Source organism: Leclercia adecarboxylata, from assembly GCF_035787115.1.
GTDB classification, from domain to species: Bacteria; Pseudomonadota; Gammaproteobacteria; order Enterobacterales; family Enterobacteriaceae; genus Enterobacter; species Enterobacter adecarboxylatus_E.
In genome coordinates this window covers 113816-169405 of sequence record NZ_JALKTL010000008.1, presented here as the reverse complement: position 1 = coordinate 169405, position 55590 = coordinate 113816, and the positions used below count along the sequence as shown (strand labels likewise).

59 protein-coding genes and 1 pseudogene (2 of these 60 only partly in view) are annotated in these 55590 nt (G+C 58.2%); 22 read left to right on the top strand and 38 right to left on the bottom strand.

What is annotated here, in order from left to right:
* Positions 1 to 50, top strand: partial view of an SDR family NAD(P)-dependent oxidoreductase gene (locus MXM41_RS20825; protein WP_325934124.1) — the 3' end only. 709 nt of this gene lie to the left of the window's left edge; the window shows 50 of its 759 coding nt (coding positions 710-759); the start codon falls outside the window, past its left edge; the stop codon is at positions 48 to 50.
* 33 nt (positions 51 to 83) lie between these two features.
* Here the strand turns inward: MXM41_RS20825 and MXM41_RS20820 are convergent, their stop codons facing one another.
* Complete coding sequence (locus tag MXM41_RS20820; protein WP_325934123.1) at positions 84 to 608, bottom strand: GNAT family protein; 525 nt, start codon at positions 606 to 608, stop codon at positions 84 to 86.
* A gap of 151 nt (positions 609 to 759) precedes the next feature.
* On the opposite strand from MXM41_RS20820, the gene MXM41_RS20815 reads away from it, so the two are divergent.
* Entirely contained in the window at positions 760 to 2358 is a 1599-nt protein-coding gene (locus MXM41_RS20815) for an STY4199 family HEPN domain-containing protein (RefSeq protein ID WP_325934122.1), read from the top strand.
* A gap of 12 nt (positions 2359 to 2370) precedes the next feature.
* Here MXM41_RS20815 and MXM41_RS20810 read toward each other — a convergent pair whose 3' ends face one another.
* Both MXM41_RS20810 and MXM41_RS20805 read right to left on the bottom strand, forming a co-directional pair.
* Positions 2371 to 4020 (bottom strand): alpha,alpha-trehalase, encoded by a 1650-nt coding sequence (locus tag MXM41_RS20810; RefSeq protein WP_325934121.1) that lies wholly within the window; start codon positions 4018 to 4020, stop codon positions 2371 to 2373.
* Positions 4021 to 4257: 237 nt separating this feature from the next.
* Positions 4258 to 4980: a hypothetical protein gene (locus MXM41_RS20805; protein WP_325934119.1), complete on the bottom strand. Its 723-nt coding sequence runs from the start codon at positions 4978 to 4980 to the stop codon at positions 4258 to 4260.
* Positions 4981 to 5140: 160 nt separating this feature from the next.
* Here MXM41_RS20805 and MXM41_RS20800 point away from each other — a divergent pair, with 160 nt between their 5' ends.
* A complete protein-coding gene (locus tag MXM41_RS20800; protein ID WP_325934117.1) occupies positions 5141 to 5569 on the top strand; it encodes a hypothetical protein in 429 nt (142 codons plus the stop codon).
* An 18-nt stretch (positions 5570 to 5587) separates the two neighbouring features.
* Here the strand turns inward: MXM41_RS20800 and gorA are convergent, their stop codons facing one another.
* On the bottom strand, positions 5588 to 6940 hold the full coding sequence (gene gorA, locus MXM41_RS20795; RefSeq protein ID WP_325934116.1) for a glutathione-disulfide reductase: 1353 nt from the start codon (positions 6938 to 6940) through the stop codon (positions 5588 to 5590).
* A gap of 70 nt (positions 6941 to 7010) precedes the next feature.
* Positions 7011 to 7853, bottom strand: coding sequence for a 23S rRNA (adenine(2030)-N(6))-methyltransferase RlmJ (locus tag MXM41_RS20790; protein WP_103177388.1), 843 nt, complete (start codon positions 7851 to 7853; stop codon positions 7011 to 7013).
* A gap of 202 nt (positions 7854 to 8055) precedes the next feature.
* On the opposite strand from MXM41_RS20790, the gene prlC reads away from it, so the two are divergent.
* On the top strand, positions 8056 to 10098 hold the full coding sequence (gene prlC / locus MXM41_RS20785; RefSeq protein WP_325934114.1) for an oligopeptidase A: 2043 nt from the start codon (positions 8056 to 8058) through the stop codon (positions 10096 to 10098).
* Between the two features lie 7 nt (positions 10099 to 10105).
* Positions 10106 to 10858: a 16S rRNA (guanine(1516)-N(2))-methyltransferase RsmJ gene (rsmJ, locus tag MXM41_RS20780; RefSeq protein WP_325934113.1), complete on the top strand. Its 753-nt coding sequence runs from the start codon at positions 10106 to 10108 to the stop codon at positions 10856 to 10858.
* A 239-nt stretch (positions 10859 to 11097) separates the two neighbouring features.
* Here the strand turns inward: rsmJ and uspA are convergent, their stop codons facing one another.
* On the bottom strand, positions 11098 to 11535 hold the full coding sequence (gene uspA, locus MXM41_RS20775; RefSeq protein ID WP_325934112.1) for a universal stress protein UspA: 438 nt from the start codon (positions 11533 to 11535) through the stop codon (positions 11098 to 11100).
* A 284-nt stretch (positions 11536 to 11819) separates the two neighbouring features.
* Here uspA and uspB point away from each other — a divergent pair, with 284 nt between their 5' ends.
* On the top strand, positions 11820 to 12155 hold the full coding sequence (gene uspB, locus MXM41_RS20770) for a universal stress protein UspB (protein ID WP_325934111.1): 336 nt from the start codon (positions 11820 to 11822) through the stop codon (positions 12153 to 12155).
* Between the two features lie 45 nt (positions 12156 to 12200).
* Here the strand turns inward: uspB and MXM41_RS20765 are convergent, their stop codons facing one another.
* The 3 genes from MXM41_RS20765 to pitA form a co-directional block, all read right to left on the bottom strand.
* Positions 12201 to 12608 (bottom strand): hypothetical protein, encoded by a 408-nt coding sequence (locus tag MXM41_RS20765; RefSeq protein ID WP_325934109.1) that lies wholly within the window; start codon positions 12606 to 12608, stop codon positions 12201 to 12203.
* On the bottom strand, positions 12586 to 12975 hold the full coding sequence (locus MXM41_RS20760; protein ID WP_325934107.1) for a polymorphic toxin type 44 domain-containing protein: 390 nt from the start codon (positions 12973 to 12975) through the stop codon (positions 12586 to 12588). The genes MXM41_RS20765 and MXM41_RS20760 overlap by 23 nt, the downstream gene beginning before the upstream one ends.
* 174 nt (positions 12976 to 13149) lie before the next feature.
* Positions 13150 to 14646 (bottom strand): inorganic phosphate transporter PitA, encoded by a 1497-nt coding sequence (gene pitA, locus MXM41_RS20755; RefSeq protein ID WP_325934105.1) that lies wholly within the window; start codon positions 14644 to 14646, stop codon positions 13150 to 13152.
* A 230-nt stretch (positions 14647 to 14876) separates the two neighbouring features.
* On the opposite strand from pitA, the gene MXM41_RS20750 reads away from it, so the two are divergent.
* From MXM41_RS20750 to MXM41_RS20740, 3 genes are all read left to right on the top strand, one after another.
* Positions 14877 to 16070, top strand: a complete 1194-nt coding sequence (locus MXM41_RS20750; RefSeq protein ID WP_325934104.1) for an NAD(P)/FAD-dependent oxidoreductase — start codon at positions 14877 to 14879, stop codon at positions 16068 to 16070.
* Between the two features lie 126 nt (positions 16071 to 16196).
* Positions 16197 to 16595 carry an ion channel gene (locus MXM41_RS20745; protein ID WP_325934103.1) on the top strand — a complete coding sequence of 133 codons (399 nt, stop codon included), beginning with the start codon at positions 16197 to 16199 and terminating at the stop codon, positions 16593 to 16595.
* Positions 16596 to 16751: 156 nt separating this feature from the next.
* Positions 16752 to 17777, top strand: a complete 1026-nt coding sequence (locus MXM41_RS20740) for a TerC/Alx family metal homeostasis membrane protein (protein WP_325934102.1) — start codon at positions 16752 to 16754, stop codon at positions 17775 to 17777.
* A gap of 134 nt (positions 17778 to 17911) precedes the next feature.
* Here MXM41_RS20740 and MXM41_RS20735 read toward each other — a convergent pair whose 3' ends face one another.
* The 3 genes from MXM41_RS20735 to MXM41_RS20725 all read right to left on the bottom strand — a co-directional run bounded on the left by MXM41_RS20735 (position 17912) and on the right by MXM41_RS20725 (position 20375).
* Positions 17912 to 18571 carry an HAD family hydrolase gene (locus MXM41_RS20735; protein WP_325934101.1) on the bottom strand — a complete coding sequence of 220 codons (660 nt, stop codon included), beginning with the start codon at positions 18569 to 18571 and terminating at the stop codon, positions 17912 to 17914.
* 94 nt (positions 18572 to 18665) lie between these two features.
* Positions 18666 to 19460, bottom strand: a complete 795-nt coding sequence (locus MXM41_RS20730) for an SDR family NAD(P)-dependent oxidoreductase (protein WP_325934100.1) — start codon at positions 19458 to 19460, stop codon at positions 18666 to 18668.
* Between the two features lie 54 nt (positions 19461 to 19514).
* Positions 19515 to 20375, bottom strand: a complete 861-nt coding sequence (locus MXM41_RS20725; RefSeq protein ID WP_325934098.1) for a LysR family transcriptional regulator — start codon at positions 20373 to 20375, stop codon at positions 19515 to 19517.
* A 99-nt stretch (positions 20376 to 20474) separates the two neighbouring features.
* Here MXM41_RS20725 and MXM41_RS20720 point away from each other — a divergent pair, with 99 nt between their 5' ends.
* Positions 20475 to 20981: a phenolic acid decarboxylase gene (locus tag MXM41_RS20720; RefSeq protein WP_103177379.1), complete on the top strand. Its 507-nt coding sequence runs from the start codon at positions 20475 to 20477 to the stop codon at positions 20979 to 20981.
* A gap of 5 nt (positions 20982 to 20986) precedes the next feature.
* On the opposite strand, the gene acpT is transcribed toward MXM41_RS20720, so the two are convergent.
* The 19 genes from acpT to MXM41_RS20625 are packed head-to-tail and all read right to left on the bottom strand — an operon-like array spanning position 20987 to position 37253.
* A complete protein-coding gene (gene acpT / locus MXM41_RS20715) occupies positions 20987 to 21568 on the bottom strand; it encodes a 4'-phosphopantetheinyl transferase AcpT (RefSeq protein ID WP_325934096.1) in 582 nt (193 codons plus the stop codon).
* 2 nt (positions 21569 to 21570) lie between these two features.
* The gene (locus MXM41_RS20710) at positions 21571 to 22800 is read right to left on the bottom strand and encodes a beta-ketoacyl-ACP synthase (RefSeq protein ID WP_325934095.1); all 1230 of its coding nucleotides are present in this window, start codon (positions 22798 to 22800) and stop codon (positions 21571 to 21573) included.
* Positions 22797 to 23528, bottom strand: coding sequence for a 3-ketoacyl-ACP reductase FabG2 (locus MXM41_RS20705; RefSeq protein WP_325934093.1), 732 nt, complete (start codon positions 23526 to 23528; stop codon positions 22797 to 22799). Before MXM41_RS20705 ends, MXM41_RS20710 begins: the two co-directional genes overlap by 4 nt.
* Complete coding sequence (locus MXM41_RS20700; protein WP_325934091.1) at positions 23525 to 23998, bottom strand: 3-hydroxy-fatty acyl-ACP dehydratase; 474 nt, start codon at positions 23996 to 23998, stop codon at positions 23525 to 23527. Before MXM41_RS20700 ends, MXM41_RS20705 begins: the two co-directional genes overlap by 4 nt.
* Positions 23995 to 25161, bottom strand: coding sequence for a beta-ketoacyl-[acyl-carrier-protein] synthase family protein (locus MXM41_RS20695; protein WP_325934090.1), 1167 nt, complete (start codon positions 25159 to 25161; stop codon positions 23995 to 23997). Before MXM41_RS20695 ends, MXM41_RS20700 begins: the two co-directional genes overlap by 4 nt.
* 1 nt (position 25162) lies before the next feature.
* On the bottom strand, positions 25163 to 25744 hold the full coding sequence (locus tag MXM41_RS20690; protein ID WP_325934138.1) for a DUF3261 domain-containing protein: 582 nt from the start codon (positions 25742 to 25744) through the stop codon (positions 25163 to 25165).
* Between the two features lie 2 nt (positions 25745 to 25746).
* Entirely contained in the window at positions 25747 to 28062 is a 2316-nt protein-coding gene (locus MXM41_RS20685) for an MMPL family transporter (RefSeq protein WP_325934089.1), read from the bottom strand.
* Complete coding sequence (locus MXM41_RS20680; RefSeq protein ID WP_325934087.1) at positions 28031 to 28636, bottom strand: outer membrane lipoprotein carrier protein LolA; 606 nt, start codon at positions 28634 to 28636, stop codon at positions 28031 to 28033. The genes MXM41_RS20685 and MXM41_RS20680 overlap by 32 nt, the downstream gene beginning before the upstream one ends.
* Positions 28633 to 29055, bottom strand: a complete 423-nt coding sequence (locus MXM41_RS20675; protein WP_325934084.1) for a thioesterase family protein — start codon at positions 29053 to 29055, stop codon at positions 28633 to 28635. The genes MXM41_RS20680 and MXM41_RS20675 overlap by 4 nt, the downstream gene beginning before the upstream one ends.
* A gap of 3 nt (positions 29056 to 29058) precedes the next feature.
* Complete coding sequence (locus MXM41_RS20670) at positions 29059 to 30750, bottom strand: glycosyltransferase family 2 protein (protein ID WP_325934082.1); 1692 nt, start codon at positions 30748 to 30750, stop codon at positions 29059 to 29061.
* Positions 30741 to 31094 carry a hydroxymyristoyl-ACP dehydratase gene (locus tag MXM41_RS20665; protein ID WP_325934081.1) on the bottom strand — a complete coding sequence of 118 codons (354 nt, stop codon included), beginning with the start codon at positions 31092 to 31094 and terminating at the stop codon, positions 30741 to 30743. The genes MXM41_RS20670 and MXM41_RS20665 overlap by 10 nt, the downstream gene beginning before the upstream one ends.
* Positions 31081 to 32439, bottom strand: coding sequence for an AMP-dependent synthetase (locus tag MXM41_RS20660; RefSeq protein ID WP_325934079.1), 1359 nt, complete (start codon positions 32437 to 32439; stop codon positions 31081 to 31083). Before MXM41_RS20660 ends, MXM41_RS20665 begins: the two co-directional genes overlap by 14 nt.
* Entirely contained in the window at positions 32432 to 33007 is a 576-nt protein-coding gene (locus MXM41_RS20655; RefSeq protein WP_325934078.1) for a hypothetical protein, read from the bottom strand. Before MXM41_RS20655 ends, MXM41_RS20660 begins: the two co-directional genes overlap by 8 nt.
* A 6-nt stretch (positions 33008 to 33013) precedes the next feature.
* A complete protein-coding gene (locus MXM41_RS20650) occupies positions 33014 to 33268 on the bottom strand; it encodes an acyl carrier protein (protein WP_325934076.1) in 255 nt (84 codons plus the stop codon).
* 13 nt (positions 33269 to 33281) lie between these two features.
* Entirely contained in the window at positions 33282 to 33539 is a 258-nt protein-coding gene (locus MXM41_RS20645; protein ID WP_325934074.1) for a phosphopantetheine-binding protein, read from the bottom strand.
* Positions 33514 to 34335 carry a lysophospholipid acyltransferase family protein gene (locus tag MXM41_RS20640; RefSeq protein WP_325934073.1) on the bottom strand — a complete coding sequence of 274 codons (822 nt, stop codon included), beginning with the start codon at positions 34333 to 34335 and terminating at the stop codon, positions 33514 to 33516. Before MXM41_RS20640 ends, MXM41_RS20645 begins: the two co-directional genes overlap by 26 nt.
* Positions 34332 to 35054, bottom strand: coding sequence for a beta-ketoacyl synthase chain length factor (locus tag MXM41_RS20635; protein WP_325934071.1), 723 nt, complete (start codon positions 35052 to 35054; stop codon positions 34332 to 34334). The genes MXM41_RS20640 and MXM41_RS20635 overlap by 4 nt, the downstream gene beginning before the upstream one ends.
* Before the next feature lie 58 nt (positions 35055 to 35112).
* Positions 35113 to 36174, bottom strand: a complete 1062-nt coding sequence (locus MXM41_RS20630; RefSeq protein ID WP_325934068.1) for a methyltransferase — start codon at positions 36172 to 36174, stop codon at positions 35113 to 35115.
* A 5-nt stretch (positions 36175 to 36179) separates the two neighbouring features.
* Positions 36180 to 37253 (bottom strand): AI-2E family transporter, encoded by a 1074-nt coding sequence (locus MXM41_RS20625; RefSeq protein ID WP_325934066.1) that lies wholly within the window; start codon positions 37251 to 37253, stop codon positions 36180 to 36182.
* 108 nt (positions 37254 to 37361) lie between these two features.
* Here MXM41_RS20625 and MXM41_RS20620 point away from each other — a divergent pair.
* Positions 37362 to 38595 (top strand): annotated as a pseudogene (locus MXM41_RS20620) (MFS transporter).
* A gap of 10 nt (positions 38596 to 38605) precedes the next feature.
* On the opposite strand, the gene MXM41_RS20615 reads toward MXM41_RS20620, so the two are convergent.
* The gene (locus tag MXM41_RS20615) at positions 38606 to 39163 is read right to left on the bottom strand and encodes a DcrB family lipoprotein (protein WP_325934065.1); all 558 of its coding nucleotides are present in this window, start codon (positions 39161 to 39163) and stop codon (positions 38606 to 38608) included.
* A gap of 72 nt (positions 39164 to 39235) precedes the next feature.
* Positions 39236 to 39901 (bottom strand): 7-cyano-7-deazaguanine/7-aminomethyl-7-deazaguanine transporter, encoded by a 666-nt coding sequence (locus MXM41_RS20610; RefSeq protein WP_325934064.1) that lies wholly within the window; start codon positions 39899 to 39901, stop codon positions 39236 to 39238.
* 165 nt (positions 39902 to 40066) lie between these two features.
* Here MXM41_RS20610 and tusA point away from each other — a divergent pair, with 165 nt between their 5' ends.
* From tusA to MXM41_RS20590, 4 genes are all read left to right on the top strand, one after another.
* A complete protein-coding gene (gene tusA, locus MXM41_RS20605; RefSeq protein WP_325934062.1) occupies positions 40067 to 40309 on the top strand; it encodes a sulfurtransferase TusA in 243 nt (80 codons plus the stop codon).
* A 206-nt stretch (positions 40310 to 40515) separates the two neighbouring features.
* On the top strand, positions 40516 to 41487 hold the full coding sequence (locus tag MXM41_RS20600; protein ID WP_325934061.1) for a TRAP transporter substrate-binding protein: 972 nt from the start codon (positions 40516 to 40518) through the stop codon (positions 41485 to 41487).
* Between the two features lie 12 nt (positions 41488 to 41499).
* The gene (locus MXM41_RS20595; RefSeq protein WP_325934060.1) at positions 41500 to 42009 is read left to right on the top strand and encodes a TRAP transporter small permease; all 510 of its coding nucleotides are present in this window, start codon (positions 41500 to 41502) and stop codon (positions 42007 to 42009) included.
* Positions 42010 to 42019: 10 nt separating this feature from the next.
* Positions 42020 to 43306 carry a TRAP transporter large permease gene (locus MXM41_RS20590; RefSeq protein ID WP_325934059.1) on the top strand — a complete coding sequence of 429 codons (1287 nt, stop codon included), beginning with the start codon at positions 42020 to 42022 and terminating at the stop codon, positions 43304 to 43306.
* 89 nt (positions 43307 to 43395) lie between these two features.
* On the opposite strand, the gene zntA is transcribed toward MXM41_RS20590, so the two are convergent.
* Positions 43396 to 45582, bottom strand: a complete 2187-nt coding sequence (gene zntA, locus MXM41_RS20585) for a Zn(II)/Cd(II)/Pb(II) translocating P-type ATPase ZntA (RefSeq protein ID WP_325934058.1) — start codon at positions 45580 to 45582, stop codon at positions 43396 to 43398.
* A gap of 72 nt (positions 45583 to 45654) precedes the next feature.
* Positions 45655 to 46281 (bottom strand): lysoplasmalogenase, encoded by a 627-nt coding sequence (locus MXM41_RS20580; RefSeq protein WP_325934057.1) that lies wholly within the window; start codon positions 46279 to 46281, stop codon positions 45655 to 45657.
* 127 nt (positions 46282 to 46408) lie between these two features.
* Between MXM41_RS20580 and MXM41_RS20575 the strand changes: the two genes are divergently transcribed.
* Positions 46409 to 46768, top strand: coding sequence for a DUF2500 domain-containing protein (locus MXM41_RS20575; protein WP_325934055.1), 360 nt, complete (start codon positions 46409 to 46411; stop codon positions 46766 to 46768).
* Between the two features lie 379 nt (positions 46769 to 47147).
* Here MXM41_RS20575 and MXM41_RS20570 read toward each other — a convergent pair whose 3' ends face one another.
* Both MXM41_RS20570 and rsmD read right to left on the bottom strand, forming a co-directional pair.
* On the bottom strand, positions 47148 to 47429 hold the full coding sequence (locus MXM41_RS20570; protein ID WP_325934054.1) for a DUF1145 family protein: 282 nt from the start codon (positions 47427 to 47429) through the stop codon (positions 47148 to 47150).
* Positions 47413 to 48015, bottom strand: a complete 603-nt coding sequence (rsmD, locus tag MXM41_RS20565) for a 16S rRNA (guanine(966)-N(2))-methyltransferase (RefSeq protein ID WP_325934053.1) — start codon at positions 48013 to 48015, stop codon at positions 47413 to 47415. Before rsmD ends, MXM41_RS20570 begins: the two co-directional genes overlap by 17 nt.
* A gap of 137 nt (positions 48016 to 48152) precedes the next feature.
* Here rsmD and ftsY point away from each other — a divergent pair, with 137 nt between their 5' ends.
* From ftsY to MXM41_RS20540, 5 genes are all read left to right on the top strand, one after another.
* On the top strand, positions 48153 to 49700 hold the full coding sequence (gene ftsY / locus MXM41_RS20560) for a signal recognition particle-docking protein FtsY (protein WP_325934052.1): 1548 nt from the start codon (positions 48153 to 48155) through the stop codon (positions 49698 to 49700).
* 2 nt (positions 49701 to 49702) lie between these two features.
* Positions 49703 to 50368: a cell division ATP-binding protein FtsE gene (gene ftsE / locus MXM41_RS20555; protein ID WP_325934051.1), complete on the top strand. Its 666-nt coding sequence runs from the start codon at positions 49703 to 49705 to the stop codon at positions 50366 to 50368.
* The gene (gene ftsX / locus MXM41_RS20550) at positions 50361 to 51419 is read left to right on the top strand and encodes a permease-like cell division protein FtsX (RefSeq protein ID WP_325934049.1); all 1059 of its coding nucleotides are present in this window, start codon (positions 50361 to 50363) and stop codon (positions 51417 to 51419) included. The genes ftsE and ftsX overlap by 8 nt, the downstream gene beginning before the upstream one ends.
* 254 nt (positions 51420 to 51673) lie before the next feature.
* Positions 51674 to 52531: an RNA polymerase sigma factor RpoH gene (gene rpoH, locus MXM41_RS20545; protein WP_325934047.1), complete on the top strand. Its 858-nt coding sequence runs from the start codon at positions 51674 to 51676 to the stop codon at positions 52529 to 52531.
* 301 nt (positions 52532 to 52832) lie between these two features.
* Positions 52833 to 53930: a branched-chain amino acid ABC transporter substrate-binding protein gene (locus MXM41_RS20540; protein WP_325934046.1), complete on the top strand. Its 1098-nt coding sequence runs from the start codon at positions 52833 to 52835 to the stop codon at positions 53928 to 53930.
* A 480-nt stretch (positions 53931 to 54410) separates the two neighbouring features.
* Here the strand turns inward: MXM41_RS20540 and panM are convergent, their stop codons facing one another.
* Positions 54411 to 54794, bottom strand: a complete 384-nt coding sequence (panM, locus tag MXM41_RS20535) for an aspartate 1-decarboxylase autocleavage activator PanM (protein WP_325934045.1) — start codon at positions 54792 to 54794, stop codon at positions 54411 to 54413.
* A gap of 423 nt (positions 54795 to 55217) precedes the next feature.
* On the opposite strand from panM, the gene livK reads away from it, so the two are divergent.
* Positions 55218 to 55590: the beginning of a high-affinity branched-chain amino acid ABC transporter substrate-binding protein LivK gene (livK, locus tag MXM41_RS20530; protein WP_325934044.1), read on the top strand. It continues 737 nt past the right edge of the window; the window shows 373 of its 1110 coding nt (coding positions 1-373); its start codon is at positions 55218 to 55220; its stop codon lies beyond the right edge, outside the window.

Genomic DNA, 55590 nt, shown 5'->3' with positions numbered 1-55590 from the left:
GCTGGATGAATGCGCAGCGCATTGAAGTCTCCGGAGGGATGTTCCTGTAACCTGAGGCCGGGGGAGGGATCCCCGCGGCACGCTCAGCAATACTCTTTTCTTAACAGTCCAAACAGCCAGTCATTATACCATTCGCCAGCCAGCCAGTAGCTTTCCCGCAGCTCTCCTTCCAGCACAAAGCCCGTTTTTTCCAGCAGGCGTTTGGAGGCCACATTGCCGGCCGTCACCGTGGCGGTTAAACGGCGAATGCCCCCCTGCATAAAGGCGTAATCGCACACCGCCTGCAAGGACTCAAAGCCATAGCCTTTGCCCTGCGCCTGAGGGGCGAAAAGAAATCCGACTTCGGCGCAATCATCATCGCGATGGATATAGCCAGTGACCCCAAGCGGCGTCTGGTTATTATCACGCACCACCAGGCACAGCCAGTGGGCACTGCCCGGTGTCCAGGCGGGCAGGCGAGAGATAAAGGTCTCGCGGATGGCCTCTTCCGGGCGGGCTTCGGCCACGTAGCGCATCACATCAGGGTGCTGCTGGAGCGAGAGAAAAAAGGGCCAGTCTTCTTCCTGCAACGGGGTGCAGGTTAAACGCGGGGTGTGTAACACAGGCATGCCAGGTCTCCGGGAGCTTTTGTAAATGATTTTAACATTATCACTGAAATAGTGCCGGTTATCGGTTATGTTTAATCTGGTATAACCACTTAAAAAACAACCGCTCTCCGTTAGCTGCGCCTGAATTCTTGCGCGGCATTAAAGGAAAATGATGACCCTCAGTAAATCGCACCTGATCCGCGAGCAGTTTGAACGCTGTCTGGGAATTATTCGTCAGGCCTCCGTGGAAATCCTGCTCCTGTTAAAGGTGCGTGTTGCTGAAGGCAAAGACCCCCGTTGGTTCCTGGAGCAGCTGGATTCTGCCAGGCTGGCGCTGGGGGGCTGGGCGAGCGTGGCAAAGCGGCTAAACCTTAACGATGCGGAACTTTCACAGTTCACGCTGCAACTGCGGCTTTTACAGCAGCGGGTGCCGCAGTATGAGAGCGGGCAGGATGTGAGCGATAACCAGCTGATCGCCGCGACGCGCTTCGTGACCGCGCTGGAACACCTGCGCTTACAGCAGCCGCTGCTGACCTACAGCACGGAAATGAACCCCAATGATGAGCTACAGCAGCAGCACGCCCGGAAACAGGTGCGGACGCTGGAGCTGATGATTAAGGGGCTGATCATGCAGGCCTGGCCGGACCCGACGCGCCTGAACAATCACCTGAAAACCTTGTTTGGCGCCGATCGGGTTCGCCGCTGGATGCAGCAGGGCGAACGTAATGACGCCCTCAGCGGCATGATGTTTAGCGAGCTGGCGCTGATGCTGGTGGATAAAAAAGAGTATTCCCGCTCTTACTCGGCGCTATTCAGCGATCCCTCCCTGCTGACGCTGATGGTGGAACCCCGTAAAACGCTCCAGTCATTTCTTGATGATATCCGGCTGATCCGTAATCAAATTATTGCTCAACAACCGCTAACTTCCGCGCAAACTCTGCTGCTGGACAACTATTACGCCCAGATGGCCGGCCCCGTTCAGCGGGCTTTTAAGGAGGGGCGCACTAAAGTGAACCCGGCGGGGGTGATGGCAGAGGATAACCACGAGCTGGAGCTGTTCTGGGAAAATGCGCGAGAAAAAAACCGGGTCACCGGCGACGATATTTTTGAAGTGCGCGACACCATTGATAAACCGAACCGTCGGCACGCCCGCACGCCCGAGCAGCGTGACCACCTGATCTCGGTGGTACTGTGGGGCGCAGTTGGGGTGACGGTGATGGGAATGCTGGTGGCGGGTACCTGGTTATTAATGGAAAGCAGTACCCCGACCCAGGCGGCCAGTACCGTAGCGCCGCCCGCGAAAGCGGTAGTAGAGGAAATGCGCGAGATGCCTTCCTCCCGCGAAACGCTGACAAGAATGGGCGTTACCTGGGATGAGAACAACTTCCGTGCAGCGATCGACAGGAACGACACCCGCGTGGCGCTGCTGTTTTTGAAGGCGGGAATGGAGTGGAAGCTCTCCTGGACGGAGCGCGCGCTGTCCCTGGACCATCGGGAGGTGCTGGACGTCCTGATGCGCTACCGTCTGCAAATGGCGCAGGAAAAACCCTGCCGACAGTTTATTAATAACCTCGGCCACGCCATGGCAGCCGGTGAGTCGCTGACGGACCTGCGCAAAGAGTATCTCCAGGCATTTTGTACCGTTCCGGCGGTGGTTGAGCGCCAGCGACGCGAGATGGATCAGGCGAAGCGGCGGGCGCAGGCACAGCCGGACGCCAGCACCAAAAAATGGCAGACTATTCAGACGACCATTTATGAAGTCATTCGCTGACACGTCGGGGAGCTACGGCTCCCCATACAGACCTATCAGACGGCGCACTACGCCGTTGGTCCAGCCAAACCCATCCTGCAGGGGATACTCACCGCCGCCCCCTTCCCGGGGCTGGCTGCTGGCGATGTGATACTTCTCAATCAGCTTATGATGCGTTTTGTAGAAGTGGTTTACCGTGTGCAACCAGCTCCACGCGATTTCATCCCCCAGAGAATCGTTGCCGTACTGCTTGAATCCCTGAATCGCCATCCACTGCAATGGCGCCCAGCCGTTGGGTTTATCCCACTGTTCGCCGGTTTCGTACTCGGTGGCAAGGATACCGCCCGGCGTCAGGAGCCGCGCTTTAACCGCATCGGATAACCGTTCGGCCTGCTCATGGGTACACATACCGACATACAGCGGCACGATGCCGGCCGCTGAGAACAGCGCCAACTGCTCCCGGCGCCAGTCGTAATCGCGATAGCAGCCGTTTTCGTCATCCCACAGATAGCGATTAACCGCCGCGCGGCGGTCGCTCGCCTTCTGGCGGAAAAGCTCCGCCGTCTCTTTATCCCCTTTCGATGCCGAAATGTTGGCGATGGCGCTCTCCAGTTTGAACAGGAAGGCGTTAAGATCGATAGGGATAAACTGGGTAGTGCGAATACTTGCCAGCCGGCTCGGATCCCGCAGCCAGCGTGAGGAGTAGTCCCAACCGGAGGCGGCCCCGGCGCGCAGATCGCGGTACACCTCGTTCGGGGGACGACCAGAGTGGCGGGCGGTTTCGACGTCCTCTATCCAGGATTCGTCTCGCGGGGTGTCGCGGTCATCCCAGTAACGGTTGAGCAGAGAGCCGTCCGGCATCCGCACCGCGCTGCGATAGGCCTGGTTGAGCAGCAGCGACTCCGCGCCATCCATCCAGAAGGCATACTCCATTTTCAGGTGATCCAGATAACGCTTGGCGCCGCGCACGCCGTCCTCTTCAAACAGCTCCACCATCAGGGCAAACACCGGTGGCTGAGAGCGGCTCAGGTAGTAGGTCCGGTTGCCGTTGGGAATATGGCCGTATTTTTCAATCATCCATGCAAAGTTATCCGCCATGCACTTGAGCATGTCGTGGCGGCCACTTTCGGCCAGCCCCAGCATGGTGAAATAGGAATCCCAGTAGTAGGTTTCGCTGAATCGCCCACCCGGCACAATGTAGGCCTGCGGCAGCGCCAGCAGCGACGACCAGGGAATGTGATCCTGCGGCTCGCGCGTCAGCACCGGCCACAGGGTGTCGATATGGTCTTTCAACGAGAAAGAGGGATCGGAGACATACTCGCTCGAATGCACTTCCGGTAGCCAGAAGTGCTTCTCCACAAAATCGCGCAGGTCAAAGTCCCGATGGCGTTTCACCTTGCGGTAACGAATGAGAATATCCAGTGGATCCATCTTCGGCGCACAGTCGGGAAAGGTTTTGCTGTCGGCAAACAGGCGCGACGACTGCACATGCTCGAAGAGCTCAAGGTAGCGATCCGCAGGGGTGAGTGCATCGGATGCGGGCAGCCCCTCAATCATCTCAGGTTCCGGCTCCGCCTCGAGCATTTCATCCAGTTTTAACTCGCATGGATCGATTTCGTAGAGAAGTTCTTGTTCTATGTCGAACTCTACGGTCTCTACAGTGCGTAATTTCTGGTTGAACATGGTGGTCAGGACCTCCGGTTAGCGTTGTCTCAGGTCTGGTTTTATCCGGTTGCCTACTAATCTTAGACATTCGCTTCGGTCTGTGGTGAGGGAAATGTGCGTTAGATCACGCTTTGTCGCGGGGAGAAAAAGAGCGCTGCTGGCGTCATGTTGATGTTTTTATGGCAGTAAACGGAACATCCAGCAGCAGTCAGAGCAGAAAAAATTCGGATCATTCGCTATGCGGCAAAGAGGCGATCAGGCGCCGATATCCGCTTCTTCGTGAATGCGATACCCTCTGGCGCGATCAAATACCTTATCAGATGCGCTCAGCGCGCGAAAACCTCTGCCTTCCGGCTGGATGACAAATTTCAGAGAGTCGCACAGCTTCACGTCTTCATCGCTCGCGTTTGAGCCGATGACGGCATTCGGGGCAAAGGGCGCGACCGCAGCGGCAAAAGCCTCTTCCATCTCATCACGCGTTTTATATTGCTCATCTTCAATATTGAGCGCGCTATGGATTATGGCGCAGTCCAGCATCGTACCCTGCAACCAGTAACAGGAAGAGGAATAGGCCGCGCACCAGGTCAGTTTGCTGTCTTCGATAAACGCTTCCAGCTTTTCGGGTTTACTGCCCGCAAAACATGAACCCAGCATCAGGCCTTTGATATTAAATTTCTTTGATTTTTCATTGATGGAAAAGAGCATATGGTCGAGCGAAACATCACCTATATGGGTTCGGCTCCCGTGTGCCGCGACATAGACGATGGTGTTATCAAACTTCTGACGGCACAGGCACTCCAGCGCTAAATCAAAGCTGCTTTTATTGTAGAAGTTCAGGCAGTAGACCTCGGTATTGCCGTGCATCTTCGCGACCCCTTGCACGAACGGCAGTACCGATGAGCGGTGGGCATCATGATCGTCGAGCTTCCAGGGGGATTCCAGAACCAGAATGGCATTCTTATTGCTGCTGATTGTCATAAAATATTAACCTAAGTGAAATTAGATATTTATTGAATTAATAACGCTGGGTATTCGGACTTTTATTTTGTTGGCCAACTCTGCAAATAAATGTCCAAAATCGCTCTTGTTTCGCCATACGCATATGAGGCATTAAGAAATTCCCCCGTCATCATTTCCGGTGACATCTAAAACAGGAATTCTTATGAACCTTAACGCGAAGCGTCAGGGCGTTACGCCTTTATCTTTTGAAAAGCCATGTGAATTTCAATCCACTATAACAGAACTGGCAGGGCTGCTGGAAAGCCGCCAATTAGCGTGGCTGGATATTTGTGAAGGAGAGAACAAAGCGATTATTTTTCGCAGCAATCTGCGGAAAAGCGTGTTCCGCAATATTCAGTTTGCCAGCCTGATAATTAACCGCTGTTATATCGACGGACTCTGTTTTGAGAATTGCGATATGCGCAATGTCTTTTTCTCAAACAGCACCGTGACACAACCGATCCGCTTACGTCATTGCCAGGTGGCGGGAATGCGGCTGTTAAATATGTCGTTGAGGATGTTTATTTTTGAGGAATGTACCGGCGTCGGGCAGATTGTGATTGCCTGACGCCGGTATCATGCGTCATTAACGCATAGTAACGAACTCTTCCGCCGCAGTCGGGTGGATCGCCACGGTATTATCAAAGTCTTTCTTCGTCGCACCCATTTTCAGCGCCACCGCAAAGCCCTGCAGGATCTCATCCATACCAAAGCCAATACCATGAATGCCGACGATTTTCTCGTCCGGGCCGACGCACACTAATTTCATGCGGCACGGCTGACGGTGTGACGTCACTGCGGTATACATGGCGGTGAAGGCAGATTTATACACTTTCACCTGGTCGTCGCCATAGTGGGCGCGCGCCTGCGGTTCGGTTAAACCGACGGTGCCGATTGGCGGGTGGCTGAAGACCACGGTCGGGATGTTGTTGTAATCCAGGTGCTCTTCCGGTTTGTTATTAAACAGACGCTCGGAAAGACGACGACCGGCGGCGACGGCCACCGGGGTCAGTTCGACTGCGCCGGTGTTATCACCCACGGCGTAGATGCCCGGTACGCTGGTGTTCTGAAACTTATCGACAACGATATAGCCTTTCTCATTGGTTTTTACGCCAGTGACGGAAAGGTTGAAGTTATCGTTAGCAGGTTCACGGCCAATGGCCCAGATCAGGCAATCGACGGTCTGGCTGCGGCCATCTTCCAGCTCCAGGGTGAGGCTGCCGTCGGCGTTTTTCACTACCGCTTTCGGAACAGCTTCGGTATGCAGATGAGGACCTTCGGCCTTCATCACTTCTACCAGAGTATCCACAATCAGCGGGTCGAAGTTGCGCAGCGGCGCGTGTTTACGCACAAACAGGTGCGCTTGTGCACCCAGGCCATTAATCACGCCCGCCAGCTCCACGGCGATATAACCCGCGCCCACAATAGCAACGCGTTTCGGCAGAGCAGGCAGCTCAAAGAAGCCGTCGGAGTCGATGCCGTATTCCGCACCCGGAATCGCCGGATGGCTCGGACGGCCACCGGTCGCGATCAGGATATGATCGGCGGTGATCGTTTCCCCGTTCACTTCGATCGTCTTTGCATCGACAAAGCGGGCGAAACCGCGGATCACATCGACGTTGTTCTTGCCCAGTACGTTATCGTAAGAGGTGTGAATGCGATCGATGTAGGCGGTACGGCTGGCAATCAGACGATCCCAGTCAAAGTTATTGATGGTGGTGTCAAAACCATAATCCGGGCCATACAGGTGGATGGCCTCGCGGATCTGCGCCGCATGCCACATCACTTTTTTCGGTACACAACCGACGTTAACGCAGGTGCCGCCGAGATCTTTTGCTTCAATCAGCGCACATTTCTGGCCGTACATGGCCGCACGGTTAATCGAGGCGATACCGCCGCTGCCGCCGCCGATAGCGATGTAGTCATAATGCTTAGTCATGGTCTTATCCTTAATCGTTGATTGCCGCGATTGTATACCTGAAATCAATAGTTTCCACCGATGGCTGCAATTATTCCGGCACGATCCAGCTGACGGTCGTGTGGCCCGTTCCGGCCGGAACCAGCTTTTTGTGCAGCCACGGCAGGACGTTATTCATCTGCGCTTCGAGCTTCCACGGCGGGTTAATCACAATCATGCCGGAGGCGGTCATGCCGCGCTGATCGCTGTCCGGGCGGACGGCCAGCTCAATTTGCAGGATCTTACGGATGCCGGTCGCTTCCAGATCCTTGATCATGCGCTTGATCTGGGAGCGCAGCACCACCGGATACCACAGGGCATAAGTGCCGGTGGCAAAGCGTTTGTAGCCTTCGTTGATGCCCGCAACCACCGCCTGGTAGTCGCTTTTGATTTCATATGGCGGGTCGATCAGCACCAGGCCGCGACGGGACACCGGCGGTAACTTTGCTTTAAGCTGCTGATAGCCATCGGACTTCTCCACGCGCGCGCGGCTGTCTTTCTGGAATTCAGAGCGCAGCAGCGGGTAGTCGCTCGGGTGCAGTTCGGTCAGCTGAATGCTGTCCTGCTCGCGCAGCAGCTGGCGGGCAATCAGTGGTGAGCCCGGGTAGTAGCGTAACTGGCCGCTGCGGTTAAAGTGGTTAATGACGCCGATATACGGCTCAAGCTCAGCCGGCAGGTCGTCCTGCTGCCAGATACGGGCGATGCCTTCGAGGTACTCCCCGGTGCGCTCAGCGTGTTCACCGCTCAGCTGATAGCGGCCCGCGCCGGCATGGGTGTCCAGGTAGAGAAAAGGCTTATCTTTCTCTTTCAGCGCTTCGATAATCAGGCTCTGAACGGTATGTTTAAGGACGTCGGCATGGTTGCCCGCGTGAAAGCTGTGGCGATAACTGAGCATGGGTAAATGTGTTCCAGATAATGTCGATTGCCCACAGTTTACAGCAGAACGATTCAGAATACCCGCAGGCCCGCAAGCAGCGTCGCGGCGGCTGTTTTTCTCTCACCCCAGCCATTGAAATTCACTACACTTAACCCCATCCTGGAACAATATGCTCGCGCAGGATGCGCGCTTCATTCACTCTTTTAACAGGACAGTGTTTATGACCAACCCATTACTGACGCCTTTTTCGTTGCCACCGTTTTCTTCCATTCTGCCTGAACATGTTGTCCCCGCGGTCACTAAAGCACTGGACGATTGCCGTACCGCAGTCGAGAGCGTGGTTGCGCATGGCGCCCCTTACACCTGGGAAAACCTGTGTCAGCCGCTGGCGGAAGTGGATGATGTGCTTGGCCGCATCTTCTCCCCGGTCAGCCACCTGAACTCGGTGAAAAACAGCCCGGAACTGCGTGAAGCCTACGAACAAACTCTGCCGCTGCTGTCAGAATACAGCACCTGGGTCGGACAGCACGAAGGGCTGTACAAAGCGTACCGCGACCTGCGCGATGGCGATCGCTATGCGACCCTGAACATTGCCCAGAAAAAGGCTGTTGATAACGCGCTGCGCGATTTTGAACTGTCGGGCATCGGTCTGGCGAAAGAGAAACAACAGCGCTACGGCGAAATCGCCACCCGCCTGTCCGAGCTGGGTAACCAGTACAGCAACAACGTGCTGGATGCCACCATGGGCTGGACGAAGCTGATTACCGACGAAGCGGCGCTGGCGGGCATGCCGGAGAGCGCGCTGGCGGCGGCAAAAGCGCAGGCCGAGGCGAAAGAGCAGGAAGGTTACCTGCTGACCCTGGATATCCCGAGCTATCTGCCGGTGATGACCTACTGCGACAATCAATCCCTGCGTGAAGAGATGTATCGCGCCTACAGCACGCGCGCGTCCGATCAGGGCCCGAATGCCGGTAAATGGGATAACAGCCCGGTGATGGCGGAAATCCTTGCCCTGCGTCACGAGCTGGCGCAGCTGTTGGGCTTTGATAGTTATGCGGATAAATCCCTCGCCACCAAAATGGCGGAGAACCCACAGCAGGTCCTCGATTTCTTAACCGACCTGGCAAAACGCGCCCGTCCGCAGGGCGAGAAAGAGCTGGCCCAGCTGCGCGCCTTTGCGAAAGCGGAGTTCGGCGTGGATGAGCTACAGCCATGGGATATCGCATACTACAGCGAAAAACAGAAACAGCATCTCTACAGCATCAGCGATGAGCAGCTGCGTCCGTACTTCCCGGAGAACAAAGCCGTTAACGGCCTGTTCGAAGTGGTAAAACGTATCTATGGCATCACTGCCAAAGAGCGCAACGACGTGGACGTATGGCACGACGACGTGCGTTTCTTCGAGCTGTATGACGATAAAAACGAACTGCGCGGCAGCTTCTATCTTGATCTGTACGCCCGCGAAAATAAACGCGGCGGCGCCTGGATGGATGACTGCGTGGGTCAGATGCGTAAAGCCGATGGCTCGCTGCAAAAGCCGGTTGCCTACCTGACCTGTAACTTCAACCGTCCGGTAAACGGCAAACCTGCGCTGTTCACCCATGACGAAGTGATCACCCTGTTCCACGAATTCGGTCACGGTCTGCACCATATGCTGACCCGTATCGAAGCGGCAGGCGTGGCCGGTATCAGCGGGGTGCCGTGGGATGCGGTGGAGCTGCCGAGCCAGTTTATGGAAAACTGGTGCTGGGAGCCGGACGCGCTGGCGTTTATCTCCGGCCACTATGAGACCGGCGAGCCGCTGCCAGAGGCGCTGCTGGATAAGATGCTGGAAGCGAAAAACTACCAGGCGGCGATGTTTATCCTGCGTCAGCTGGAGTTCGGCCTGTTCGATTTCCGTCTGCATGCCGAGTTCAGCCCGGAGCAGGGCGCGAAGGTGCTCGAAACTCTGGCGGAGATCAAAAAGCAGGTTGCCCTTATTCCAGGTCCCGCCTGGGGCCGCTTCCCGCATGCGTTCAGCCATATCTTTGCGGGCGGTTATGCGGCGGGTTACTACAGCTATCTGTGGGCCGACGTGCTGGCGGCAGATGCCTATTCCCGCTTTGAGGAAGAGGGGATCTTCAACCGTGAAACCGGGCAGTCATTCCTGGATAACATCCTGACCCGCGGCGGCTCTGAAGAGCCAATGGAGCTGTTCAAACGCTTCCGTGGCCGTGAACCGCAGCTGGATGCGATGCTGGAGCATTACGGCATCAAGGGCTAATTGATTCGTGAAAATCTGTTTGGTAGATGAAACAGGCGCCGGAGACGGCGCCTTATCTGTTCTGGCGGCCCGCTGGGGGCTGGAACACGAAGAAGAAAACCAGATGGCGCTGGTGATGACTACAGCGCATCTGGAATTACGTAAACGCGACGAACCGAAACTCGGCGGGATTTTTGTCGACTTTGCCGGTGGGGCAATGGCCCATCGGCGTAAGTTCGGCGGAGGGCGCGGCGAAGCGGTCGCCAAAGCGGTGGGCATCAAAGGCAGCTATCTGCCGGACGTGGTGGATGCCACGGCAGGACTCGGGCGCGATGCCTTTGTACTGGCCTCGGTAGGCTGCCGGGTGCGGATGCTGGAGCGTAACCCGGTCGTTGCGGCGTTGCTGGATGATGGCCTGGCCCGTGGCTATGCGGACCCGGAAATCGGCGGCTGGCTGCAGGAGCGGCTGCAGTTGATCCACGCCTCGAGCCTGACGGCGCTGACGGACATCACTCCGCGCCCGCAGGTGGTCTATCTCGACCCGATGTTCCCGCATAAGCAGAAAAGCGCGCTGGTGAAAAAAGAGATGCGGGTCTTTCAGTCGCTGGTGGGGCCGGATCTGGATGCCGATGGTTTGCTGGAGCCTGCGCGCCTGCTGGCAACGAAGCGCGTGGTGGTGAAACGTCCTGATTACGCACCGCCGCTGGCGGAGGTTGCAACCACCAACGCGGTGGTGACCAAAGGACACCGGTTTGATATTTATTCCGGCACGCCGGAGTAGTGCGGCCTGATCCCCTCACCCCAACCCCTCTCCCCACAGGGGCGAGGGGCTAGATCGTTCCCTCTCCCCTGCGGGAAGAGGGTTAGAGTGGGGGCTAGATCGTTCCCTCTCCCCTGCGGGAAGAGGGTCAGAATGGTAGACTCGATCGTTCCCTCTCCCCTGCGGGAAGAGGGTTAGAGTGGGGGGCTAGATCGTTCCCTCTCCCCTATGGGGAGAGGGTTAGGGTGAGGGGTTCTTACTTACTCGTCGTCTTCGTCGCGCAGCGGCACAATCAACATATCCACGTGCACGGTGTTAATCAGCTGACGGGCTGACGACATCAGTTTGCTCCAGAAGTCCTGGTGATGGCCGCAGACCACCAGATCCATATCGTATTTCTTAATCGCATCAACCAGCACCTGACCCAGGTCGCCACTGCCGCTCAGGGTTTCGGTGATCGGATAGCCGGCATTGGTGGAGAGTTCGGTCAGCGCCTGATGGGTCTCTTCGGAGATGCGCTTCTGCATGTCACCCAGGTTCACGTCGATCAGGCCGGTATAAAGGTCAGAGTAATTAACGTCCACGTGAATTAAGGAAACTTTCGCATTGTACGGACGCGCCATGGATACCGCTTTTTCAACCAGTACCTTGCTCTCCGGAGAGAGGTCAACCGCGATCAGAATATGTTTATAAGCCATAGTGTTACTCCTTCCTTAAGTTATCGATGACCAATGCGTGTAGCAGTCGTCTACCTGCTTTCATTACGGCCCAGTTAAACAAAATTTTCAAGCATTGGTGTTGATAACGATTAACCTTGTGGCAAAAAAATTAACTGATCTCCTACACTATTGATTAAGCCGTTCGGATATTAAAATGTGAAGCCGATCGGCTTTTAGTCTCTCTATCACTGAACCGTCTGTCAGGGCATTGGGGTGCGGTAGTCCCGAAGCGTTGCTTCGAGGGCGGACGCCGGGGAGGAAGTATGATTAGCACCGTCGCATTGTTTTGGGCGTTATGTGTTGTTTGCATTGTCAATATGGCGCGTTATTTCTCATCCTTGCGCGCGCTATTAGTGGTACTGCGTGGCTGCGATCCGTTGCTTTATCAATATGTGGACGGCGGGGGCTTCTTCACCTCGCACGGGCAGCCCAGCAAACAGATGCGTCTGGTGGGGTACATCTACTACCAGCGTTATCGCGATCATCATGATGATGAGTTTATCCGTCGCTGTGAGCGCCTGCGTCGTCAGTTCATCCTGACCAGCGCGCTGTGCGGCCTGGTGGTGGTGAGCATGATTGCTCTCCTCATCTGGCATTGAGCGCAAAGGAAGGCGGGTCAAACCTCGCCTTCCTTTCGTCACTCATCAGGGTAAAATTGTAAACCGAAGATTTGAAATATCTTTCTGCACGGAGAATATCTGCCCGCTGTAGGAGATGTTTACCTCGCCGTTACTCCCTATGCTGGCATTGGTGATGGTGCCTGTTCCCTCCAGGAAAGGAACGTGCGTGGCAAGCGCGTGAATAATCTCCCTGTTTTTTCCGGGTATCTCTTTTGACAGGTAGTAACGGTAGACAATAGGTACCGTTGCACCACCTTTATCGTTAACCGTCATATAGAGCCAGACGCTGTCAGATAATTTGTAAATCCGCTGCAGTTCATCACCCTTTTGCGGATCGGGCTGGTGGTTTAACCACATAAATCCTAAGACCAGAATGAATAACGTCAGCGTGACGAACCGGTGAATCCATTTAATAGCCGTTTTGAATGGCATATTCTATCCCTTCTCTGATATTGCGCTGGTCTGTCGGATCATCTCCGTAAGGGGGCTTTTCATACCATTTTCCCCATTTAGCTTTCGATGTACCTGCTCGCCCCTGAGCCCATCCCGCGCCCATCAGGAGAATATTAGCAGGGATACCTGCAGCCGTACCGGCGGCGCCAAAATTGAAATTGCCAAATGCTGCGTAGTACGGATCGAATTTCTTATAGTCCCATGGCCCACCATTCCTGACCTTTTGATAAAACCAGTAATAGGTTAAAGGCGTTGCCATATTGCGTGACATGTCGTGTCGACGCGCTTCGCGCATATTGTTAGCGATAATGATTGAGCCAGGTCCAGGGGTAGGTACAGAAGCCATACATTCTCCATTGCATGCTAATTAATCGCACCCGGTATGATAATGATTTCCCTGCCAACGCGGTGAACAAAAAATGTTCAGATTTTCCTGATGTTACAATGGCATAAGCTCAAATCGCATACAAAAAAAAGCGGGCCAGCAACCTGACCCGCTCTTATCATTTTCTGCCTGCGATTACAGGAACTGCAGGGAGATCCAGTACAGGCAGCCCGACAGCAGTATTGATGCCGGCAGGGTAAATACCCACGCCATCAGAATACTGGTCACGGTTTTGCGCTGCAGACCACCGCCATCAACCAGCATGGTACCCGCCACGGACGAAGAGAGTACGTGGGTAGTGGATACCGGCATACCGGTGTAGCTGGCCAGACCGATGGAGACTGCCGCCGTCATCTGAGCGGACATCCCCTGGGCATAGGTCATGCCTTTCTTACCGATCTTCTCGCCAATGGTTGTTGCCACGCGACGCCAGCCGATCATCGTACCCAGACCCAGCGCCAGCGCGACCGCCATGATGATCCAGATTGGTGCGTACTCGATGGTGTTCAGCATATCGACTTTCAGCTTCTTCAGCAGACGTTTGTCGTCGGCAGAAACTTCAGGCAGCTTAGAGACTTTGTCGGTGACGTCGGAGATGCACAGCATGATGCGGCGCATCTGGCCACGCTGCTCTACGGAGAGTTTGTCGTAGCTTTCAACGTCGGTCAGCATGCCTTTTGCGCGCTCAAGGGCGCTGATCGCATTAGCCGGATGGCAATGGAATTCCGCCGGTTGGGTCGCGCCCGCTTCCGGGGAAGGGATCAGCTGGTCAACGCCGGTCGCTTTTTTCAGCAGGTCAGGACGCTGCTGGAAATAGATTTCAACGTTGTTGATGGCGTCACGGGTACGGGTAATTTCGTAACCGGAAGCATTCATATTCACCACGAAGCCCGCCGGGGCCACGCCGATCAGCACCAGCATCACCAGACCAATACCTTTCTGACCGTCGTTAGCGCCGTGAGAGAAAGCCACGCCGATAGCAGAGATGATCAGGGCGATACGCGTCCAGAATGGCGGCTTTTTCTTACCGTCTTTCTTTTCACGTTCGGCTGGCGTCAGGTGGATACGGGCACGTTTTTTGGTGCCGCTCCAGTAACGACGCAGCAGGAAGATCAAACCACCCGCCACAACCAGACCGACAATCGGGGAGATAATCAGTGAACCGAAAATACCCAGAACTTTAGGGATGTTCAGCGCGTCCACCACAGACGTACCGGTCATCAACGCATTGGTTAAACCAATACCGATGATGGCGCCGATCAGCGTGTGAGAACTGGATGCTGGAAGGCCGAAATACCAGGTACCGAGGTTCCAGATAATTGCAGCAAACAGCAGAGAAAACACCATAGCCAGGCCATGGCCGGAGCTGACATTCAACAGCAGATCCGTTGGCAGCATATGCACAATGGCGTAGGCTACGCTCAGACCCCCCAGAAGAACACCAAAGAAGTTAAACACCGCAGCCATCACCACCGCAACTTGCGATCGTAACGCTCGGGTGTAGATAACCGTTGCCACTGCGTTTGCAGTATCGTGGAAGCCGTTAATCGCTTCGTAAAACAATACAAAGGCCAGAGCAAGCAAGAGTAAAAGCCCGGTATGGAAATCCAGGCCGGCAAACAAATGTAGCATAGGACGTTACGCCATTTTGAGGACATGAACGCGGCGCATTATCCAGGACAAATGCGCAACGGGCAAAGTGAAATATAGACTTTTTTTGATTTGCTCACTGACATAAGCGTAGCAGTAAAAGAATTATTTTTTAAATTTCAATTAAATGAATGAAATTGCAGATCTTTAGGCTGGTGCGTTTCTTGAGGAAACTTTACAATTCGCGCCCTGAAAACCAGGAGGATCGAGACGTGGAAAACTATGATGCCATCATTATTGGCGCAGGTGCGGCGGGTTTATTCTGTGCGGCGATGGCTGGACAGGCAGGGCGCCGGGTTCTGCTGCTCGATAACGGCAAAAAGCCCGGTCGAAAAATCCTGATGTCTGGCGGCGGACGCTGCAACTTTACTAACCTTTATATCGAACCTACGGCCTATCTGAGCCAGAACCGTCATTTTTGCAAATCTGCGCTGGCACGCTACACCCAGTGGGACTTCATCGACCTTGTGGGTAAACACGGCATCGCCTGGCATGAGAAAACGCTGGGGCAGCTTTTTTGTGATGATTCCGCGCAACAGATCGTCGATATGCTGGTAGCGGAGTGCGAAAAAGGGCAGGTTACCCTGCGACTGCGCAGCGAAGTGCTGGAAGTCGCGCGTGACGAGGCGGGATACACCCTGCAGCTCAACGGCGAAAGCGTGAGCGCAAAAAAGCTGGTGATCGCCAGCGGCGGGCTCTCAATGCCAGGGCTGGGCGCCACGCCGTTTGGCTATAAAATTGCCGAACAGTTTGGCATCAGGGTTTTACCCACCCGCGCTGGCCTGGTTCCCTTTACCCTGCATAAGCCGCTGCTGGAACAGTTGCAGACCCTTTCCGGGGTGTCGGTACCCTCGGTGATTACCGCTGAAGACGGTACGGTGTTCCGTGAAAATCTGCTGTTCACCCATCGCGGCCTTTCCGGTCCGGCGGTGCTGCAAATTTCCAGTTACTGGCAGCCGGGTGAGTTCGTCACCATCAATTTAGTGCCGGATTGCGATCTGGAAAGCTTCCTCAATGAGCAGCGTACGACACACCCTAACCAGAGTCTGAAAAACACCCTGGCCATGCAGCTGCCGAAGCGGCTGGTGGAGTGTCTGCAGCTGTTGGGGCAAATTCCCGATGTTTCGCTGAAGCAGCTCAATAGCCGGGATCAGCAGGCGCTGGTCGAAAACTTAAGCGCCTGGCGCGTGCAGCCGAACGGCACCGAAGGGTATCGCACCGCGGAAGTGACGCTGGGCGGCGTGGACACTAACGCGCTCTCCTCACGCACCATGGAAGCCCGCAACGTGCCGGGGCTCTATTTTATCGGTGAAGTGATGGACGTTACCGGCTGGCTGGGCGGCTACAACTTCCAGTGGGCGTGGGCCAGTGCCTGGGCCTGCGCAGAGGCGCTGGCAGAGAAGTAATATCCCGGCGCAATTCTTGCGCCTTATACTTCGCCCTTATCCGCTACACTGCATCTCAAACGTTCCGTATTCTGCGCCCTGTTCTGCTGAACAGGGCGCATTTCGTTGCCCGGTGGGGAGGGTGATATGCAGCTTGTCAGCATCATTATTTTGATCAACCTGACGGTGATCGTTCATTCCGCCTGGATGTTTATTATCCTGAAATACATCAACCTGCATGTGGAATCGATTACCCGCATTGTGTTCCGCAATATCGTCATTATCGTTACCGCGCTTTTTGCCCATCTCATTGAAGCCAGCCTGTTTGCCGTTTTTTATCGCTTTGTCGGGGCGTTTTCGGACTGGAATACCAGCTTTTATTTCTCGCTGGTCAGCTACGCTACAGTGGGGTATGGCGATGTCACGTTGCCGGAACACTGGCGACTGACTGGCGGGGTGGAAGGGCTGGTTGGCGCCCTGATGGTGGGCTGGTCGGTGGCGGTGCTGGTGGCCGTCCTGCAGCGGCTGCGCGGCATGAGCCAGTAAAGCGTCGATGGCAGAACCTCAGTATTGTGAGGTAAAGTACACTCCCTCACGCAGGGTTATGCGTTTTAAGGGGAGAAGCCGGTAAACGGTCCCTCTTTTTCTTTACTGGCCTCGCCGGTCTGCATGGTGTGTATTTATCTTCAAAAAGGGTTGTCTATGTCCTCTGCTCATCTCGGTTTCCCGACGGAAACCGTTGTTGTTTTTGTGGTTATGGCTGTCGGGGCGATGTTTATCGACCTCTTCATGCATCGCCATGACAAACCGATTTCACTGAAAAGCGCCTCGCTATGGTCCATCTTCTGGGTGATGATGGCGATGGCGTTCGCCGGGTTCCTCTACGTGCATCACGGTGCCGAAGTGGCGAGCCTGTTCCTTACCGGTTATGCGCTGGAAGAGGTGCTCTCCGTTGATAACCTGTTCGTAATGATGGCGATCTTCGCCTGGTTCGGCGTGCCGGATCAGTATCGTCACCGGGTGCTCTACTGGGGGGTCATTGGCGCTATCGTCTTCCGCGGGATCTTCGTCGCCATCGGCACCAGCCTGCTGAGTCTGGGCCCGTACGTTGAAGTGGTCTTTGCCCTGATTGTGGCCTGGACCGCGGTGATGATGCTTAAACGCGGCGAAGAGCAGGACGAGATCGAGGATTACTCCCAGCACCTGGCCTACCGTGCGGTAAAACGCTTTTATCCGATCTGGCCGAAAATCACCGGCAACGCCTTCCTGCTGAGTCAGAAAGAGGTGGATGCAGAACTGGAAAAACCGGAGAACCAGGACGTGATGGTTGGTCGGGTGAAGAAGGCGAAGCGCTACGCCACGCCGCTGCTGCTCTGTGTGGCGGTGGTTGAGCTTTCCGACGTGATGTTCGCGTTTGACTCTGTACCGGCGATCATCGCCGTCAGCCGTGAACCGCTGATTATCTACAGCGCCATGATGTTTGCGATCCTCGGCCTGCGTACCCTCTATTTCGTACTGGAGGCGCTGAAGCAGTATCTGGTGCATCTGGAGAAAGCGGTGATCGCGCTGCTGTTCTTTGTGGCCTTTAAGCTTGGTCTCAACGCCACCGATCACTTCTGGCATCACGGCTATGGCATTGGCGCCACGGCGAGTCTGCTGGTGGTGTTAGGCGTGCTGGCCGCGGGGATTGTGGCGAGCCTGCTGTTCCCTGGGAAACGGGACGCCTGAGGTATATTGCCCGGCAGCGCTGCGCTTGCCGGACCTGGAAAATAAAACGTGCGGCCTGATGCCCTCATCCCGCCCTCTCCTTTAGTCCGAGGGCGCAAACACGAAAACGGCAAGCCTGGCTTGCCGTTTTGCTTTTATTTTATGGGTGAATTGCGGCGCGCGCGCGGCGGATGGAAATGACGCCAGTGTGGATCCTGCGCCGCCGCCAGCAGCTCGTGATCGCCACGGGTGTCGCCCCAGGCGCGCACGTGATAGTTGGTCAGGCTGCCATAGACGTGTTCCAGCCGCGCCACTTTCTGGGCGCAGCGGCAGTTATGGCCGGTGATCCGCCCGGTCAGCTTGCCGTCTTTTACCTCCAGCTGGGTGCCGATAAGCTTAATGCCGAGCTTGTCGGCCCACGGCTGTAACACCAGCGCCGGAGAGGCGGAGCAGATCGTCACTTCCGCGCCGGAGTTCACTTCCGTCGCCACCGCCAGCACCCCCTGCGGGCGCATCAGTTTGTCCCAGTATTTTTCGCAGAACCGCTCGGCCTGCTCGCGCAGCCAGTGCTCATCCACGCCGGTCAGGAAGGTCTTAATCAGCACTTCTTTCAGTTCGTCACGGGTCAGCTTGCGGCGCACGCAGTGAATGGTGGGCAGAGCCATCCGCACCAGGCGACCGGCAAAATAGCGTTTACCGAACGCAAAGCGTAAGAAGGGGATAAAACTGTCGTGATGCGTCAGCGTGCCGTCAAAGTCGAACACGGAGAGGACGCCGGATTTTGCCACTGCCTCATCGGCAATCATATTGGTCATAACAGGGTCTTAACGTAAATACACATTCTGTCCTCAGTTTACCTGCTTTAGCGACAGATGCCACCCGCCAGCGGGCGGGTGGTGATCTGTACCCCTAGATAATATCGTCCACCACGCCGCCATCCACGCGCAGCGCCGCGCCGGAGGTGGCAGAGGCCTGCTGCGAACAGACGTAAACCACCATGTTCGCCACCTCGTCTACCGTGGCGGCCCGCTGGATCACCGAGCTCGGGCGGTTTGCCATCACGAACTCTTTTGCCAGCGTCTCCAGGGATTTACCGGTTTTCTCTATCTCGTCTTTCATCATCTCAGCAAAGCCGTCCGACATTGTCGGGCCGGGCAGGACGCTGTTGACGGTGACGCCGCTGCCGGCGACAAATTTTGCCAGCCCGCGCGCCAGCGACAGCTGAGCGGTTTTGGTTACCCCATAGTGGATCATGTCCGCCGGTATATTGCAGGCCGACTCCGAGGAGATAAACACCACCCGGCCCCAGCCTTTTTGCACCATGCCGGGCAGCAGCGCGCGCGACAGACGCACGCCGGACATCACGTTGGTTTGCCAGTAGTTATTCCAGGTCTCATCGTCGGTGGCGTAAAAATCCCGGGGGCCGTAGATCCCGGCGTTGTTGACGAGAATATCCACGCCAGAGGCGACCTTCAGCAGCGTCTCCACCCCCTCTGAAGTACTGAGGTCGGCAATCGCCGCCCGCACCTGAACGCCGGGGATTTGCTGTTGCAGCTGCTGGATGCCGCGGTTGACCGAGTCGGTGCTGCGTCCGTTGACGATCACCTCTGCGCCGCTTTCCGCCAGGCCCCGGGCAATGGCAAAGCCAATGCCGCCGGTGGAGGCGGTCACTAACGCCACTTTTCCCGTAAGATCGATTTTCACGGTCTGCTCCTTGTCATATTTACAGTTCAGACCGTTAAGCGTAGCAGTTCACCTTTATGATGGCTGGCTGAAGAGGCGGAGTAGGGTTTCAACCTGTTCATCGAGCGGGGCGAGGGTGCGTTTCACAATCAGATGGAGCGGTGTAGCGCGGCGCGTGCCGTGGTTCAGGGGCAGCATTTTCAGTACACCGCTTTCCAGCTGTTGCTGAATTCGCTCCTCCGGCAGCCAGCCATATCCCACCTGATACATCACCGCATCGATAGCGGCATCGATGGTGGAGAAGGTCCAGGCTTCGCCCCCGGGAAGCGCGGCGTAATTCTGCCCGGCGACCTGGATGAGTGGCCAGGGGCGTAGCATTTCATCGTTGAGCGGCGCGCCCTGTTCAAACAGCGGATGCTCCCGATGCGCCACGGCAACAAAATCAATATTCATCAGCCACTCGCCGCGCCCGGTCACATCCTGGCGGCGGGTCAGCACCATCACGTCGGCTTCGCTCTGGGTCAGCGCCTCGCCGCCGTTCTCCAGGATTTCGGTCAGATGTACCTGGGTTTGCGGATAGCGCTGCTGAAACTGACGCAGAATGGCAAACAGATGACGGCGAGGGAAAATGCTGTCCACCACCAGGTCCAGTCGGGTACGCATCCCGTTGCGGAGCGTCGAGGCGCGAGTTTCCAGCAGGGTAAAGGCATTTAGCAGCGGTTTGACCTGATTTAACAGCAGCTCGCCCTCCGGAGTCAGCACCGCCTTACGCCCCTCCTGAACCAGGAGCGCCACGCCCAGCCGCTCCTGCAATAGCGCCAGGTTATAGCTGACCGAAGACTGGCTGCGGTGGGTCTCCACGGCGGCACGGGCAAAGCTGCCCAGCTCAACGACGCGTTCAAGTAACGCCCACTGCTCAAGGGTGGTTTTATGCATAACTCATCTAATTTTTGAATGAATTTGATTAAATCATAGCGTTATTCATTCAATTTTTGCAGGCGTAAGATGAGCTCATTGAAACAGAGGAGACAGCATATGAGCCAGTTTGATAAACATGATTTGAGCGGTTTCGTCGGCAAACATCTGGTATATACCTACGATAACGGCTGGAACTACGAGATTTATGTCAAAAACGAACAGACCCTCGACTACCGTATTCACAGCGGGATCGTGGCAAACCGTTGGGTAAAAGATCAGCAGGCTTATATCGTCCGTGTGGGCGAGAGTATTTATAAAATTTCGTGGACTGAACCGACCGGTACCGATGTGAGCCTGATCGTTAATCTCGGCGACAAGCTGTTCCACGGCACGATCTTCTTCCCACGCTGGGTGATGAATAACCCGGAAAAAACCGTCTGCTTCCAGAACGATCATATTCCGCTGATGGTCTCTTATCGCGAGGCGGGCCCGGCCTACCCAACCGAGGTCATTGATGAGTTCGCCACCATCACCTTTGTGCGCGACTGCGGTGCCAATAACGATGCGGTGATTGACTGTGCTGCCAGCGAGCTGCCGGCAGACTTTCCGAATAATTTGAAATAAGCGGGTTACAGAACCTGAAGCGCACCGTCATGGAGGCTGAAGGGCGTTGGCGTACAGACCGCGAGACTGAGTTCGCCATACTGAACGTGGCTGACGCTGAGCGCCGGGGTGAAGGTGCTGTCGATACTGACAATCTGCCAGGCGCTGCCGCCGCGCTGTTTGACGATCGCCTCTTTGCGCGTCCAGATGCGCCAGAAGGCTGACAGTTTTGCCTCAGGCCGCTCCCGCTCCAGCTCGTTATGTTCGGCGACGCTAAAGACGGCATTGGCCAGCGCCTGCCAGTTGTCGCGCGGGCGAATCGCTTCGATGTCGCAGCCCACTTCCCCTTCGTCGCTTAACAGCAGGGCAATATCGTCTCCGCTGTGGCTCAGGTTGAACCACCAGGGTTTGGCATCGACGAACGCCGGTTTGCCCTGTTCACCGAAGACAATTTCCGGCACCGGCGCGGGCGATAACGCCCGGGCGAGCAGCGCCCGCCCGGCCAGCCAGGGGAGGCGACGCGCGCCTTCTGGCGCCTGATCAAAAAGCGCTGACGCCAGAGGGTCAGCGCTGAGGGTAGAAATTTTTCCCAGCAGGAACTGGTACATAGTCACGCCCAGCGTTTAATGATTATGGAAGTATTAATGCCGCCGAACGCGAAGTTGTTGCTTTGCAGGTATTCGCAGTCAATGTGACGGGCTTCCCCCATAATATAATCTAACGCGCCGCATTGCTCATCCGGTTGTCTTAAATTGAGGGTCGGCGCGAACCAGCCTTCGCGCATCATCTGCAGGCTCATCCACGCCTCCAGCGCGCCGCAGGCGCCTAAGGTATGGCCGAAATAGCTCTTTAACGATGAGATCGGCACGCTGTCGCCAAACACCGCGGCGGTGGCCTGGCTTTCGGCGATATCGCCCCGGTCGGTGGCGGTGCCGTGCGCTGAAATGTAGCCTATCTCCTGCGGGCTTAGTCCGGCGATCTTCAGCGACTTCTCCATGCAGATCTGCATGGTTTCCCGCTGCGGCTGGGTGATATGTGCCGCATCGCAGTTGGTGGCGAAGCCCACAATCTCCCCGTAAATGGTCGCGCCGCGCGCCTTCGCATGCTCCAGCTCTTCCAGAACCAGGGTGCCTGCTCCCTCGCCAATCACCAGGCCGTCGCGCTGGATGTCAAAGGGCGACGGCGTGGCTTGTGGCGCGTCGTTACGCTGGCTGGTGGCAAACAGGGTATCGAAAACCGCCGCTTCCGACGGGCAAAGCTCTTCGGCGCCGCCGGCCACCATTACCGTCTGGTAGCCGTGGCGGATGGCTTCCCACGCATAGCCAATCGCCTGGCTGCCGGAGGTACAGGCGCTGGAGGTAGGGATCACCCGTCCCCGCAGGCCGAAGAACAGACCGGTGTTCACCGCCGTGGTGTGGGGCATCATCTGCACGTAGGTGGTGCCGGTGATGTTATTGGTGTGCTTCTCGGTGAGCATGGTGGCGAACTCGCTGACCGGGCCGGTGCTGCCGGTAGACGAACCATAGGCAATACCGGTTTCGCCCTGGGTGAGGATCGGATCGTCAATCAGCCCCGCCTGCGCCAGCGCCAGCTCGGTGGCGCGGGTTGACAGCAGCGAGACGCGGCCCATGGCGCGGATGCGTTTGCGGGTGTAGTGATCCGGCAGGGTAAAATCATCAATCGGCGCGGCCAGCAGGGTGTGTAGGCCCTCATATATCGTCCACTCCGGCATCCTGCGTACCGCGTTTTTATACTCCCGTAAGCGGGCAGCCACCGACGCCCACGTTTCACCGAAGGCGGTAACGCCGCCCATGCCCGTGATCACTACCCGACGCGTCATAACATTCCCCCGTTAATGGAGATAACCTGGCGGGTCACATAGCCCGCAATATCCGACATCAGATAGCTGGCAAGCCCGGCTACCTCGTCCGCCTGACCCATACGTTTCATCGGGATCATCGCCATCGCCTCTTTCAGCGCGGCTTCTTCCATCTCGATCATCCCGGTATCAATCAGCCCCGGCGCGATGCAGTTGACGGTGATTTTGCGCTTCGCCAGCTCCATCGCCAGCGCTTTGGTGGCGCCGATAATGCCTGCTTTAGCCGCGCTGTAGTTGACCTGGCCGCGGTTGCCCATCACGCCGGAAACCGATGACAGGGTGATAATCCGTCCGCCCTGACGCGCGCCAATCATCGGCATAATGCAGGGATGAATCACGTTATAAAAGCTGTCGAGGTTGGTGTGGATCACGCTGTCCCAGTCGTCGTCGCTGAGCGCCGGAAACGCGCCGTCCCGGGCGATCCCGGCGTTACTGACCACGCCATACCAGGGGCCGTGGGTCGCCATATCCTGCTCCAGCACCTCGCGGCACTGGGTGCGGTTGCCCACGTCAAACGCCAGCAGACGCCCGCTGCCCCCCGCCTGTTCGATCGCTTCAAGCGTCGCCCGGGCGCCCGTGGCGTCGCGGTGGTAGTGCACGCCGAGGGAAAACCCGTCCGCGGCAAGTTTAAGGGCAATAGCCCGGCCAATGCCTTTGCTGGCGCCGGTGACCAGAACGGAACGACTCATTGACTCACTCCCTGTTTAAACAGTGACGCCAGCTCCTGCTGGCTGGGCTGGAAGGTGTTGACGCGCCCGGTTGCCAGCGGGGTTTCATCGGCGGTAATGGCACACTCGAAGCTGCTGAAGCGTTCATCCTCCATCAGCAGCGTGGCCGTAATGGTCAACACGCTGCGGGCCGGAAAGTGCCCCGTGGCGCAGACCAGTTCCCGCGCCCCCAGCACCATGCCGAGTGAACTGCTCTCCTGACCCTTCTGCTCACGATGCCAGCCCGACCAGATGCCAACGGTCTGGGCCATCAGCTCAAGGGCGTACCAGCCCGGCAGATCGCCTGCGGTAGTGAGAAACGGCGCCAGCACGCCCTGCGGCGTGACGGTAACGCGGCAGATGGCCGAGTCGGCGCTCACGCTCTCGACCGACTCCAGCAGCAGCATGGGGGCATCGTGGGGCAGATAGTCTGCCGGTGATAAATAACTCATGACACTCTCCCCAGCAGGATGCTGGCGTTATTGCCGCCAAAGGCGAACGAATTAGACAAAATTACCGCTTTTTTCAGCTTGCCAGGTCGATGCAGCAGGCCGCAGGCGGCAAGCGTCGGGTCCGGCGCATAGCGGGTGAAATCCTGGGCGGGCAGGGGCAGATCGCGGGTCAGGATCAGCCAGCTTAGCGCCGCTTCGGTGATCCCCGCCGCCCCCAGCGTATGGCCGGTCAGGTGCTTGGTTGAACTGCAGGGCACCGCCGCGCCAAACAGGTCGTGGATCACCTGAGACTCTATCTGGTCATTGAGGGGCGTCGCCGTGCCGTGCAGGTTGATGTAGCCCACCTCGTCCGGTTTCAGTCCGGCTTCGTTCAGCGCCTGGTGAATGGCGCTGATGGCCCCTTCGCCCTGGGGGTGCGGGGCGGAAATATGGTACGCATCGCTCGACTCGCCGCTACCCAGCAGCGCCACCGGCTGCGGCTCGCGGGTGAGCAGCATCAGCGCCGCCGCTTCGCCAATGGTGATCCCCCGGCGGTCGCGGCCAAAGGGCTCGCACAGGGTGGGGGAGAGCGATTCGAGGCTGTTAAAGCCGTTCACCGGCATCCGGCTCAGCGTGTCCGCGCCGCCAACGATGGCGACATCCGCCAGCCCGGCGTCGATCAGCCGACGCCCGCTGATGATGGCCCGCGCGCTCGAGGAGCAGGCGGTGGAAAGGGTAAAGGCCGGGCCGTCCAGATTGAGCCAGTTCGCCAGAAAGCGCGACGGATCGCCCAGCTCCTGCTGCGCGTACCGCCAGTGAGTGCTCTCTTCGCCGTTCTGCGATAGCCGCACGTGCGTGTCGCCCTCATCCAGCCCGGAGGTGCTGGTGCCCATCACCACCGCCACCCGGTCGCGTCCGTAACGGGCAATGGCTTCGTCAACGGCAGGCTGGATCTGCGCCAGCGCCGCCAGCAGAAGCTGATTGTTACGCGAGCGGTGCGTGGCAAAGCTGTCCGGGATCGCGGGCAGTTCACCGTCGACGCCGCCCAGCACCGCGTCCTGCCCCTGCAGCCAGCCGCTGCGCAGGCGCATGCCGGGCGCGATGCCGCGCGTCAGGTTGGCGGCAATCTCGTCGGAAGAGTTGCCCAGGGCGTTGATCAGACCAACGGCAGAAATGTAGATCATCTCAGTCATCCAGATATTGAATGGTGATGTGGTAGTGGAACACGTGCTGTTCGATGCTGATCGGCATGCGCTTGCCCTTGCGCTGGAGATAGACAATCTCCGTCACCAGCCTGCCGTCGGCATTGCGCAGCTCACGCCGGTCGCCTTGATCCTTTAACGTCCAGCCTTTCGGCAGCTGCGCCAGCCAGGCGTCAATCGGCCAGTGGCTCAGCATCACGTCCGCCAGCACCTGGCTGGCTGGCGGTAGCTCGGGCGCAACAATCGACTGTTCCGTATGGATGCCCGTTTCATTATAGGTGGCAAGGAACAGACGGATACCCACCGATGACAGCCCGGCGAGGGTCACCTTCTGCGCATCGGCATTCAGCATCACCAGCAGCGACTGGGTTGTGCCGTTAACGCTGGCGGTCAGAAGCTGCTGAGAGCTTAACGCCGGGTTTATGCCCGGCGGCGGCAGCGTCACCCGGGTGCCTGGCTCAAGCCACGCCTGCGGGCGAGTATCGTCACTTTTGCGGGCGGTGTGGCTGCAACCGGCCAGCATTAGCGCGCCGATCAGGACGGCGACGCGGTAAAAAGGGGTGATCATCATGTTCTCTCTTTTTTGTCCGGCATCGCCAGCGGGGCCAGCAGATACGCGGTAAAAATCCCGCTGACCAGCACGATCCCGAAACTGCTGATAGCCTGCGTGGCGCTGAAGACCAGCATGCCGAGGGTCAGCAGGGTGGTCATCATCGCCAGAGTGATGGCCAGCATCGAGGTCAACGGCGTGCCGCGCGGGTTGTTGAAGAATAGCGTGTAGTTGATGCCGATGCCGAGGACCAGCACCAGCGCCAGCAGCGAAAACAGGTTAACCGGATGGCCCGTGGTCGCCAGCGCGGCGAGACCACAGCCCAGCGACAGCAGGGAGGGCACCAGGGTGATCAGCCCCTTGCGCCAGCCGAGGCGCAGCATCGCACCACAGGCAATCACCGCCAGCGCGACAGCCAGCAGGCCGGTCAGCACGTTGCGGTAGAGGGCAAACAGGCTGTCGAAACTCGCCTTGCGATCCACCCACACCACGCCCGGGTGTTGCTCCGCCAGCTTGCCCAGCGCCGGGCTGTTTTTCACGCCATCCACCGGGACCAGCACCCCGCTTTCACCGCCGGGCAGGGTGAGCCACAGCAGACGCCAGCCTTCGCTGGCCGGGCTGGCAAGCCATGCGTCCACCGTCACCGGCATCGGGCGCAGATCCGGCGACACGGCGGTCAGCCCGGCGTTTTGCAATACTCTGATAACGGCAGGTGCCGCCTGACGCAGCAGCGCCAGATCGCTCTCCTGGCGCGCCAGCGAGTTCAGCGGCAGAGTGCGCCAGGCCTTCAGATCACCCGCCTGCTGCGCCTGCGCCAGCGCCGGGGTAAAGGCCTCCAGCCGCTCCAGCGTCTGCTGGGCCGAGGCACCATGCACCACGAACCACTTTTGATCGACGCTCTGGCCGGTCAGGGCGGTAATGGCTTTCTCCTGGGCCAGAATCGCCTGCGGCAGGGCCTGCAGCTGGGCGATATCGTCATCCACCCGCAGGGTGGCGATCCCCGCGAGGGCGACCAGGGCCAGTGCAACCGGCAGGCCCACCGACAGACGTTTGTCGCGCCATGCCGCCAGCCAGCGCAGCATCGGGGTTTTCAATGGCACCGGGCGCACCGGTAAGCCGCGACACAGCCAGGGATGCCAGAAGATAACCGTCAGGCAGGCGGCGCTCAGGCCCGCGGCGGCAAAGACCGCCATCTGGCGAATGCCCGGAAACGGCGCCAGCATCATAATGAAATAGGCCGCCACGGTGGTGAGCAGTGCCAGCAGCAGGGCGTTGCGCACCTTCGCCAGGCTTTGCCACGGAGAAAACTTATCGCCGTGAACCAGCCGCTCGGTCAGGTAATAGAGCGTGTAATCCGCCGAGATGCCGATGATGCCCATACTCATCACCAGCGTCATCAGATGCAGTTCGCCAAACAGCAGCAGCGTCGCCACGGTGCCCGCCAGCGCGCCGGTGGCGATGGAGAGCAGGCACAGCAGCAGCGGGCGCAGGGAGCGGAACACCGCCACAATCAGCAGGACAACCCCCAGAATAGTGGCAACGCCGAGCGTGGAGACGTCCCGTTTCGCCTGCTGACTGGCGTAGTCGCTGTAAAACACTGTCCCGCGCGACAGCAGCTGCGCCTCCGGGTAACGCGCCTTCAGCTGGCCTTCGAGGTCATGAAGCCGGGTCACCAGCCGGTGGGTTTGCTGCATATCGAACGACGAACCGGCCAGCTCGCCGTGCAGCAGATACCAGTAATTGCCGGCCTCATCTTTAGTCACCAGCCAGCCGTCCATCAGCCGCAGCTTCTGACCGTTTTGCGCAAGCGTGAGCTGCGCGCCGCGCATCAGCATCAGCGGGTCGTTTTGCAGCTCTTTGCCGCTGACGCCGGAGAAGGCGGAGTAAAGCTGGGACAAAATCCACTGGGCCTGCGCCTCGCCGCCGTGTTGCAGCCGGGCGCGGGTGGCACTGTCGATCGTGCCGTTACGGTGCTGCCAGAAGTATTCGCCCCAGGCCTTTTGTCCGGCGGCGTCCATCGGCCCTTTCACCTCGTGCAGGGACCCGGACCCCTGCAGCAGGCTCAGCCACTGCTGCGCCACCTGCGGGTCGGGCTGTTTACCGGGGCTGACCAGCCACACCAGCTGGCGGTCGAGGCGCTCAATAAAACCGTCGTTCAGGGCCGGCGGGATCGCCCCAAGGCTCTGTTTGGGGAGCATCGCCAGCACGCTGCTGTTCAGCCGCGCCCCCGGCAACAGTGTAAGCAGCACCCCCAGCAACGTCAGGCAGACCGCTGCCCACACCAGCGCCGGGCGGCGGGAATTACGGGGCGGCAAAGCGCTGGCGTTCGGCATCGGTCAGGCTGGCGGGCGTAAGCTGGTGGCGGGAAAGGATGATATCGGTCCGGTCGCCCTGTTTGTCATTCAGCACAATGGACTCCAGATACGTGGCGCCCGCCAGATCGAGGGAGGCGAAAATCTTGTCCAGCGGCGTGGTGGTGGGGGTAAGCACCAGCGACCAGCGCTCATTGCCGAGGTCTTTAAAATCGATGCGGAAGTTCTCCTCCAGCACCTTACGATCCGCCTGGAACAGGGCGCGCAGCAGATGGTTGAACTGGAACATCTGCGGGTTAGTGTCGGCGGTGACGATCTGTGGCGGCTGGCCGTTGACGATCTGCACCATCCGCTTGTCGTCCAGCAGCAGCGTCATCGGAAAGGGGGCTTTTTGATCCCACAGCAGCCCGTTATCCCGGGCGATCAACATCTCGCCGTTCGATCGCAGCGGCCGGGGCAGATCCTTGATGGTGCGGGTCTGCTCAAAGTGGGCGCGCACCACCGGCTGTTCGGTGAAGCGTTGCTGTAGCGCATCCAGCGTCACGGCGCTGACCCAGGGGCTGACCAGCAGGGCAAGCAGCGGTAGCCACTTCATGGTGTGACCCCCATGCGCTCAAACAGCACGGCCGGGCTGACAAAACAGAGCTCGCGGCTCTGCTCGTCCACCGCCACCTGAATGGTGTAGCCGGTGGTGGTCCGTTTGCCGCTGGCGGCGTCAAAGATCTGATAGACGATGCGCAGGCGGTTCTCGAACTCGTCGATATGGGCCCGGACGCGGATCCGTTGCTCAAAGATCAGGACATCGCGGTATTTGACCCGGGTATCCACCACCGGCCACAGATAGCCGGAGGCTTTCATCTGGCGATAGCCATAATCGAACTGGTTGAGCAGGGCCTCGCGGGCAATCTCAAAATAACGGAAATAGTTGCCGTGCCAGACCACGCCCATCATATCGACGTCGTGAAACGGTACGGTCAGCTCTACTTCGGTCGTAAAGCGGGGATCGGTCAGCACCCTTTACTCCTTCTCTTTGGCATCCGGCAGACGCCAGAAATCGAAAAAATTAAACCAGTCGAGCGGGGCCTGCAGCGCAAAGTGCTCCAGCCGTTGGGCATAACGGTCGACGGTCTGCTGTAACGCCTGCCGGCGCTCGCTGCGCGGTAACAGCAGCGGATCGGCAAAGTCTTCGCAGTGGATATGCAGCTTCTGCTGCTGGCGCAGGGCGAAGATCAGCACCACCGGGCAGCGCATCAGCGAGGCGAGAATAAATGGCCCCTCGGGAAAAGGCGCAGGCTGGCCCATAAAGTTGCTCCATACCACGCGCCAGTGGCCGCCGCGCTGCGGATCGACGGCGATCCGATCCCCGACGATCGCCACCCACTCCCCGCGATCGATCTTCTCTTTCAGCAGGATGGCGGTTTCCGGGCCAATATCGGTCACCGGCATCAGGTTCAGCCCGGCCTGGGGCGCCATCTCCTGCATAATCTGTTTGAAACGCCGGGCGTTATCGCTGAACACCAGCGCGTTGATGGTTTTGCCCCCTTTGAGCTGGGCCAGGGCGCGGCACGCCTCGACATCGCCCAGGTGCGAGGCCAGCAGCAGCTTGCCCTTAGGTGCGCTCAGATCGAGTCTTTCCCGCGCGCCGGGGGCAAACAGCACGTCCCGGTCCAGTTTGAGTTCGCCCCGCCAGCTGGCGACCTTATCCAGCATCGCGTTGCCAAAACGCATAAAGTGGAAAAAGCTGTTCAGGCGCGCAGGCCTGGGCTGCTGGCGCTGGGCCAGCGTCTCGCTGACGCGGGCAATCCACTGCTGCGAGGCCTGCCGTGCCGGGCGGGCGGTGAGCCAGTAAACGGCAATCACCGGCCACAGCAGGAGGGTAAATGCCCTGCGGCCAAGCAGCTGCCAGACCCGCAGCATCAGGCGCATCCCGTGCAGCCCTCTGGTCTCCTGCTGCTGCGCCCAGTGCTCGCTGTGGCGGCGAAAGAGCAGGGAGGGGATGCGCGGCAGCATGCCGAAGAACAGCCGGGTGTGCATCCAGGAGATACGCAGGTTGTCGTTCAGGGCGTCGAAATGGGAGACGCCATTTTCGGGATAGGTCACCCGGGTGGGCAGGAAATAGCTGGTATTGCCCTGCCAGTAGAGGCGCACCATCACTTCGGTGTCAAAATCCATCCGCTTGCCGAGCGGCACGCGGTTAACCAGCTGCAGCGTGGCATCAACCGGATAGACCCGAAAGCCGCACATGCTGTCTTTGAGCTGCAATGACAGAGTTTCGATCCACACCCAGACGTGGGTGACCCAGCGGCCATACAGGCGCGAGCGGGGGATCGAGCTATCAAAGACCGGCTGGCCGGAGATCAGCGCCGTCGGGTGGCGTTCGGCCAGCGCCAGCAGCTGCGGAATGTCTTCCAGGGCGTGCTGCCCGTCGGCGTCCACCTGCACCGCGTGGGTAAAACCCGCCCCGGCGCACACTTTCAGCCCGCGGATCACCGTCGCGCCTTTGCCGCTGTTGTGCGTCAGACGCACCAGCGTCACCTGGGCGTTGTCTGCGGCCAGGCGATCCAGCGCCTGACGGGTGCTGGCGTCGCTGCCATCGTCCACCACAATCACCGGCAGCTGAAGCGGTGCCAGGCGGGCCAGGACGCTGGCCATCATCGCCCCGTGGTTATAGCAGGGGATTAGAATGCAGGGGCGGAAGGTTAACGACATAAGCGAATCTTCCCGCTGCTGGCCGTGTGGCGCTGTTCGCCGTCGTGGCGTTGATAGCTAAAGGTGAGCATCTGGCGCGCCGAATTCCAGTCGAGGACCAGCGTCACGGTGGCGTCCGGGAGCAGCGGTGCCTGAAATTTCACGTTCTGAATACTGTGAAAGCGGTACCCCGGCGCCAGCAGGGTAGTGGCGTAGTGCATCGCCCAGTCGACCTGGGCGATGCCCGGCAGCAGCGGCTGTACGGCAAAATGGCCCTGGAACCAGAACAGCGCCGGATCGAGAAGCAGGACGATCTCAAGCTGCTGGGGCTGTGCCTGGTGGCGCCCGATTTCAGGGATTTCCATCAAATAACTCCTGTAACTGCGCATAAACACGCTTGTTCATACTGTTCACCGGCATTTCATCAAGGATACGCCAGTAGCGGGGGATCGCGACCGGTTCCAGCCACGGGCGCAGGGCGCGTCGCCAGGCAAGGATCTGCCCTTTACGGCCGCGCTGGCGAAGCTGCTGACGTGCGGCGTCGCTCAGAACCAGCAGCGCGCCAATCCCCTGCCGTCCGCCGCGGGTAACCGGCAGTGCCGCCGCCTCGCAGACGCCCTCCAGCGCCAGCAGACGCTGCTCGACCTCATTGAGCGAAATACGCTTCTCCTCGATTTTAACCACCCGCCCCCGGCGACCCAGGAGGCGGAACCGGCCATCATCTGCGAACTGCAAAATATCGTCGAGGGGCACCCCGTGCGCATCAGTGAGCGGCGAGGTGACGCGCAGGACGTCATTATCGCGGGTAAATGTTACACCGGGGAAGGGCTGCCAGAGGTTTGCCTCCGCCTGACGGGAGCGCCAGGCGAGAACCCCGGTTTCGCTGCTGCCGTAAATCTCATCCGGCCAGCGTCCCAGCCAGCGATGGGTCTCGCAGGCCGATGCCCACTCCAGCACGCCGCCGGCCGAAACCAGCACTGCGACGGGTGGCGGGGCGAGCGCGGGATCGAGCCGCTTCAGAAAAGCCGGGCTGCTGATAAACAGGTAGCGCCTGGTGGGATCCAGCGCCGCCAGCTGCTCGGCGTAGGCGAGCATCGCCGTGTGCAGCGGCAGCCCGAGCGCCATCGGCAGCACAATGCGAAACGTCAGGCCGTACAGGTGCTGCGGCACCACCGAGGAGACCACAGAGCAGCCCTGCAACCGCTCGCCAAAGCGGGCCGCCAGCAGGCTGGCTTCACGATCGAGCTGGGCGAGGGTTTTGCTTATCTTTTCGGGCTTTCCGGTCGAGCCGGAGGTAAACAGCACGATCGCGCGGGCGTCGTCAAGGGCGGGCAGCGGCGTAAAGGGGCTTGCCCCGCGGCAGGCGGAGCTGACCAGGATCAGACGGCCCCGGACGTTCAGCATGCTGTCGCTCAGCACCCCGCTGAACAGCCTCTGCTGTTCGTCAAGCAGCGATGCCCGGCTGTGGCCGGGCAGCACCGGGGTTTTGCCCGCGTGCAGCGTTGCCAGCAGGGCGACGATAAACAGATAGCTGTTATCAAAGCAGAGCGCCCAGCACTCGCCTTCCTGCTGCTGCAGGCTGGCCGTCAGGGTGCTCACGTCATGGCGTAGTTCACCCAGCGTCCAGCGGCGATCGCCCGACCAGGCGACAGGGGTGTCGTCCGGACGCGGGCCGTTCAGCCACTGGCTCACCGGCAGGGGGTTATGCATTTTTGATCATCCGCTGACGTACCAGCCACTCGCTTGCCATTAATGTTCCCATCAGGATGTAGGCGATCATGCCGTTCCACAGCGTCCAGAGTTGCATATCGCCGTGCAGCACGGTGAACAGCGCCACGCTGCCGTTAAAAATGAAAAAGCCGCACCACACCCGGGTGACGACGCGGGTATAGCGCACCCCGGCAGGGGGAAGGTCAGGTTCACGCAGGCGCGCCAGCCGTTCAACCAGCGGCATCGCCGACCACAGCGAACCGCCAAACACCGCCAGCATCGCCAGGTTCACCACCACCGGGTAGAACAGCAGCCACTGATGCGCTTTCAGCAGGTAGCTTGCCGCACACAGGACGATGCCCACCAGCGCAACGCTCTGGATCACATAGCGCAGCGGGCCGCCCTTTTGTCGCGCCTGGTAAAAACGGCACAGCAGCAGGGCAGCCATCAGCGGCAGCAGCCAGTGCAGGTTGTTATGCGATAGCCCGAAGCCAATCAGAAAGGGCCAGCCGAGCAGCATAAGCCCCGTCAGCAGCGGGATCGCCGGAAATGACTTTCCGCCACGCATGACGCGTTACGCTTCGCGCAGCAGTTTTTCTACCGCGTCCACCACGTCCTGCACGGTACGCACCGACTTGAAGGTTTCCGGTTTGATCCGGGCACCGGTGCGTTTTTGCAGGTGAACCACCATGTCGACGGCGTCGATGCTGTCGAGCTCCAGATCCTCGTACAGTCGCGCCTGTGGCGTGATCTCCTCTGGCGCAATTTCAAACAGGGTGATCAGGAGGGAAGTCACTTCCTGATAAACAGATTTGTGTTCAGTCGTCATCGTAAATTCGGTCTCAGGCGCGTTGGGCAGTGATATAGGAAGCCAGCGTGGCAACGGAGTAGAAATGCTGACGCATCTCTTCGCTTTCGGCAGACAGCACCACGCCGTACTGGTTTTTTACCGCCAGGCCCAGCTCAAGGGCATCGATCGAGTCGAGGCCCAGCCCATCGCCAAACAGCGCGGCATCCGTATCGATATCCTCTGCGGTCAATTCGTCCAGATTGAGGGTAGTAATGATAAGATTTTTAATTTCCAGGTAGAGCGCTTGCATCATTAATTCCTGACAAAGATTGAAGACCGGATGTTAAGCGATGCTGCAGGTGCCGATTGAGCCGTCTGGCTGCCAGCGCGGGCTCGTGGACCGCTGCATCGTAAAAATTATTAATATTTACCCGCTCACGGACATCGACCGTGAAAAAGGGCTTATCTGGCGGTATGTCATACCACCGGCTGTGTTTATCGAGCAGATGTTCACTGCAGTGAATAATCACCACCCGCAGATCGCTGGCGCAACGTACGGCAATATTGGCCGCGCCGCGTTGCAGCCTGATGGCTTCCCCCACCCGCGTGCGGGTGCCTTCCGGGAAGATCAGCAGCGTGTCGCCCTGGCTCAGCCGCTGCCGGCAGGCGTTTAACAGGGTATCGGCCTCGCTGTTGATGAGATAATCCGCCGCCCGGATCGCCCCGCTGAGAAAGGGATTACGCAGCAGGGCGCCTTTCACCAGACAGTCGGTTTCCGGCATCACCGAGGCGATAAGCACGTAGTCGATAAGGGTCGGATGGTTCGCTACCACCAGACAGCCGCACTCCTGGCGCAGCACGTCGAGATTATCGAAACGGTAATCCAGCACGCCAAGCGCGCGCGCCACGGTTAAAAAAGCGCGGAAGCTGGCAGCGATGCTGCGCCGGGCGAGGCGGCGGCGGCGGACGCGATCGCGCTGGACCAGATTCAGCAGGTTGAACCACACCAGCGACAGCAGTAGCCCGCCCACGCCAAACAGCGCGAAGCACAGGCCGGTCATCACCAGCCGCCAGCCGCGGCTCAGCGCCGCCCTGATAGCTGTCATGCGCGCGTCCACTGCCACAGCAGGCGTTCGCCGGGTACGTTAAACTGCGCATCGTCATGCAGATAATGGCGCAGGAACAGCAGGCTCTGGGGCAGCGAAAGTTCGTCAAGGTAACGGGCGGCGCGGGTTTCGCAGCACAGGGCGTTACCGGCCTCGATAACCAGCGCCAGGGCATAGGGCCAGGCTGGCATCTGTTCCGGCAGCGCGGGACGATAAAATTCGGGCAGAGTGCCGTCGAAATCGACCATCAACACGCGCTTATAACCGGCATGCAGCAGGCTCAGCACGTCGCACAGCCCCTGCTGGAAGGTATCCATCCCGGCGGAAAGCGACGACGAGACAATCGGTTGACGCGCGGCGATGGTGAGATTGCCCACCGCGGAGTTGTGCACCGACATGGCGAAATCGGTGGGGGAGACATCCTGCCCGGTTGCCAGCGCATGCAGGAGACGATAGTTACGCTCCAGCTCGCCATGACGACTGGTATAGACCACGGCGTCGATGGCGTGCTTTCGCACCATCGCCATCCCGCACTCCACCGCCAGCTTGCTGCCTGAGCTGAGGCGGCGGGCGGTCATCATCGGCAGTTCGGACAGTTTTGCCTGCGGCGCCGCAGGATCGATGGCGTGCAAACCCTGTGACCATGCCTGCCACTGACTGGCATCACAAAGGCCTGGCGCTCTGGCTTGCCAGTCGAGAATGTTAAGTGCAAATTTCATCTGCGCGCGTCCGCGAAAACCCGTCATCCGGTAGCGCCGCCAGAATCAGGCGACGATATTAGTCATTTTTCTGGCAAATCAACAAGGTGTGGCCCACCCCGAGATTGTCATGCCGCTGTTCTACCCGGAATCCTGCTTTTTCCAGATAGTCATAAAATTTCTCTACGCTGTAAAAACGGCTGTTGCCGTTTGCCATACAGGTGAAATAGAGCGAGGTAGCGTTCAGGCTGAAGGAGGCCGCTTCGAATCGTTGCGCATCCCAGAACAACTCCAGGATGCACAGGCGGGCACCCGGCTTCATCACCTTCGCCACGTTGCCCAGCAGGGTCACAATCTGATCGGGAGAGAAGCAGTCCAGAAACTGGCTCATCCACCAGATATCCGCGTCATCCGGCAGAACAGCGTCGCTAAGCATATCGACAGGATGAAACTCAATACGATGAGATAATCCTGCTTTTGCGATATTTTCCTGGGCCAGGGCGATTTGCTGCGGCAGATCGAGCAGCGTAACGGCGACATTTTCATCGTATCTACAGCAGCGTAGCGCCCATTTACCCGTATTGCCGCCGACATCGTACAATTTTGTCGGCCTGCTTGCGAATATAAGGGGGAGCGCGGCGTCGAATGCGCCATCAGAATAGAAGTGATCGAAGGCAAACCAGCTCCGCTGCGCCTGTTCGGGCAGGGCTGAGAGGGCCGGATAAATGGTCGGCCAGTCGCCAAAAACCGCCAGCCCGGCCGGCTTTTCCGTTTGCAGGGCGTCGGCAAGGTGAAACAGCCCCTGGTAGCAAACGTCCTGGGTGAAATCCATGTTTACGCGGGTCATGCTGTCGTGCAGCAAATAGTGACCGATTTTAGCCAGATAGTAGCGGCCGTCGCTGTGGGTCAGGATCCGCCCGCTCAGGCCCATATCCAGCAGGACGCCGACGCCATAGGCGCCGAGGGTGCTGTTGGCCGCGACCTCCTCAAGCGTAGCGCCGCGCTGGCCCTGTTTATCCAGAAAGGACAGCACCCCGGAATTACGCAGACAGAGCGCGGTCTGGAACAGCATCGGTGCAAATGCGATACGTTGCGCCTCGGTGATGGCCTCAAGCGCGCTGAGCGTGTCCTTTTCGTACATAAATGTTACCCCGGTAAGCGGCTTTTCGGTCTGCCCGGGCCCAGCAGGATCGCCAGTTTGCTGCCGCCCTTCGTGGTCTCCATCCAGATCTTACAGACGCTGGTGAGCGGAACGGAGAGTAACATTCCCACCGGGCCGAGTAACCAGCCCCAGATCAATAACGACAGGAATACCACCAGCGTGGACATCCCCAGCCGGTGGCCCATCATTCGGGGTTCCACGATATTGCCCAGCACCATATGGACCACCAGGAACAGCGCACCCACCATCATGCATTCGTAAAAACCGTTAAACAGAAACGCCTGGATCATCGGCGGTACGGCGGAGATCACCGCCCCGATATTAGGAACATAGTTCAGCAGAAAGGCCAGCACGCCCCACATCAGGGCAAACTGTACCCCCAGCAGCGCCAGCCCGAGCCAGACGATGGCCCCGGTCCACAGGCTCAGCAGCGTTTTCAGCGCCAGATAGTGCGAAACGCCCTTCAGCGCGCGGTGTAAACCGGCGATATGGATCTGCGGATTATTGAGGGCGAAACGCATCTTGTACGGCACGTGGCGCACTTCAAACAGCATAAAGACCACGGTCATCACCAGCAGCAGGATACTGGCCATCGCCCCGGAGAGCTGGGTCATCAGCGCCGTGGCAAAGGTCATCACCTTCTCCGAATCCATCCGTTGCAACATTCGCTCCGGGGAGATATGCAGGTTGAGGAACGGGAAAATCTCCTGTAGATCGATAATCTTGCGCGTCAGCTCTTTGTTGTATTTCGGCAGCATGGCGGCAAATTCATTGAGCGAGGCCGCCAGCACCCCAAACAGCGCCGTCAGGCCAATCAGCATCACCACCACCACAATGGTGATGGCGACAGGGCGGCTCACCCCGCGGCGCAAAAACCAGGTGACGAGCGGGTTGAGAACGATGGCAAAAAAGAGCGCCAGCAGTAGCTGAACAAGAATATCCGCTGCGGCGTGGATGCCCGCCAGGATCACCACCAGACAGGCCAGTTTCATTAAAATATGGAGACCCGCTTTATCAGGGGGCTGAATACCCGTTTTATCGGGTGGTGTGATTATCATGGTTTTTCCTCTTATCAGATGCCCATAAGTGTAGTGCGCGGGCAGCGCTTCGGCTGACGCTGTTATTCTTAAAGTCGCTGCTGCATTTCTGCCCCTGGCATGGTAATAGTGAAACACTGTTGTAAAAAATCTGGTGAGCCCGATGCCCGAACCTGCCGCCGAACCGGCACTGAGTGGATTACGCCTCAATCTGCGTATTGTTTCTGTTGTGATTTTCAACTTTGCCAGCTACCTGACCATCGGCCTGCCGTTGGCCGTCCTGCCGGGCTACGTGCACGATATCATGGGCTTTAGCGCCTTCTGGGCGGGCCTGGTGATCAGCCTGCAATACTTCGCTACCCTGCTAAGCCGCCCCTATGCCGGGCGCTATGCCGATCTGTTCGGGCCAAAGAGCATTGTGGTGCTGGGGCTGTGCGGCTGCTTCCTGAGCGGGGTCAGCTATTTTCTGGCCGGACTCTCCGGCGCCTGGCCGGTAGCCAGCCTGGTGCTGCTCTGTTTTGGTCGGGTAATTCTGGGCGTGGGGCAAAGCCTCGCTGGCACGGGCTCTACCCTGTGGGGCGTGGGCGTGGTGGGAGCCTCGCACATCGGGCGGGTGATCTCCTGGAACGGGATTGTTACCTACGGGGCGATGGCGATGGGGGCCCCGCTGGGTGTGCTTTGCTATCGCTACACCGGCCTGAATGGGCTGGCGTTGACCATTATGGGGGTGGCGCTGCTGGCGATTTTGTTCGCGCTGCCGCGCCCGAAAGTGAAGGCCAGCAAAGGCAAACCGATGCCGTTTCGCGCGGTGCTGGGGCGCGTCTGGCCCTACGGCATGGCGCTGGCCCTCGGCTCGGCAGGCTTTGGGGTGATCGCCACCTTCATTACGCTGTTCTACGCCGATAAAGGCTGGGACGGGGCGGCCTTTGCGCTGACCCTGTTCAGCTGTGCCTTTGTCGGGACGCGGCTGCTGTTCCCGAACGGTATCAACCGGCTGGGCGGGCTGAATGTGGCAATGATCTGCTTTAGCGTCGAGATTATCGGCCTGCTACTGACCGGTATCGCCGGGGAGCCGTGGATGGCGCGGATCGGGGTGTTCCTCGCGGGGGCGGGCTTCTCGCTAGTGTTCCCGGCGCTGGGCGTGGTGGCGGTGAAGGCCGTGCCGCAGCAGAATCAGGGCGCGGCGCTGGCGACCTATACGGTGTTTATGGATATGTCGCTCGGGGTGACCGGGCCGCTGGCCGGGCTGGTGATGGCGTGGGCCGGGGTGCCGGTTATCTATCTGGCGGCTGCAGGGCTGGTGGCGGTGGCGTTACTGCTGACGTGGCGGCTAAAAAAATGGCCTCCGGAGGAGGCCATCTGATCGTTATCGCTTACTGAATAACGAGCGTGTTAATGATGTTTTCTGCGGCAGTTTGCGCTTTCTGCTGATCGTCAGCAGGCAGCGTGATCTGCAGGGTCAGCAGCTTGTTGTCCACCTTACCCAGCACCACGGAGGAGTAAGCGGTCTGGCCTTTGGCAGAGATGATGCTGTCCAGCTGTTGCAGATTGTGGCCTTTCAGCTCGATGGATTTGTTGGTCACCACCTGCAGCTGCGGGTCGCGGCTGCGCTGCTGATCTTCCAGACGTTTCGCCAGCACGCCCAGGTCTTCGCTGGTGTCATCGCCGACAATTACGATCACTGCTTTCTGCCCCGTAGCATCGGAGTAGACGTGCATGTTGTTCGACTGGGTACCCAGCTTGCCGCTCTGATCGGTCATATCCGGAGGCAAAGAGAAGCTGAGTTTGCCATCCATCAGGCTGACCGGTTGACCCGTTGCGTTGCTCTCAGCGGAAGCTGCCTGAGCAGGCGTTTTGGTGTCATTGTTATCACAGGCCGCCAGCCCCATCACCAGCAGGCCAATCCCGACATATTTAACCAGATTGCGCATTGAATTCTTCCTTTCGATAAACGGCCATAACGGCGCATCTTTCCATCTTATCACAACTGTTCAGGGGAACCCTTAACCAGCCTGCAATGCTGAAATTTCAGATTTATCCGCGAATCTTTTCAGCAACATATTCAACAACACACCGTACATCGGCAGGAAGAAGACCAGGCTGATAAACACCTTAAAGGCGTAATCCACCAGCGCAATTTCCATCCAGTGCTGGGCCATAAACGCGTCCGGGCTGCGCCAGAAAGCGATAAAGAAAAAGGCCAGCGTGTCGCTGACGTTACCAAACAGGGTGGAAGCGGTCGGTGCCATCCACCAGAGGTGGTTTTGACGCAGGCGGTTAAACACATGCACGTCGAGGATCTGCCCCAGCGCGTAGGCCATAAAGCTGGCGGCGGCGATACGGGCAACAAACAGGTTGAAGTGCGCCAGCGCCCCAAAACCCTGCCAGCTGCCCATGTAAAACAGCGACGAAATCACGTAGGAGACGAACAGCGCCGGCAGCATCACTGCAAAGATAATGCGACGGGCCAGCGGTGCGCCAAAGATACGGACGGTAAGGTCGGTGGCGAGGAAGATAAACGGGAAACTGAACGCGCCCCACGTGGTATGAAAACCAAAAATGGAGATCGGGAGCTGCACCAGATAGTTGCTGGAGGTGATCACCAGCAGATGAAAAAGGGAAAGCCAGAACAACGCTTTTACACGCTGCGATTGAGAGAACTGCATCATATTGTACCTTTTTAGGAGTTGGGGTGAGGGAACCCAATAAACCGGCCGCATCATACTGCTTTCACTATGCTTTGCAATGGCTAATTTTCACGCAATCGTTAACCTGGTTTGCTTTGCCCGGTCTGCGGCGTAAACTACAGCCGTTTTTACGTAACCGAGACGAAAATGAGCGATCTGTTTTCTACCCCCGACCACACCCTGGATGCCCAGGGCCTGCGCTGCCCTGAGCCGGTCATGATGGTGCGCAAAACCGTGCGCACGATGCAAACCGGCGAAACGCTGTTAATTATCGCCGACGATCCCGCCACCACCCGTGACATCCCCGGCTTTTGTACCTTTATGGATCATGAGCTGCTGGCGCAGGAGACCGCGTCGCTGCCTTATCGGTATCTTATCCGTAAAGGCTAATGCCATTTTTGCCCGACGGCCCTGCGCCTGCTCGGGCCTGGCAGTACCATTTCGTTTGAACTCCATCACCAATTTGAACCATTGTTTCAAATTTTAGCGCTTTTTTGTGAGGCGCTTCACCCTCGTTTTCCGGGCCTTAGGCTAGTTTTGAAGCTGAAAACTAAAACGCCGTTCCAACGCTTCCCTCATACCCTGGAGTTGACTCGATGAAAACGACCCTTAAGCCGTTGCTGGCCGCTCTGTGTCTGTCCGCTGTCTCTTTTTCTACGCTGGCTCAAACCATTAAAGCCGCCGATGTACATCCTGAAGGCTACCCGAACGTGGTGGCAGTCGAACATATGGGTGAAAAACTTAAGCAGCAGACTGACGGTAAGCTGGATATTAAAGTCTTCCCCGGTGGTGTGCTTGGCGATGAAAAGCAGATGATTGAGCAGGCGCAGATGGGCGCCATCGATATGATTCGCGTCTCTATGGCGCCGGTTGCGGCAATTCTGCCGGATATCGAAGTCTTTACCCTGCCGTACGTATTCCGCGATGAAGACCACATGCACAAAGTAATCGACGGGGATATCGGCAAGCAGATTGGCGAAAAACTCACGGCGAACCCGAAATCGAAGCTGGTCTTCCTCGGCTGGATGGACTCCGGCACCCGTAACCTGATCACGAAAGATCCCATTGTTAAACCGGAAGATTTAAAAGGTAAGAAGATCCGCGTACAGGGTAGTCCGGTGGCGCTGGCTACGCTGAAGGATATGGGCGCCAACTCGGTGGCGATGGGGGTCAGTGAAGTCTACAGCGGCATGCAGACCGGCGTGATCGACGGCGCAGAGAACAACCCGCCGACCTTTATTGCCCACAACTACATGCCGGTTGCCAAAAACTACACCCTGAGCGGCCACTTTATCACCCCGGAAATGCTGCTCTACTCCAAAGTGAAGTGGGACAAGCTGAGCGCCGACGAGCAGGAAAAAATTAAGACCCTGGCCCGTGACGCGCAGTTTGAACAGCGCAAGCTGTGGCAGGCCTACAATGACGAGGCACTGGCGAAGATGAAAGCGGGCGGCGTGCAGTTCCACGACATCGACAAGGCGGTATTTGTTAAAGCCACCGAGCCGGTGCGTGCCCAGTATGGCGAAAAACATCAGGATCTGATGAAAGCCATCGCTGACGTTAAGTAAGCCGGAGTATTTATGTCCGAACTCTATCTTAAGTGGATGGACCGTCTCTACCTGCTGGCGATGGCCGTGGCCGGGCTGTCGCTGCTGGTCATGACCATCGTTATCCCGATTGGCATCTTTTCGCGCTACGTACTCAACCGCGGTGAGTCGTGGCCGGAGCCGATTGCCATTATCTGCATGGTGACGTTCACCTTTATCGGCGCGGCGGTGAGCTACCGCGCCGGCTCGCATATCGCCGTGAATATGCTCACCGACAGATTGCCGGACTCACTGAAAACGATCTGCGCACGGGTGGTCGATCTGCTGATGTTGGTCATTTCCGGCATCATGTTCTGGTACAGCTACCTGCTGTGCATTGAGCTCTGGGACCAGCCGGTTGCGGAGTTCCCGATCCTGACCTCCGGCGAAAGCTATCTGCCGCTGCCGGTCGGGTCGGCGGTGTTAATCCTGTTTGTGCTTGAGCGCCTGCTGTTTGGTTCTCAGGAACATCGCCCGGTCGTCCTGATCGGCAATCACAGTTAAGGGGTGAACAATGGATGCATTTGTTTTGTTATTCACCCTCGCCATTCTGCTGGCGCTGGGGATGCCGGTGGCCTTTGCCGTCGGCCTGAGCGCCGTGGCTGGCGCGCTGTGGATCGACCTGCCGCTTGAAGCCTTAATGATCCAGATAACCAGCGGGGTAAACAAATTTACCCTGCTGGCGATCCCGTTCTTTATCCTGGCGGGGGCGATCATGGCGGAAGGGGGCATTGCCCGGCGGCTGGTTAACTTCGCCTACATCTTTGTCGGCTTTATTCGCGGCGGGCTGTCGCTGGTGAATATCGTTGCCTCCACCTTCTTCGGCGCCATTTCGGGCTCCTCGGTGGCGGATACCGCCTCCATCGGGACCGTGATGATCCCGGAGATGGAGAAGAAGGGCTATCCGCGCGAATACGCGGCAGCGGTCACCGCCAGCGGCTCGGTGCAGGCGATTTTAATTCCTCCAAGCCATAACTCGGTGATCTACTCCCTGGCGGCGGGCGGCACGGTCTCTATCGCCACGCTGTTTATCGCGGGTGTGCTACCCGGTCTGCTGCTGGGCATGGGGCTGATGGCGCTCTGCCTGTGCTTCGCGCGCAAGCGCGGCTATCCAAAAGGGGAGCGCATTCCGTTTAAGCAGGCGTTAAAAACCATGCTGGATGCGCTCTGGGGCCTGATGACGGTGGTGATTATTCTCGGCGGGATCCTGTCGGGCATCTTCACCGCGACGGAATCTGCGGCGGTCGCCTGCCTGTGGGCCTTCTTCGTCACCATGTTTATCTATCGTGACTACAAGTGGAACGAGCTGCCGAAGCTGATGTGCCGCACGGTGAAGACGGTGACCATCGTGATGATCCTGATCGGCTTCGCGGCGGCGTTTGGCGCAGTCATGACCTACATGCAGCTGCCGATGCGCATTACCGCGTTCTTCACTTCGCTGTCGGATAACAAGTACGTCATTCTGATGTACCTCAACATCATGCTGCTGCTGATTGGCACCCTGATGGACATGGCACCGATCATCCTGATCCTGACCCCAGTACTGCTGCCGGTAACCAACTCGCTGGGTATCGATCCGGTGCACTTCGGCATGATCATGATGGTTAACCTCGGGATCGGTCTGATTACCCCGCCGGTAGGGTCGGTGCTGTTTGTGGCCAGTGCGGTGAGTAAGCAGAAGATTGAGGCGGTAGTGCGGGAGATGCTGCCGTTTTACGGCATGCTGCTGCTGGTGTTAGGAATGGTGACCTACATTCCGGCGATTTCGCTGTGGTTGCCGCACATGTTGGGTATGCAGTGATGTGTGCGGCCTGATGCCCTCACCCCGACCCTCTCCCACAGGGAGAGGGTGCAAACACTAAAAACGGCAACATGGTTGCCGTTTTGCTTCTATTTTTGGCGCAGCAGCCGCAGCGCGTTCGCCGTTACCAGTACCGTCGCCCCGGTATCCGCCAGCACCGCCAGCCACAATCCCGTCATCCCCAGCAGGGTGGTGACCAGGAAAATCCCCTTCAGGCCCAGCGCAATGGCGATGTTCTGCCGGATATTGGCACGGGTGGCGCGAGCGAGGCTCATCATCTGCGCCAGCCCGGTCAGGCGGTTGTGGGTAAGCGCCGCGTCGGCGGTCTCCAGCGCCACATCGGTGCCGCTGCCCATCGCAATGCCAATGGTTGCCGCTTTCATCGCCGGGGCGTCGTTAATACCGTCTCCGACCATCGCCAGCGGCGCCTGTGCATTCAATGCCGTCACCGCCTGCACTTTATCGGCGGGCAGCAGCCCCGCCCGGAAGTCCAGACTCAACTCTCCGGCAATCGCGGCCGCCGCGCGCGGGTTATCCCCGGTCAGGATCACTCCGTTGACGCCCAGCTGATGCAGCGCCTCCACGGCCTCCTTCGCATCTTCACGCAGGGTGTCACGCAGCGTGATAAGCCCTTTTGCCGCGTCATCCTGCACCACGATAACGACCGTTTGCCCGGCCTGCTCGAGGGATGTAATCTGCGCCGTCAGTTGCGGGGCAGGGAATTTATCCGCCGCGCAAATCAGGACTATGCTGCCCGCTACAGTGGCCTCAATGCCTGAGCCCATCAGTGCCCGCTGTGCGGTAGCTGCGGCAATCGTCAACCCGCGAGAATGCGCTTCACGCACAATAGCCTGCGCCAGCGGGTGGGTAGAGCCTTGCTCCACCGCTGCGGCCAGCGCCAGCAGATCGTTTTCGCTGCCGTCGAGGGGATAAATGCCCGTCACCTGAGGTTTGCCGACCGTCAGGGTGCCGGTTTTATCAAAGGCCACCTGCCGCACCTGCGCCAGCTGCTCCAGCGCCGCACCGCCCTTAATCAACGCGCCACGTCGTGCCGCCGCCGCCAGCCCGGAGGTGATCGCCGCAGGCGTCGAGATCACCAGCGCGCACGGACAGCCAATCAGCAGCAGGGTCAGCCCCTTATAAATCCAGCCCTCCCAGGGGGCGCTGAACAGCAGCGGCGGCACCACCGCAACCAGCAGCGCAACCAGCATAATCACCGGGGTGTAGATGCGGCTGAAGCGGTCGATAAAACGCTCCACCGGGGCACGACGCTCTTCGGCCTCTTCGATCAGCTTCAGGATGCGGTCGATGGCGCTGTCGCCGGGCCCGGACAAAACCCTCAGCTCGACCAGGCGATCGACGCTGGTAGCCCCGGCCGGGACGTGTTCCCCCGCGGTGCGATCGACGGGAATGGACTCGCCGGTCAGGGCGCTTTCATCAAAGCTGGCTGCGGCGCTGAGCAGCGTGCCGTCGGCGGGCAGACGGCCCCCGGCGGCGACTTCGATGATATCCCCCGGGCGCAGCGCGGCAATGGGCACGGTTTTGCGCTCGCCGTTAATCACCCGGGTGGCGGTCTCCGGTTTCAACGCCATCAGGGCGGTCACCCCCTGACGCGCCCGGCTCGCCGCCCAGCCCTCCAGCCGTTCGCCGATTAAAAACAGCAGCAGCACCATCGCCGCTTCCGCCGTGGCGCCGATAAACAGCGCCCCGATGGCGGCCACGCTCATTAATGTCTCGATGGCGAACCAGCTGCCGCTTTTCATCAGGCGCAGCGCCTGGCGGGCCACCGGCCAGAGCCCGACCAGCGTGGTGGCGATAAAAGCGAGGTTGCCGAGCGGAGGGGTGAACTGCCCGAGCCCCCAGCTCAGCGCCATCAGTACGATCAGCGTGAGTAACGGCAGGTTTTCGCGCAGCATGGAGGTTTTTTCGATCGGCGCGTTCTCATTGCGCAGCGTATAGCCTGCCTTCACCACCGCCGCTTCGACCTGGGCGCTGACGTTGCTGGCCGCATCAACCAGCAGCTTTTCGGTGGCAAACAGCACCTGCACATGGTTTACCCCCGGTACCTGGCGAACGGCGGTTTCCACCTTGCGGGCGCAGGCGGCGCAGTCCATGCCGTTGACCACCCAGGAGTAGCGCGCACCTTCTGCAGGTAGTAAGGCTTCGGCCTGCGGCGGGGGGCGATCTGCGGCGCAGCAGGCCGCTTTAGCGGGGAGGGGGGCGAGTTTAAGGGCCGCGAACTGCGGCACTTTTTTCGGGGTATCTGGAGTCGACATGGCACTCTCCGGTAATGATAATTTTCTCATTAACCGCAGCATACACTCTGGAGTCGACTCCAGAGTCAAGCACTAAATATAGAGCGAACGCACAATCAGGAAGTGCCCGGCGAAGTAGCAGGCAGCCGCAATAGCGTTATCGGCACGGAAACGGCGACGATAGTGGCTCCCCAGCCAGACAATGTTGCTCAGCAGCAGGAGCGTGGCGCCGATAAAGGCCGACAGCGCCGGGGCCGTCGGACGGAAGAACCACAGCTCACCCGCCAGCCAGACCATCACCAGCGTCATGGCGATAAAGGTACAGACCGGCCAGCGCATCTCTTCCAGACGCGTCCAGACCACCGCAATCAGTGCAGCACCAATAATCAGCAGCGCCAGCGGCAGCGGCCAGAAGAAGGAGAGCGTCATCTGGCTGGCAAAATAGATGGTGTAGAGCAGGTGCGACAAGAAAAACGCCCCCACGGCATACAGCAGGCGCTGGCGCGGCAGCAGGGTCAGGGCATCGCCGGCCAGTGAGGCGCAGAGCCCGGCGAGCACCAGGTAGCTAATGGCGTTAAACATCGGCGCCTGCCAGGCCAGCAGTAACAGGAGCAGCAGGGTGACGGGTTTAAACAGCCAGCGCTGCCAGGCAGGGCCGCGGTAGGACGCATCGACATACAGCCATGCGGAGAAACAGACAGCGATAAATGACCAAAGCATATTAAGTCCCTGTATCTGTTATTGTTGAACAAACAGTTTCACTTCAGTGTAGTGGTGCAGACGGGCCAATAGCAATGCCTGGCGTGGCGCGCTATTCTGATTTCAGCCTGGTCTTAAGGATTGTCTAATGAGCAAGATGCCGCTCTTTTTTATTATCGTGCTGGCGATTATCGTCGTTGCAGCGTCATTTCGTTTTGTACAGCAGCGCCGGGAAAAGGCCGATAACGACGCCGCGCCGCTGCTGCAAAAGCGGGTGGTGGTGAGCAATAAACGGGAAAAAGCCCTCAACGACAGGCGCTCGCGCCAGCAGCAGGTAACGCCCGCGGGTACTACCATGCGCTATGAGGCGAGCTTTAAGCCGGAAAGCGGCGGTCTGGAGATGACCTTTCGCCTCGACGAGAAGCAGTATCATCAGCTGACGGTGGGGGATAAAGGAACGTTGAGCTATAAGGGGTCACGGTTTGAGGGGTTTAGTCCGGCGCCGTGATATCCCCTCACCCTCACCCTCTCCCCACAGGGGAGAGGGGATCGCACGGAGCCGTCTTTTCTCCCTCGCCCCTATGGGGAGAGGGGATCGTACGGAGCCGTCTTTCCTCCCTCGCCCCTATGGGGAGAGGGGATCGTACGGAGCCGTCTTTCCTCCCTCGCCCCTATGGGGATAGGGGATCGCACGGAGCCGTCTTTTCTCCCTCGCCCCTATGGGGAGAGGGGATCGTACGGAGCCGTCTTTTCTCCCTCGCCCTATGGGGAGAGGGGATCGTACGGAGCCGTCTTTTCTCCCTCGCCCCTATGGGGAGAGGGGATCGTACGGAGCCGTCTTTCCTCCCTCGCCCCTATGGGGAGAGGGCCGGGGTGAGGGGCAAAAACTATTTCTTTGCCTGCGCTTTAAACTTCTTCATCCAGACCAGCAGCTCAAACACGCCAAAGATAAACACCCGCAGCTGCTGCCAGCCGGTCATCTTCGGGCCATCTTTCGGCATCCCGTTTTTCAGCATCACCATCTGCAGGGCATGCATAAACGAGGTAAAAATCAGCGCCACGTTGACGAATATGTTCAACGGGCGCGGGAAGGGGTGCACGAGGTTGAGAAGCAAAAATGCCCAGACCCCCAGCATCAGTAAACGACCCAGATTAATCAGTACCGGCATCAGTCTCTCCTTGTGATTGACGGTGATAAAGGCGATAGGCGACCTGTCCGGCCACTTTTTCCCGGTGCAGATCCCAGTGGGCGGGCACCGGCGGTAAACCGTTCTCTACCTCGCTCTCGACGTAGATTAGCGCATCATCCGCCAGCCAGCCGTTGTTTTCCAGTAGCGTCAGCGTCTCGTCCAGCAGCCCTTTGCGAAACGGCGGATCGACAAACACCACATCGTGCGGGGTGCCCGCCTGGGCCAGAAACGCGAGAGAGTTCGTGTTGACCACGCGGGCATGGGCCGCTTTCAGCGTTGCCAGATTTTGCTGTAACTGCTGGGCCACGCTGCGATCCATCTCCAGCAGGGTGGCGCTGGCGGCGTAGCGTGACAGGGCCTCGAGCCCGAGCGCGCCGCTTCCGGCGAAGCAGTCCAGGCAGCGGGCATCTACCATTGAAGGAGCCAGCCAGTTAAACAGCGTCTCACGGACGCGGTCGGTGGTCGGGCGCAGGCCGGGGCTGTCCGGGACGGGAAGTTTACGGCCTCGCCACTGGCCGCCGATAATGCGGATCTGGCCCGTGGCAGCACGGTTGGGTTTCTTCATATTGTTGCTCAGGTCACTCGTACGGCCTGCGCTTGCAGGCGGTGATGTGCGTTAAGTTAAGTGATAAACTATTTCATCATTTTTTTAGCTTCCATGTATATAGCGCCAGTAATTAACCGCGAGGGGTGTAGTCGCAGATGGCAAAAGAGAAAAAACGTGGCTTCTTTTCCTGGCTGGGATTTGGTCAAAAAGAGCAGGAAACTGAGCAGCAGAACGAAGAACAACAGAGCGCAGAACAGTCGGCAGCGGTTGAACAGCCGCAGCCTGAAACCCCTGTTGAGACCGTTGCTGACGTAGAAGCAGAAGTGCGCACCCACAGCGAGCAAGAGACTGAAGCCTTCGCTGAAGAGGTGGTTGAGGTTTCTGAGCGGGTTCAGGAGCGCGAAAAACCGCAGCCGGTCGAACCGGAGCCTGTCGCTGTTGAGCCGGAACCGGTAGCCGTCGAACCAGAGCCTGTCGCCGATGAGCCGGAACCGGTGGCCGCGATCGTGGAAGAGGTTATTGAGTCCGAACCTGAAACCGCGCCAACCCTGGCCGTTGAACACGAAGAATTACCGCTGCCGGAAGCGATCGCAGAAGAGACTGAAGAGGCGATCCCGGAAGAGTATCTGCCAGAATCAGAGGTTGATGAGACGATCAGCGACGAAGAGCTGGAAGCTCAGGCGCTGGCAGCCGCGGCGGCAGAAGAGGCGGTAATCGTCGTTCCGGTAGCCGAAGAGAACGAGCCGGTCGAGGAGATCGCCCAGGAGCAGGAAAAACCGACCAAAGAAGGTTTCTTCGCGCGCCTGAAACGCAGCCTGCTCAAAACCAAAGAGAACCTCGGTTCCGGATTTATCAGCCTGTTCCGCGGCAAGAAAATCGACGATGATCTCTTTGAAGAGCTGGAAGAACAGCTGCTGATTGCCGATGTTGGCGTGGAAACCACCCGCAAAATTATCAGCAGCCTGACGGAGAGCGCCAGCCGGAAACAGCTGCGCGACGCCGAAGCGCTGTACGGCCTGCTGAAAGAAGAGATGGGCGAAATTCTCGCAAAAGTTGACGAACCGCTTAATATTGAAGGCAAAATGCCTTTTGTTATTCTGATGGTCGGCGTTAACGGCGTGGGTAAAACCACCACCATCGGCAAGCTGGCGCGCCAGTTTGAACAGCAGGGCAAATCGGTAATGCTGGCGGCAGGTGATACCTTCCGTGCCGCCGCCGTTGAGCAGCTGCAGGTGTGGGGCCAGCGCAACGATATTCCGGTGATTGCCCAGCACACCGGCGCAGACTCTGCCTCGGTGATTTTTGACGCCATTCAGGCGGCGAAAGCGCGCAATATCGACGTGCTGATTGCCGATACCGCAGGGCGCCTGCAGAATAAATCGCACCTGATGGAAGAGCTGAAGAAAATCGTCCGCGTCATGAAGAAGCTGGACGAAGATGCACCGCATGAAATCATGCTGACTATTGATGCCAGCACCGGACAGAACGCCATCAGTCAGGCGAAGCTGTTCCATGAAGCGGTAGGGTTGACCGGGATCACGCTGACCAAGCTGGATGGCACCGCGAAAGGCGGGGTGATCTTCTCGGTGGCGGATCAGTTTGGTATTCCTATCCGTTACATCGGTGTTGGCGAACGTATCGAGGATTTACGTCCGTTTAAATCGGGCGACTTTATTGAGGCACTTTTTGCCCGAGAGGATTAACAATGATTCGCTTTGAACACGTCAGCAAGGCCTATCTCGGTGGGAGACAAGCGCTGCAGGGGGTGACATTCCACCTGCAGCCGGGCGAGATGGCATTTCTGACCGGCCACTCCGGCGCGGGGAAAAGTACCCTGCTCAAGCTTATCTGCGGGATCGAACGGCCAAGCGCCGGGAAAATCTGGTTCAGCGGTCATGACATCAGCCGTCTGAAAAACCGCGAAGTGCCGTTCCTGCGTCGGCAGATCGGCATGATTTTCCAGGATCACCATCTGCTGATGGACCGCACGGTATTCGACAACGTGGCGATCCCGCTGATTATCGCGGGTGCCAGCGGGGATGATATTCGTCGTCGCGTGTCGGCGGCGCTGGATAAGGTCGGGCTGCTGGACAAAGCGAAGAACTTTCCTATTCAGCTCTCTGGCGGTGAACAGCAGCGCGTCGGGATTGCCCGCGCGGTGGTGAACAAACCGGCGGTGCTGCTGGCGGATGAACCGACCGGTAACCTGGACGACGCTCTTTCCGAAGGGATCCTGCGTCTGTTTGAGGAATTCAACCGCGTAGGGGTGACAGTACTGATGGCGACGCACGACATGGGACTTATCTCCCGTCGTTCGTACCGCATGCTGACGCTCAGCGACGGTCACTTGCACGGAGGCCTCGGTGAATAAGCGTGACGCAATGAACCAGATGCGGCAGTTTGGCAGCAAACTCGACCGTTTTCGTAAATCGGCAGGCGGCCCGGGGGATGGCAACCGCAATGCGCCGAAGCGCAGCAAATCCGCGCCAAAACCCAACTCGCGCAAAACCAACGTGTTTAACGAGCAGGTGCGTTACGCCTTCCAGGGCGCGCTGCAGGATCTGAAAAGCAAACCCTTCGCCACCTTCCTGACGGTGATGGTGATCGCTATCTCCCTGACCCTGCCCAGCGTCTGCTATATGGTCTACAAAAACGTTAATGAGGCGGCCTCGCAGTACTATCCTACCCCGCAGATCACCGTCTATCTCGAAAAAACCCTGGATGATAACGCCGCCGCGCAGGTGGTGGGGCAGTTGCAGGCCGAGCAGGGCGTAGAGAAGGTGAACTACCTGTCGCGGGAGGATGCGCTGGGCGAGTTCCGTAACTGGTCCGGGTTTGGCGGCGCGCTGGATATGCTGGAGGAGAACCCTCTGCCTGCGGTGGCGGTGGTGATCCCGAAACTGGATTTCCAGGGCACCGAATCGCTGAACACCCTGCGCGATCGCGTCTCCCGTATTCAGGGCATTGATGAAGTGCGGATGGACGACAGCTGGTTTGCCCGTCTGACGGCGCTGACCGGCCTTGTCGGGCGCGTCGCGGCGATGATCGGCCTGCTGATGGTGGCGGCGGTATTCCTCGTGATCGGCAACAGCGTGCGCCTGAGCATCTTTGCCCGTCGCGACACCATTAACGTGCAGAAGCTGATCGGCGCCACCGACGGTTTCATCCTGCGCCCGTTCCTGTATGGCGGCGCTCTGCTCGGTTTTGCCGGCGCATTTCTTTCACTGATTCTGTCAGAAATTTTGGTGATGCGGCTTTCCGCTGCGGTGACCGATGTGGCGCAGGTTTTTGGAACTAAGTTTAATATCAGCGGGTTATCCTTCGATGAGTGCCTGTTATTGCTGCTGGTCTGCTCGATGATCGGCTGGATTGCCGCCTGGTTAGCAACCGTGCAACATTTACGTCACTTTACCCCTGACTAAAAAATCTCTGGTATAATCTTTCCCTGCATTGAGCATCGCCGTGCAGGGAAAGAGCCTTTCGTTGTCTCTGACCCGCATCATCATCTCCACGTCACATTTTGTGCGTAATTTATTCACAGTTTCACTCGGAACTTGTGGATAAAATCACTGTCTGATAAAAGAGTGAATGATATTCTCGTTGCTCATTAATTCTGGCATGTTCGTTGCCTGATGGGGACAAACCGCCGCCAGAAAAAATTGATTGAGAGGAATGAATGACCAAAGAAATGCAAACTTTAGCTTTAGCCCCTGTTGGTAACCTGGAATCTTACATCCGGGCCGCTAACACCTGGCCGATGTTGACGGCTGAGGAAGAAAAGGAGCTTGCTGAAAAGCTGCATTACCAGGGCGATCTGGAAGCAGCTAAGACGCTGATCCTGTCTCACCTGCGCTTTGTTGTTCACGTTGCTCGTAACTACGCGGGCTACGGCCTGCCGCAGGCAGACCTGATTCAGGAAGGTAACATCGGCCTGATGAAGGCGGTGCGTCGCTTCAACCCGGAAGTGGGTGTGCGTCTGGTCTCCTTTGCCGTGCACTGGATCAAAGCGGAAATCCACGAATACGTGCTGCGTAACTGGCGTATCGTGAAGGTCGCGACCACTAAAGCACAGCGTAAATTGTTCTTTAACCTGCGTAAAACTAAGCAGCGTCTGGGCTGGTTCAACCAGGACGAAGTGGAAATGGTAGCGCGCGAGCTGGGCGTTTCCAGTAAAGACGTGCGTGAGATGGAATCCCGGATGGCCGCGCAGGACATGACCTTTGATATGTCCTCTGACGACGATGCCTCCGACAGCCAGCCGATGGCTCCGGTTCTGTATCTGCAGGATAAAACGTCTAACTTTGCCGACGGCATTGAAGACGATAACTGGGAAGAGCAGGCTGCCAATAAGCTGACCTATGCAATGGAAGGCCTTGACGAGCGTAGCCAGGATATCATCCGTGCCCGCTGGCTGGACGAAGACAACAAGTCCACTCTGCAGGAGCTGGCCGACCGCTACGGCGTCTCCGCTGAACGTGTGCGTCAGCTGGAAAAGAACGCCATGAAAAAACTTCGCGCCGCTATCGAAGCCTGACCGCTACGCTTCGCGAAGTTCCCGATAACCCCTGGATGTGAGTCCGGGGGTTTTGTTTTTTAGCGCCTGACCTGGCAAATCCCCCCTTCTGGCAAACAGTTACCTGACGCTGTGTGCTGACTCGTTAAAGCCCCGCTTACCTTATATACATTTCAAAATAGCTATTCCAATTAGATAAAAATGGGGTATGTTTTAGCAGAGTGTGCTGAAAAGGCGCGCACGGCAGACATATAATCGAAATAAAGCGCCAAAAAACAACATCACAACAAACACAATAACCATCACAATGGGGATTCTCAGGATGAATATGAAGGGTAAAGCTTTACTGGCAGGATGTATCGCGTTGGCTTTTGGCACCGCTCAGGCTGATATCAAAGTGGCCGTTGTAGGCGCCATGTCCGGTCCGGTAGCGCAGTATGGCGACCAGGAGTTCACGGGTGCAGAGCAGGCGGTTGCCGACATTAATGCCAAGGGCGGCATCAAAGGCGAAAAACTGCAGATCGTAAAATATGATGATGCCTGTGACCCGAAACAAGCGGTTGCGGTTGCCAACAAAGTGGTGAATGACGGCATCAAATACGTTATCGGTCACCTGTGCTCCTCTTCTACTCAGCCCGCGTCTGACATCTACGAAGATGAAGGCATTCTGATGATCACCCCGGCCGCCACCGCGCCGGAACTCACCTCTCGTGGCTATAAGATGGTGATGCGTACCACCGGTCTGGACTCTGACCAGGGGCCAACGGCAGCGAAATATATCGTCGAGAAAGTGAAGCCGCAGCGTATCGCCATTGTCCATGACAAGCAGCAGTACGGTGAAGGCCTGGCGCGTTCCGTGCAGGACAACCTGAAAAAATCTAACGCCAACGTGGTGTTCTTCGACGGTATTACCGCCGGTGAGAAAGACTTCTCTACCCTGGTGGCGCGTCTGAAGAAAGAGAACATCGATTTCGTTTACTACGGTGGTTATCACCCGGAGATGGGCCAGATCCTGCGTCAGTCTCGCGCTGCGGGTCTGAAAACCCAGTTCATGGGCCCGGAAGGGGTGGCGAACGTCTCCCTGTCTAACATCGCCGGTGAATCAGCTGAAGGTCTGCTGGTGACCAAGCCGAAGAACTACGACCAGGTTCCTGCCAACAAACCGATTGTGGATGCCATCAAGGCCAAGAAACAGGATCCAAGCGGTGCCTTCGTGTGGACCACCTACGCTGCGCTGCAAACCCTGCAGGCAGGCCTGAATCAGTCAGCTGAACCGGCTGATATCGCCACCTGGCTGAAAGCGAACTCCGTTGAAACCGTGATGGGGCCGCTGTCCTGGGATGAGAAGGGCGATCTGAAGGGCTTTGAGTTCGGCGTGTTTGACTGGCATGCGAACGGTACGGCGACCGACGCTAAGTAAAAGCAAACGGCGACCCCTCACCCTAACCCTCTCCCCATAGGGGAGAGGGGATCGCACGGAGCCGTCTTTCCCCCTCGCCCCTCTGGGGAGAGGGGATCGCACGGAGCCGTCTTTTCCCCCTAGCCCCTCTGGGGAGAGGGGATCGCACGGAGCCGTCTTTCCCCCTAGCCCCTCTGGGGAGAGGGGATCGCACGGAGCCGTCTTTCCCCCTTCGCCCCATAGGGAAGAGGGGATCGCACGGAGCCGTCTTTCCCCCCTAGCCCCTCTGGGGAGAGGGGATCGCACGGAGCCGTCTTTCCCCCCTAGCCCCTCTGGGGAGAGGGGATCGCACGGAGCCGTCTTTTCCCCCTAGCCCCTCTGGGGAGAGGGGATCACACGGAGCCGTCTTTCCCCCTCGCCCCTCTGGGGAGAGGGATCGCACGGAGCCGTCTTTTCCCCCTCGCCCCTCTGGGGAGAGGGCCGGGGTGAGGGGAAACAAACCTAACGCCTCTCCCACCCGTTACTCTGCGCCCTGAACCCCAGCGTCTGCATAAAGGCCGCCATCACGCCCCTGTCTTCGACGCCAACGTCCGCCATCCACCACGAGGCCACGCTCGGGTTATCGCGAATCACTTCCTCAATCAAATATTGCCCCACACCGCGACGGCGGGTGACCTCACGCACGCGCAGGGAATCCAGCGCCCCTTGCGTACCGCTCAGCGTCACCCGCACCGCGCCTAACAGCCGCTCGTTAAAGCGCGCAGCATAAATACGGTGGTTGTCATCAACATTGAGCGAGGAGGGGGAATATTCCGGCCAGATCTTGTTGAGGTCGATATGATCCTGGTCGCTAAAGTTCTCCAGACGGTGGATGGTCAGTTTCATTAGCTGCTTTCCAAATCAAAAAGAGTGCAGGCAGTGTACTCAATTTATTCTGTCAGACGCTTCCACTTTTTAAATCCATTACCTAGCTGATTACTTTTTTAGCGCTGCGTTGAGCAGTTTTAAAACGCAGGGATCGAAAAATAAGCAGAATTTTAACCTAAAAGGCAGCGTTTTATTCGGCGCATTGTACCGTTATTTTATGCTGCAATTCGTACTTTTATTTGTTTATCTCTGCCTGATTTCAGAATATTATCTTTGCTTAATCACCTGAAATATAGAGATTTTAGTCTGATTTTTGTGAAAAAACTGTGCTAAACCATTAAAGGCAATAGCAAAAGTTGCGTTGTTTAATAAAAGTACAGAATGCTTTTTAACCATAATAAAACAAAATATATACATCACGTCACGAATGGGGATTCACCAATGAAAAGGAACGCGAAAACATTGATCGCGGGAATGGTTGCACTGGCAGTTTCGCAGTCAGCCATGGCGGAAGATATTAAAGTTGCTGTGGTAGGTGCATTGTCCGGCCCGGTTGCCCAGTGGGGCGATATGGAGTTCAACGGCGCGCGCCAGGCAATTAAAGACATCAACGCCAAAGGCGGTATTAAAGGCGACAAACTGGTCGGCGTGGAATATGACGATGCCTGCGACCCGAAACAAGCCGTCGCCGTTGCCAACAAAATTGTTAACGATGGCATCCAGTATGTGATTGGCCATCTCTGCTCTTCCTCCACCCAGCCGGCGTCCGACATCTACGAGGACGAAGGCATTCTGATGATCACGCCAGGCGCCA

Coding starts and splice junctions, on each gene's coding strand:
- MXM41_RS20790 (WP_103177388.1), bottom strand. CDS start 7,853: ATGCTCAGTTATCGCCACAGCTTTCACGCGGGCAACCATGCCGACGTC.
- MXM41_RS20725 (WP_325934098.1), bottom strand. CDS start 20,375: ATGCATAAAACCACCCTTGAGCAGTGGGCGTTACTTGAACGCGTCGTT.
- MXM41_RS20570 (WP_325934054.1), bottom strand. CDS start 47,429: ATGCCGGTACTGATTAATCTGGGTCGTTTACTGATGCTGGGGGTCTGG.
- uspB (WP_325934111.1), top strand. CDS start 11,820: ATGATTAGCACCGTCGCATTGTTTTGGGCGTTATGTGTTGTTTGCATT.
- MXM41_RS20820 (WP_325934123.1), bottom strand. CDS start 608: ATGCCTGTGTTACACACCCCGCGTTTAACCTGCACCCCGTTGCAGGAA.
- MXM41_RS20540 (WP_325934046.1), top strand. CDS start 52,833: ATGAATATGAAGGGTAAAGCTTTACTGGCAGGATGTATCGCGTTGGCT.
- MXM41_RS20815 (WP_325934122.1), top strand. CDS start 760: ATGACCCTCAGTAAATCGCACCTGATCCGCGAGCAGTTTGAACGCTGT.
- MXM41_RS20665 (WP_325934081.1), bottom strand. CDS start 31,094: ATGGAAATCCCTGAAATCGGGCGCCACCAGGCACAGCCCCAGCAGCTT.
- MXM41_RS20765 (WP_325934109.1), bottom strand. CDS start 12,608: ATGCCATTCAAAACGGCTATTAAATGGATTCACCGGTTCGTCACGCTG.
- rpoH (WP_325934047.1), top strand. CDS start 51,674: ATGACCAAAGAAATGCAAACTTTAGCTTTAGCCCCTGTTGGTAACCTG.
- MXM41_RS20670 (WP_325934082.1), bottom strand. CDS start 30,750: ATGTCGTTAACCTTCCGCCCCTGCATTCTAATCCCCTGCTATAACCAC.
- panM (WP_325934045.1), bottom strand. CDS start 54,794: ATGAAACTGACCATCCACCGTCTGGAGAACTTTAGCGACCAGGATCAT.
- MXM41_RS20685 (WP_325934089.1), bottom strand. CDS start 28,062: ATGCCGAACGCCAGCGCTTTGCCGCCCCGTAATTCCCGCCGCCCGGCG.
- MXM41_RS20745 (WP_325934103.1), top strand. CDS start 16,197: ATGCAGCTTGTCAGCATCATTATTTTGATCAACCTGACGGTGATCGTT.
- pitA (WP_325934105.1), bottom strand. CDS start 14,646: ATGCTACATTTGTTTGCCGGCCTGGATTTCCATACCGGGCTTTTACTC.
- MXM41_RS20580 (WP_325934057.1), bottom strand. CDS start 46,281: ATGCTTTGGTCATTTATCGCTGTCTGTTTCTCCGCATGGCTGTATGTC.
- MXM41_RS20680 (WP_325934087.1), bottom strand. CDS start 28,636: ATGAAGTGGCTACCGCTGCTTGCCCTGCTGGTCAGCCCCTGGGTCAGC.
- ftsY (WP_325934052.1), top strand. CDS start 48,153: ATGGCAAAAGAGAAAAAACGTGGCTTCTTTTCCTGGCTGGGATTTGGT.
- MXM41_RS20695 (WP_325934090.1), bottom strand. CDS start 25,161: ATGATCTACATTTCTGCCGTTGGTCTGATCAACGCCCTGGGCAACTCT.
- MXM41_RS20575 (WP_325934055.1), top strand. CDS start 46,409: ATGAGCAAGATGCCGCTCTTTTTTATTATCGTGCTGGCGATTATCGTC.
- MXM41_RS20710 (WP_325934095.1), bottom strand. CDS start 22,800: ATGACGCGTCGGGTAGTGATCACGGGCATGGGCGGCGTTACCGCCTTC.
- MXM41_RS20760 (WP_325934107.1), bottom strand. CDS start 12,975: ATGGCTTCTGTACCTACCCCTGGACCTGGCTCAATCATTATCGCTAAC.
- acpT (WP_325934096.1), bottom strand. CDS start 21,568: ATGTACCAGTTCCTGCTGGGAAAAATTTCTACCCTCAGCGCTGACCCT.
- MXM41_RS20660 (WP_325934079.1), bottom strand. CDS start 32,439: ATGCATAACCCCCTGCCGGTGAGCCAGTGGCTGAACGGCCCGCGTCCG.
- zntA (WP_325934058.1), bottom strand. CDS start 45,582: ATGTCGACTCCAGATACCCCGAAAAAAGTGCCGCAGTTCGCGGCCCTT.
- MXM41_RS20720 (WP_103177379.1), top strand. CDS start 20,475: ATGAGCCAGTTTGATAAACATGATTTGAGCGGTTTCGTCGGCAAACAT.
- MXM41_RS20735 (WP_325934101.1), bottom strand. CDS start 18,571: ATGACCAATATGATTGCCGATGAGGCAGTGGCAAAATCCGGCGTCCTC.
- MXM41_RS20810 (WP_325934121.1), bottom strand. CDS start 4,020: ATGTTCAACCAGAAATTACGCACTGTAGAGACCGTAGAGTTCGACATA.
- gorA (WP_325934116.1), bottom strand. CDS start 6,940: ATGACTAAGCATTATGACTACATCGCTATCGGCGGCGGCAGCGGCGGT.
- MXM41_RS20635 (WP_325934071.1), bottom strand. CDS start 35,054: ATGAAATTTGCACTTAACATTCTCGACTGGCAAGCCAGAGCGCCAGGC.
- MXM41_RS20700 (WP_325934091.1), bottom strand. CDS start 23,998: ATGAGTTATTTATCACCGGCAGACTATCTGCCCCACGATGCCCCCATG.
- MXM41_RS20805 (WP_325934119.1), bottom strand. CDS start 4,980: ATGACAATCAGCAGCAATAAGAATGCCATTCTGGTTCTGGAATCCCCC.
- MXM41_RS20600 (WP_325934061.1), top strand. CDS start 40,516: ATGAAAACGACCCTTAAGCCGTTGCTGGCCGCTCTGTGTCTGTCCGCT.
- uspA (WP_325934112.1), bottom strand. CDS start 11,535: ATGGCTTATAAACATATTCTGATCGCGGTTGACCTCTCTCCGGAGAGC.
- MXM41_RS20630 (WP_325934068.1), bottom strand. CDS start 36,174: ATGTACGAAAAGGACACGCTCAGCGCGCTTGAGGCCATCACCGAGGCG.
- ftsE (WP_325934051.1), top strand. CDS start 49,703: ATGATTCGCTTTGAACACGTCAGCAAGGCCTATCTCGGTGGGAGACAA.
- MXM41_RS20655 (WP_325934078.1), bottom strand. CDS start 33,007: ATGCGTGGCGGAAAGTCATTTCCGGCGATCCCGCTGCTGACGGGGCTT.
- MXM41_RS20645 (WP_325934074.1), bottom strand. CDS start 33,539: ATGCAAGCGCTCTACCTGGAAATTAAAAATCTTATCATTACTACCCTC.
- MXM41_RS20640 (WP_325934073.1), bottom strand. CDS start 34,335: ATGACAGCTATCAGGGCGGCGCTGAGCCGCGGCTGGCGGCTGGTGATG.
- MXM41_RS20610 (WP_325934064.1), bottom strand. CDS start 39,901: ATGATGCAGTTCTCTCAATCGCAGCGTGTAAAAGCGTTGTTCTGGCTT.
- MXM41_RS20740 (WP_325934102.1), top strand. CDS start 16,752: ATGTCCTCTGCTCATCTCGGTTTCCCGACGGAAACCGTTGTTGTTTTT.
- MXM41_RS20650 (WP_325934076.1), bottom strand. CDS start 33,268: ATGACGACTGAACACAAATCTGTTTATCAGGAAGTGACTTCCCTCCTG.
- MXM41_RS20590 (WP_325934059.1), top strand. CDS start 42,020: ATGGATGCATTTGTTTTGTTATTCACCCTCGCCATTCTGCTGGCGCTG.
- tusA (WP_325934062.1), top strand. CDS start 40,067: ATGAGCGATCTGTTTTCTACCCCCGACCACACCCTGGATGCCCAGGGC.
- MXM41_RS20625 (WP_325934066.1), bottom strand. CDS start 37,253: ATGATAATCACACCACCCGATAAAACGGGTATTCAGCCCCCTGATAAA.
- MXM41_RS20595 (WP_325934060.1), top strand. CDS start 41,500: ATGTCCGAACTCTATCTTAAGTGGATGGACCGTCTCTACCTGCTGGCG.
- prlC (WP_325934114.1), top strand. CDS start 8,056: ATGACCAACCCATTACTGACGCCTTTTTCGTTGCCACCGTTTTCTTCC.
- MXM41_RS20705 (WP_325934093.1), bottom strand. CDS start 23,528: ATGAGTCGTTCCGTTCTGGTCACCGGCGCCAGCAAAGGCATTGGCCGG.
- MXM41_RS20615 (WP_325934065.1), bottom strand. CDS start 39,163: ATGCGCAATCTGGTTAAATATGTCGGGATTGGCCTGCTGGTGATGGGG.
- rsmD (WP_325934053.1), bottom strand. CDS start 48,015: ATGAAGAAACCCAACCGTGCTGCCACGGGCCAGATCCGCATTATCGGC.